A 56521-nucleotide genomic window follows, 5' to 3' on the forward strand; every position below is an offset into this window, starting at 1 on the left:
ATTATCTGTTCCGCGGCACGCCGACCCGGCTGTGGTTCGACCATGTGCTCGCCCATCTGTTCGGCATCGACGAGCCGCTGAATGCCAAGACAGCCGACCGCCACTACGACACCATCGCGACGCTGCTGCAGCGTGAAGACTACCGTCCCCGGGCTCTGTTCGAGCGCTTCAACATCGAGGTCATCGCGACGACGGAGGGCGCGCTCGATGATCTCCAATGGCACCGGACCATCCGCGACAGCGGCTGGCAGGGCCGCGTCGTCACAGCCTACCGGCCGGATGCGGTCGTCGATCCCGATTTCGAAGGCTTTTCGGCCAATCTCGACCGCCTTGGCGATATCACCGGCTGCGACACCGGCAATTGGACCGGCTATCTCGATGCGCATCGCCAACGGCGGGCCCTCTTTAAGAGTTTTGGCGCGACTTCGTCCGATCACGGCCATCCAACGGCCGACACCGCCAATCTCTCGGATGCCGCCGCCGAGGAGCTGTTCAACCACATTCGGCGGGGCTCGGACGACGAGCGCGAGCGAAAGCTGTTTCGCGCCCAGATGCTGACCGAGATGGCCAAGATGAGCCGCGACGACGGGCTGGTCCTGCAGATCCATCCCGGCTCCTGGCGCAATCATTCGCCGGCTATCTTTCAGAAGTTCGGCAGGGACAAAGGCTTCGATATTCCGACCCGAACCGACTATGTGACGGCGCTGAAGCCGCTGCTCGACTGCGTCGGGCTGGAGCGCGACCTCACCATCATCCTCTTCACGCTCGACGAGACCAGCTGTGCGCGCGAGCTGGCGCCGCTCGCCGGCGTCTACCCGGCATTGAAGCTCGGGCCGGCCTGGTGGTTCCACGACAGCCCCGAAGGCATGCGCCGGTTCCGTGAGATGACCACCGAAACGGCCGGTTTCTACAACACCGTCGGTTTCAACGACGACACCCGCGCTTTTCCATCCATACCGGCCCGCCATGATGTGGCGCGCCGGGTCGATTGCGCTTTTCTGGCGCGTCTCGTCGCCGAGCATCGGCTCGGCGAGGACGAGGCGCACGAGCTGGCGCAGGAACTTGCCTATACGCTCGCGAAAAAAGCGTACCGGCTCTAACGGCGCTTGCCGCCATCGTTCAAACGGGAGGAAACCAATGCTGCATTTTTCTAGACTAGCGGGAGCTACGCTACTTGCCGCCGCACTGATGGCCGGATCGGCAAGCGCCCAGACGGTTTTGCGCTCGTCCGACACGCACCCGGACGGCTATCCAACGGTCGAGGCGGTCAAATATTTCGGCGAGCTCGTGAAAGAGCGCACGGCCGGCCGCTATGTGGTCGAGCTCTATCCTTCCGCGCAACTCGGCGAGGAAAAGGACACGATCGAGCAGGTGCGCACCGGCGTGATCGACCTCAACCGCGTCTCGATGGCGCCGTTCAACGGGCTCATCCCCGAAACCACCATACCCTCGCTGCCCTACATCTTCCGTTCGGAAGACCATATGCACAAGGTCATGGACGGAGCGATCGGCGACCAGATCGCCGCGGCGTTCGACCAGGTCGGGCTGGTGTTGCTCGCCTTTTACGACGGCGGCTCGCGCTCCTTCTACAATTCGAAGAAGCCGATCAACTCTGTAGCCGATATGGCCGGCATGAAGTTCCGCGTCATCCAGTCCGACATCTTCGTCGACATGGTGGCGGCACTCGGCGCCAACGCGACACCGATGCCGTATGGCGAAGTGTATTCGGCGATCGAGACCGGGGTCATCGACGGCGCGGAGAACAATTTTCCGAGCTACGACACCGCCAAGCATGCGGAAGTCGCCAAGTACTATTCGCTCGACGAGCACACGATGGTGCCGGAAGCCTTCGTCATGGCGAAGTCGAGCTGGGACAAGCTGACGCCGGAAGACCAGGCGATCTTCAAGGCGGCCGCCAAGGAAAGCGTCGCCAAGCAGCGCGAGCTGTGGACCGCCAAGGTCAAGGAATCGCGTGCCAAGGTCGAGGCGGCCGGGTCGCAGATCACGACGCCGGACAAGCAGCCCTTCATCGACGCGATGGGGCCGGTCTACGAGAAGCACGTCAAGGACGACAAGCTGAAGGCCATGGTCGCAGCCATCAAGGCCGTGCAGTGATCAAGCGGCGGCGCGGGAATTCCGCGCCGCCATCCTCTTCGGGAGAAAACCGGTGACTTCCAGCCCAAAACCAAGACCGCCCCTGTCCGGCGTCGCGCGCGTGATGTCGCGCGTCAGCACGGCGGCGCTGTCGATCGCCGGCATCGGGCTGGTGCTGATGACCGCCTTCGTCGCCTGGCAGGTGTTCGGCCGCTATGTTCTGAACCGCTCGCCGAGCTGGACCGAGCCGGGCTCGGTGATGCTGATGAGCTGGTTCATTTTCCTCGGCGCTGCCGTCGGCGTGCGCGAGAACTATCACCTCGGCTTCGACGTCCTGCTCTACGTGCTGCCGAAAGGCGGCAAGCGCTGGCTGAGGATGATTTCGGACCTCGTCGCGCTCGCCTTCGGCATCGGCATGATCTGGTATGGCAGCCAGCTGGTCGCATTGACCTGGGGCTCTACCTTGCCGTCACTCGGCATATCGGGGGGCTGGGATTACGTCCCGCTTGTCGCGGGAGGCGCGCTCATCGTGCTCTTCACGCTGGAGCGCATCGTGCTTCGCCTCTCCGGTGCGCCGATCGACGATGCCCTCGATGAACTGCCGCCGGCCGAAGTCGCAGCCGAACTCGACACCGCGAACGTGAAGGTCTGACGCCATGGAACTCTGGATTCTCTTCGGCGTCTTCACCCTGCTGATGCTTATCGGCACGCCGATCGCTTTCTGCCTCGGCGTCGCAAGCTTTGCCACCGTCCTCTATATGGGCCTGCCGCCGCTCATCGTATTCCAGCGACTGAATTCCGGCATGAGCGTTTTTTCGCTGCTGGCCATTCCGTTTTTCATCTACGCCGGCGACTTGATGGTGCGCGGCGGCATCGCCAGCAAGATCGTTGCCTTCGCCGGCTCGCTCGTCGGCCATTTGCGCGGCGGCCTCGGGCAGGTCAACATCGCCACCGCTACATTGTTCGGCGGCATTTCGGGCTCCGCGGTGGCGGAGGCAGCGGCGGTAGGCGGCTTAATGATTCCGCAGATGAAGGCGCGTGGATATGGAGCGGACTACGCCGTCAATGTCACGTCGATGGCGGCGCTGATCGCGCTGCTCCTGCCGCCGTCGCACAACATGATAATCTACTCGATCTCGGCAGGCGGAAAGATCTCCATCGCCGATTTGTTCACGGCCGGCATCATTCCGGGCCTGCTACTGGCCCTGTCACTGATGGTCACCGCCTATTTCGTGGCGCGCTCCCGCGGCTATCCGACCGAGCCGTTTCCGGGCTTCACCGCCGTCGCGCATCTCTTTGCTGTCGCGGTGCCCGGCCTGCTGCTGATCGCGATCATCTTCGGCGGCGTACGATCGGGCGTCTTCACGGCCACCGAGAGTTCCTGTATCGCCGTCATCTATGCGTTGCTCGTGACTGTCTTCGTTTACCGGCAGATGACCTGGGAAGGGTTTGTTCATGCCACCCATGGCGCCGTGCGCACCACGGCCATGGTGCTGCTCATCATCGGCATGGCGGCGGCGTTCTCGTGGTTGATGGCCTTCCTGAAAGTGCCGGCAGCGCTCATCGCCTCCATGAACGCGATCTCGGACGATCCGCTGGTCGTGCTTCTCCTGCTCAACCTCTTGATGCTGTTCCTCGGCACCTTCATGGACATGGGGCCGACGATCATCATTTGCACGCCGATCTTCCTGCCCGTGGCGCAGGCCTACGGCGTCGATCCGGTGCATTTCGGCGTCATCATGATCCTCAATTTCGGCATCGGGCTGAACACGCCGCCGGTGGGCGCAGTGCAGTTCGTGGCGTGCGCAGTAGGCAAGATATCCGTCTGGGAATCGATGCGCTCGATCTGGCCGTTCTATGGCGCAGGCCTCGTGGTGCTGGCGCTCGTCACATACATTCCGGCCATTTCGCTATGGCTGCCGAGCGTCTTCAAATAGGGGGTGCGACATGGCCTGGGACACCGCAGTCGGCCTCCGCGTCGAACGAAGACCGAAGCTTTCGGAAACCGTCGTTGCGGCGATCCGCAAGCAGCTGCAGGCGGGCGAGATCCAGCCGGGACAAAAGCTGCCGACCGAGGGTCAGTTGACTGAAACCTTCGGGGTCAGCCGCACCGTGATACGCGAGGCGCTGGCCAAACTTGCCGCAGACGGCCTGGTCGAGCCGCGCCAAGGCGCCGGCGTCTTCGTTACCGAGCATATCTCGACGATGTTCGGTGCTCTGGCAGCGGAGATGGGCAGCAAGGATTCGATCGCCCTCAACGTTCTGGAAGTCAGGTTGGCGATCGAGATCGAATCCGCCGGGCTCGCTGCCATCCGCCGCAACGCTGCACAGGAAGCGGCAATCCAGGAAGCCTTCTTCGAGTTCGAGCGGCTGCTCCTCAACAGCGAGCCGACGGGACCGGCCGACCTTGCCTTCCACCGCGCAATCGCCAGCGCCACAAACAATCCTTTCTATGTCGAGATGCTCGACGTGCTCGGCCGGCGCGCCATTCCTTGCGACGTGACTTCGCCCTGGTCGACCGAGCTCGCCCAGTCCGACGCCTACCAGCGCGGCCTGCAGCGCGAGCACCTGATGATCCTCAATGCCATCTCGGCAGGCGACGCCGAGGCGGCCCGGGAGGCGATGCGCGCGCATCTCGGTGCCAGCCAGCAGCGCTATCGCGAGCGCCTGCACGCGCGCCAGGTTTTTTATGCCGACTCGGTCAAGGCCGCGGCAACCGAATGACCAATGAGGCAGCAATGATTCAAACTGACGATCACACGGATTTCACCTCCCGCTTCGCCATCGACCCTGTTTCTGCCGCGGCGATGGGCACGGACGAGCTCCGTCACAATTTTCTCATCTCGGGCCTGTTCCAGCCCGGCCGCATTAGCCTGACCTACACCCATTACGACCGCATGATCGTCGGCGGCGCCATGCCCGCCGACGCACCGCTTTTGCTGCAGGCGATCAAGCCGACCGGGACGAAGGATTTTCTCGACCGCCGAGAAATGATCATCGTCAATATCGGCGGTGCCGGCATCGTCAAAGCTGGCGGTCAATCCTACGAGCTGCAGCCGCGCGACATGCTCTATCTCGGCATGGGCACCGATGAGGTATCGTTCGCTGCGAGCAATCCGGCTGAGCCGGCTAAGTTCTACCTGCTCAGCGCGCCGGCGCATCAGAGCTACCCCAGTCAGCTGATCCGCATCGGCGATGCCAAGCGACTCGATCTCGGCAGCCAGGCGACCTGCAACGAGCGCTCGATCTTCCAGTTCATCCATGCCGACGGCGTAAAGACCTGCCAATTGGTCGTCGGCATGACCCAGCTTGCCCCCGGTTCCGTCTGGAACACCATGCCTTGCCATGTGCATGACCGGCGCATGGAGGCCTATCTCTACTTCGACCTGCCGGAGACGGCGCGGGTGTTTCATTTCATGGGTGAACCAGACGAAACGCGCCATCTCGTCATGCGCAACGAGGAGGCGGTGCTGTCGCCGGGATGGTCGATTCATTCGGGTGCCGGCACTTCCAACTATGTGTTCATCTGGGCGATGGCCGGCGACAATGTCGACTATACCGATGTCGATCTGGTAACGATGGAAGAGCTCAAGTGAGCGATCTCTCGGCCTTCAGCCTTGCCGGCAAGCGCATCCTCGTCACCGGCGCCAATACCGGAATCGGCCAGGGCATCGCCGTGTCGATCGTGCGCGCCGGCGGCATGGTCGTCGGCGTCGGCCGGTCGGCGATGGACGAGACGGCAGAGAAGATAGCGGCGGCCGGCGGACGCTTCGAAGCGGTCCGCTGCGACCTTGGCGATGATGCAGCTGTCCAGGCGATGCTTGACCGCGTCTGGGACGATACGGGGCCGCTCGACGGCCTGGTCAACAATGCCGGCATCATCCGACGTGCCGATGCGGTCGAACTGACCGAAGCCGACTGGGACGACGTCATGGGCGTCAATCTCAAGACGGTGTTCTTCCTCAGCCAGAGTTTTGCCAGGCGCGTGCTTGCCGCTTCGGGGCGGCGTGGCAAGATCGTCAACATCGCTTCGGTGCTGAGTTTTCAGGGCGGCATCCGCGTCGCCTCCTACACCGCCTCCAAACACGGCGTGCTCGGCATCACCCGGCTGCTCGCCTGCGAATGGGCGGCAAAAGGCATCAACGTCAACGGCATTGCGCCGGGCTATATCGAGACCAACAACACCGAGGCGCTGCGCGCCGATCCCGACCGCAGCGCCTCGATCCTGGCGCGTATCCCGGCCGGGCGCTGGGGCGCGCCGGAAGACATCGGCGACGCAGCCGTGTTCCTGCTGGCGCCGGCGTCGAACTATATGCATGGCGCGGTGATGCCGGTGGACGGCGGCTGGCTGGCGCGATGAGCAACAAAAGATGAGAGTTTGGCGATGACCGGAACCAAAATCTTCTCGCATGCCGGCGAGGGTGCGTGGACGCCGACGCCCGATGGCAATCGCAGGCGCGTGCTCTTGCACACTGATGAACTGATGATGGTCGAGTTTGCCTTCGACAAGGGCGGCGTCGGTGCATTGCACTCGCACCCGCACGTCCAGGCGAGCTACGTCGCCGAAGGTCGCTTCGAGGTCACCATCGACGGGAGGACCGAGATCCTGGAAACCGGAAGCAGCTTCATCGTTCCTTCCAATCTGATCCATGGTGTCAAGGCGCTGGAGGCGGGACGGCTGGTCGACAGCTTCACGCCGCACCGCGCCGATTTCCTCGACTGAGCTGCGGGCCCGAAGATCAGGCTGCCGGTTTGCGCTTCTCTCGGAACGAAAAACCCGCGCCTCCGGAGAGACGCGGGCGTGTTGCCTGGGCGCTTGTGGCGCCGCGGTACTCAAAACATCACCGCAGAACCTGAACCTGCCGAATGATGGTGAAGATAGGATTAACCGCCCCGAGACGGCGCGATATTCACAGCCAAGGCGAATAGGGGCTGGAACGACGGTCTCATATCGGCCAATGAGAGAGAAGTTCTCTTCAGGCGGTGCCGAGGACAGGACTAGAGGGGTCTAGAATGTTCGAATCTGCTGTCCAGGCAATCACCTGGCGATTCGCCGGTGAATTTCGGCAGGTCATGTTCCCGAAAGTGCTGCAGTGCAGATAACAGCGAGCATCCCGGCAGAGGTTCCCAAGCGGCGCGTCCTGAAGGATGTGTTCGGCTTCGATGATTTTCGTCCCGGCCAGGCGGTCGTGATGGAGGCGCTGCTGGCCGGGCGCCATGTGCTGGCCGTCATGCCGACCGGCGCCGGCAAATCGCTCTGCTACCAGGTGCCGGCGCTGGTGCTGGGCGGGCTCACCATTGTCGTTTCGCCCTTGGTGGCGTTGATGCAGGACCAGGTCGCCGCATTGCGCCTTGCCGGCGTGGCGGCCGATACGATCAATTCCTCACTCGACCGCGATGCCAATATCGCTGCATGGCGCCGCGTCGCGGCAGGCCAGACACGCCTGCTCTACCTTGCACCGGAGCGGCTCATGACGGCGCGAATGCTCGACGCGCTCGCCAGGCTCGATATCCGGCTGATCGCCATCGACGAGGCGCATTGCATCTCCCAATGGGGACCGGCGTTTCGGCGCGAATATGAAGAATTGTCGCGGCTGCGCGGCATCTTCCCTGATGTGCCGATCATTGCGCTGACGGCGACGGCGGACGAGACGACGCGCACCGACATTGCCGCGCAACTGTTCGACGGGCGCGTCGACACCGTGGTGCTGGGCTTCGACCGGCCAAACATCAAGCTAGGCATCGAGCCCAAACAGGACAGCAAGCGCCAATTGCTGAGCTTCGTGCAGCGCCATGCCGGCCGCAGCGGGATCGTCTACTGCCTGTCGCGCAAAAAGACCGAAGAGATGGCGGCGTTCCTCGAGCGGAACGGCGTGCGTGCCCTGGCCTATCATGCCGGCATGAGCAAGGACGCGCGTGAAGCGAATCAAAACGCTTTCATGACCTTGTCCGGCGTCGTGATGGTGGCGACCATCGCCTTCGGCATGGGGATCGACAAGCCGGATGTCGCCTATGTCTTCCATACGGATCTGCCGGGCAGCCTCGAAGCCTATTACCAGGAAATCGGGCGAGCGGGCCGCGACGGGCGGGCGGCCGAGGCACATATGCTCTTCGGTCTCGGCGATATCCGCATGCGGCGGCTTTTCATCGAAGACGAGGACGCACCGGCGGAGCACAAAAGGCGCGCGCACGGCCGGCTCGACACGCTGATCGGCTATTGCGAGACGGCGCAGTGTCGCCGCCAGATCCTGCTTGGCTATTTCGGCGAAAGTGCGTCGCCTTGCGGCAATTGCGACAACTGCCTTGACCTGGCGCCGCATGCGGATGGTGAGGCGGAGGCACGGATCATCCTCGCGGCCATCGCACAGACCGGCGAGCGCTTTGGTGCTGCCCATGTCGTCGATGTTTTGCTCGGCCATGAAACCGAGAAGGTCCTGGCCAGGAACCACCACAGGCTTACCAGCTTCGGCACCGGTGTGGCGCACAAGAAGAATCTATTGCTGTCGCTGGTCCGCCAGCTCGTCGCGGGAGGGTTTCTGACATTGGACTCAGGCGGCCATGGCGGCCTCGCCATCGCCGAAAAGGGCCGTGAGCTGGCCCGCGGAGAGGCTTCGTTCCGGTATCGTGTGGACGCGCGCCAGTCATCGCGAGGCAAGATACGTCCCGTACAGGGCGCCGCAGCAGGCACGGAAGCTCTGGATTCGGCGCTGCTGGCCGCACTCAAGGCGGTACGGCTGCGTCTCGCCCGCGAGCGCCAGGTGCCAGCCTTCGTGATCTTCTCCGATCGTACGCTGATCGATATGGCCGAACGCTGCCCGAGTGATCTGGACGCCTTCGCCGAAGTGAATGGTGTCGGCGCCGCGAAGCTCAAAGATTTCGGCGAGATATTTCTCGGCGCGATCGCCGCGCATCAATCCGATGGATCGGCTTGAAAAACCCTCACCAACGTCCTGCGGCAACTGTCAGTTTGCGAGGCAACATTTCTTGAATTTCTTGCCGCTTCCACAGGGGCAGGGATCGTTGCGTCCGACATCGCGCAAGGGGTTTGTGGCCGGCGTCATGTTGGACCAATCTCTGGTTGGCCAAGGCTCCCAATCGTCCTCGTCAAGCCCAATGCCGTGAGTCGTCCAATCCAGCGCCGCGAGCACATCGTCGATATAGCCGAGATTGGCGTGCTTGAACCGATCGATGTCATCAGGGCGTTGCTCGGCGTTCCAGCAGATCCCTTTCGAAATGGCTGCGTTCTAGCACTCCGTACGGCACACGGTCTTCGTCCCAGGCGCTGTAGACGAGCGGGACAAGATCGCGCACCGCGAGCAGGGCGATGGCCTCCAGCCAGCCAATCCAGGCGTGATCGTCGTCGTCAGCCAGCCTCTCCTTGAAGAACCGCTCGAGAAACTGCTGCATCCGATCTCGCTCGATTCGGCCTTCCCAGGTTAGAAAGGTCGCCGCGCCCAGCAGCGCTTCGCGGGTAAATTCGTCGACGGAGCGGTCGGCGATGACGCTGAACAGGGCGTCAACATCGCCGTCGAACACGCCCGCGACGATGCGTGCCATGGTTTCGGTGATGGCGTCGCCGAGCAGGCGGTTGGTTTCCTTCTCCGGGCGGCGCAGCAGGCGCAGCAAGGGTTGACATGCCTGGCTGTCACGGGCGCCGCCCAGAACATACAAGCCTCTGAAGAGCAGCATCTCCTCATCCTCCGACAGAGCCTCTCCATCGGCCGCTCTCGTGAGGATCGCCCGCAACGCGGGAGCGGATTCTTCAATCCTTGCGATGCAGTGAATGATTGCCACATCCGGCAATTGCCGCTTGGTGGCCACGGCATGCAGTTGGTCTTCTATCGGACCCAGATCGAAGCCGGGGTTGCCATGGCCAAGGATAGATTCCAGATCTTCGTTCTTCATGGCATTCTCGATGTCGTTCGCGCTTGCCAAATCTACGCCAGACCGGCTGCCTTTCAACAGTTCATCCGCTGCATGAGTAGCAAATTCCTGTGCAGAAGGTCATCGCCGCCAGTGGAACGGGCAGCGGCGAACCGTCGTCTCAAGCGGCTCTACGACGCCGTTGAGGTGCGTCTTCTCAACCGTCGATTCCAATGCCACATCCTGCGATGTTGATCATCTTTCTGCCTTGCAGGTTCTCACGCCGGCGGCGCGATTAGCACCTGCTTCGTCTCGCCACTGCAATCGCAGCCTCCTGCTGCCGCAAGCGCTCGATCTTCGCACTCTGGCGGGCAGTGACAGCAGAGGCGATACGCCGCCCTCCCCATAGCCAGTCCGGAATATCGGTGTGGACGACTTTGCCGCGAGCGATGGCTGTTGCCGACATTTCGTCGGCGACCGCGCCCATCGCGACGTTGAGTTCGACGCAACTCATCGTCGCGTATTTCGCGGCATCGAAGGATGCAGGCAAAGGCGATGCGCAACTTCCGACAAACATGAGGCTGCATATCAGAGGCGTGGCCGTGGAGATCGCCTTCATTCTCTTATCAAACACGTTGACGCCGGACGGGCGAATTTCGGAGGGTTCTCGATCTCGGGCCGCGAAGCGCTCCCGAAGTTCTGCGTAACTGAAGCATGTGAATCTCTACAATACTCTGTCCGGACCGTCCTATTTGTCTTCGAAGAATTCCGAGAGAAGCGCTGCGGTCTTGCCCGGGTACTCTTCCGGGAAAAAGTGCCCGCCTTGGACAGCGCGTCCTTCAACTCTGTCGGCCCATTTTCTCCAGATAGCCAGCGGCCCGCCTTCTTGCGTATACCAGTTCTCCAGGCCGCCTTCGCCACTCCATAGCGCCAATAGCGGACACTCGATGCGACGACCGTTTGCCTGGTCTAGCGCGTCATGTTCACGATCGATCGTGGCAGCGGCCCGATATTCTTCGCAGATCGCGTGAATATGAGCGGGATCGCGAAGCGCATCAACATAGGCGTCCCTGACCTCTTGGGAGAATATTTTTGCCGACGATCCCCACTGCCCAATCGCATTGTCGACGACGGCATCGGGAGCCGCGCCAATCAGACGCTCCGGCAGGGGCTCCGGCTGGGCAAGAAGGCTCCAGGGCCAGAAGCCGAGCGTCAGTCTGGCATCGGCCCTATCCCATGCGGCGGCGGTTGGGATGACGTCGAGGACGGCGATTCTAGACACCGCATTGGGGTGATCGAGCGCCAGACGATAGGCGACCCGCCCGCCACGATCATGCCCAGCCACCATGAACCGCTCAAACCCTAGTTGCTTCATGGCTTGAACCATGTCGACGGCCATGGCGCGCTTGGCGTATGGGCTGTGGTCGGAGGAGGAAACCGGGCACCCGCTTTGCCCGTAGCCTCGAAGGTCGGCGGCGACCACCGTGAAGCGGGGCGCCAAGGCTACGGCGATATCCCGCCACATCAGATGCGTTTCTGGAAAACCGTGAAGAAACAGCAGCGGCGGACCCGTGCCACCTACCCTTGCGAAAATGGTCGTATCGTCCAGCCGCAAGCTGCTGGCACTGAAACCTGCAAACACCGTCAGCCTCCTCGGCGTCCCTTAGACAAGCTTTAAGGGTACTAACGGTCGCCTGAGGCGAAAACCCCGGCCGCGATGGCCAGGGTTTAAGCCGGCTAATTGCTAGAACCGAAACCAGACCCAAACGCGCCTGCGGAAGCACCGCCTGCGCCGATAGCCATTTCGCCAGTAAACGCGACAGACCCTTCTCCAAGCGCGCCGGCGGCGCCGGCGTGGCCGGTGCCACCGGCGATGATAGACCGGTTGCAACTCTGCTTGAGTATCGTCGTCGTCGAAGGTCTCTATATCCGGCGCCTCGAGTTCATCGAGAATGCCGCTTCTGGCAGCTGGAACGCCGGCCACTGCGTTCATAGGCCGAACTGCGCTCGCAAGGGCGGCGGCCCCGGCAATGCCAAACATTCCTGTCAAAAATAGTCGCCGATCCATGGAAACCTCCCAATCTTCAATCAGCGAGACAACAAGGCTAACGATGGGGAGATAGCGCAGTCGATATAAAAGCCCAGAGCCGCGCGGCGATTGGCGGTGGTCCGATCGGCCGGAGGGCGTCGCCGCCTCCTCGAAATCGATCGACAAACACCCGGAGTTTTTGAATGATGGCGGGCCGTGAACGACGAAGATGGGACCTACGTCTACGCTATGGCTACCTAATTCCACGCTACTGCTCTCTGTTTGTCGCTCGCGTTGCAAGGAGGGCTTGACGGCCATCCTACCAGAAGGTAGGGTAGGGCATGAGCAACTTATCTACCACCTCTGACGACATCCTGGCTTGTGCGCGTTCTCTGATTGTCGCTGGCGGCTACAACGGTTTCAGTTATGCCGACATCTCTGATGTGGTCGGGATTCGTAAGGCGAGCATCCATCACCATTTCCCAAGCAAGGTCGATCTGGTCCGAACGCTGGTTGCGCGGTATCGGGAAGAAGCTGAAGCGGGGATGGCGAATCTCGAACTTCAGGTATCCGATCCGCTCGAACAGCTTCGGTTCTACGCTGGGTATTGGGAAGCCTGCATCGCGGATGCCAGCGCTCCGTTTTGTGTCTGCGCGCTGTTGGCAAGCGAGCTCCCCGTTCTGCCCGAGGAAGTTGGCCTTGAGGTCCGGGCGCATTTCCGCTCCCTGTCAGCGTGGCTGACATCCGTGCTGGAGCGTGGCGCGCGGCACGGCCAACTTCAACTGATGAGTACCCCTCGTGCCGAGGCTGAAGCGTTCATGGCAACGGTTCACGGTGCGATGCTTTCGGCACGGGCCTATGGCGATCCGAAGATATTCGGCGTCGTGACAGGCCCCCTCCTGGAGCGACTCCGCGCTTCTCCCCAGATACGGCCCTAGATCTCAAATAACCATAGCCGTGATCGCTCTGCGACGTTCGTCGAGAGCCTCTACCTACTAGTCGAAAGGACGATCCAATGGCGGTTCACAGTGGCGATCTTTCTCGCGCCAGCCAGGAACAATGGCTCAAGCTCTATTACTTCGCTCGGACAGCGTTCTCGGCTGTCTGGGTGGCGGCTGCCTTTACGGTGGGACAGAATTCCGGAGGGATCGCGGCGGTTTTACTCGTGGCTTATCCTGCATGGGATGCCCTCGCCAATTTTGTCGACGCATCGCGCAGCGGAGGATTGGGACAGAATCGCACGCAGACCATTAACGTCGTGGTCAGTGTGGCGACAACGCTCGCGGTCGTTCTCGCGCTGAAGATGAGCATGAATTGGGTGCTCGGGGTGTTCGGCGTATGGGCGATCCTGTCCGGCCTGCTTCAACTCGGCACCGCAGTCCGCCGTTGGAAGAGCTATGGTGCGCAGTGGACGATGATCCTGAGCGGAGGGCAATCAGCACTGGCAGGTACGTTTTTCATCGTGCAGGCGCGGATGCCGATGCCGCCATCCATCACCAACGTGGCCGGCTATGCCGCAGTAGGCGCCCTCTACTTCCTGGTTTCGGCGGTGTGGCTGAGCGTGAGCCAATTGCGGCGGAAGGCTGTATAGCCCGCCATCTTAAGCCATCACCGACCCGATCAGAGATACTGTCAGCCGCTGGTGTCGGCTCGCCGATCTGTCGACAGAACGGAACGACCCACCCCGTCCTTAGACTGGAAAGGAGACCGATATGTCTGGAATTTCACCACTCGGCTGGGTGGATACACTCGGCAGCCTGCCTGCCTCCGGCTACTCACCCAGCGGGTCGAGGTCGAGGAACAAGGAGGTCCGCATCATGGGGTCCAAGAGCAACGTGCTCCGAACCTTGTGGCGCTCTCTAGCTCCGGCGCAAAATTTGATACCCTGGGCGTGTCCGGAATGGACCCCGTTGAAGTGGCGGAGAGGGAGGGACACTCTCCTCCGGGACTCTGGACCCCTTGCGGCCCTTGACTTCCCGGCCTCCTAGGCCCACCCGTGGGGCACCAATGTGGGGCACCGGGGTTCAAATGGCAGGCCAGCAGCAGCAATACCTTGAATGGCACGGCCAGCAATGGCGTGTCCGCCTGAAGGTCCCTCGCGCCGTCCGCGACCTGATAGGACGTGGCAAGCTCACCCATCCCCTTCACACCTCAGACCTCAAAGATGCCAACGCCCGCAAGTGGCCAATCGTCGCCCGGCTGAAGAGCGTCATCGCGGCAGCCGAGAAGGCGCTGGCCTCGACCGATCCACTTGACGCCGAAGCCCTTCGCAACCGCCTTCACAAGGACGAGCAGGGGACGCAGGACCACATCCTCGACCGCGCCGTCCAGATTGAGGGCACCCATGGGGAGGACCGCGCGAAGGCCTTCTATGATTTGGCGAGTGGCAGGGTGACGCCGCTAGCCGACCAGGCCGCCGCCTTTGCCAAGCACCGGGGCTACCGGATGAAATCAGAAGGGGACTTCATGCGAGCGCTCGGGTGGCTTGGCGATTGGCTTCGGGACAGCAGTCTGCCGGTGGCACTTGAGGCCGTCACTCGCACCCACGCTGGCAAGTTCATCGGGGAAAGCTTGACAGTTGGCAGGAGCGCTCAGAAGGCCACCGCTTACCTAGGCTTCATACGGCAGTACTGGGCGTGGCTCCAGGACAAGGGCCACCTCGCGAACCTGGAGAACCCGTGGGCCGGCCAGACGCTACCAGCCGGCCCCAAGAGGTTGCGCGGAGCGGAGCAGGACACGGGGAAGCGGCCCTTTACGGACGCCGAGGTCAAGACCCTCCTGGCAGGCGACGGCGGCCCGATGCTCAATGACCTTATGCGGGTGGCCGCCCTTAGCGGGATGAGGATCGAGGAGGCTTGCCAGCTTTACGTCTCCGACTGTGCGGGCGACATGTTCAACATCTGGGCGGGGAAGACCGACAACGCCCGCCGCACAGTGCCGATCCACTCCGCCCTTGCCGGTATTGTCCAGCGCCGCACCGAGGGAAAGGCACCTGGAGAATATCTGTTTGACGAGCTTCCACCGCTCCCACCATCCCGCGAGACCCGCTCCGATCCAGCCGCCAAGCGGTTCACACGCTTTCGCCGTGACATGAAGGTGGACGAGCGGCCCAACGAGAAGGCCAAGAGCAACGTGGACTTCCACTCGTTTCGTCGCTGGTTCATCCGGAAGGCGCGGAATGCTCGACTCTCAGGCGACACCGGGTTTGACGAATGGACGCTCACCTGGGTCATCGGCCACACCGACAGCGACCGGGCCAAGAGCCTGGACCTCAGCCAGCACGGCTACGCGGGGCAGGACCCCGAGAAGGCCAAGCGGGCCTTGGTGGAGGCTGTAAAGCTTCCGTCCGGGGCGAGTTGACCCCGCCAAACCGTCCCTCGCCAAAAATCTTCCGTCGCCTAGGGCCACTGTAGTGCGCCACTGGATGCGCTTGGCAATCAGCCAACCCCAGGCCGTGCCTGAAGCGGGCAGTGGCGGAATTGCTCGACGCGCTCGATCCGCAATCTAGTACAGAAAATACCTAGTTTCGGCCACTTGACCGGACATTTCAACCAATCCCATATCACCGCTAGACAGCTCATCTTTCGCCAATGCTCTAGGTTTTACCATGGAATTCCCACGGTATATTTCTGTAGCTTAAGCCATAGGCCATGTCTGTATCGGATACCTTCTATCGCGAGGGTATGTTCTTTGAACAGGTGAATAAGACTACGGTATAGGGCTCAAGGCCCTACTGATGAGCACCAGCTAGTGCGAAACCACATCCACCGCGCCGTCCACCTCCTCGCCCTCCACCAACCGGACGGGACAGCACCCCACCCCCAACTCCCGCAAAGGAACACTGCACATGATGCAGACGAGAAATGCTGCCTTCGAGACCCACCCCTTCATCACGCCCGAGTGGCTCGCCGCTGATCCGGTAGCTGCCCTGGAGACGGCTCCCCCCTGGGTCCGCCTTCACTCCATCACCCGCCCTGAAGAACTGGACGCCGCCCCTGTCGTCAGCATCGCCATGGGTGGGAAGTTCATCATGACCATCGGCCTGACCCTATCGGAGGCCGCCGTCCTCTTTGAAATCAGCCGGTATGGCCACCGAGGCGTCACGAATTCCAACCACACCAAACCCGTCCCGACCATCTATGCCCGCATGAGCTTCCGGGACGCGGCCAGCGACATGATGACTTTCAGCCGCATCCTCTACGGCGCGGAAGAGCATGAGGTCATCAAGCAGGGCCGCATCAAGTCAGACCTGCGCGGAGAGAACCTCCACACGATCCCCGGAGGCAAACCCGATAAAGACGCCCGCAAGACGACCATGCGGCACGTTGAGCGGCTGGCACGGGAGCGGGAAGCCGGAGGCACACTGCCCAAGGGCTTCGACATCCCGGCATACCTTGCCAACATCGAGCGCCTCTTCACCATCGTGGACAGAGAGGCCGGCGGGGATGATCCGATAGCCTTGTTGCCTCTGATATCCCGCGAGACGCCGGCATGGTCGCTTGGCGCGATAACTACGGACGAAACGCTGGAACGCCTCAAGCACGCAGCCTTCACCATCGCCTTCGCCCTCGACATGCTACCGGCTCACGAGGTGCCCAACTTCCTGCGTGACTGGCAAGACCAAAAGCCTTTGAGGCCGTGGCTGGACGGGCTTGAGTACGATCGTCGCATGATGACGGGTGAGCCCCTAGCCACCTTCAACGATCTCGTGGGCGCCTAGCCGCTTCATTGCTGCTGGGGAGGGGGATTAGACCACATCCCTCTCCTCCTCTCATTGGCCACCACGAGGAAGCCTGTCATGACGTACCACGCCACCAAAGACGACATTGAGCGCCGCGCTACAGAACCATCAGGCCGCACTCCACGGCGCTGCATAGTCGTCGATTGCGCACGGCTCACCCAGAGGTCTGCCCGCAACGGCCTTTCGGACCTCCACTGCAAAGCCCATATCGAGCACGCCCGGAGGCATGGGAGCACATGGCGGCGCTCATACCTGATGCGGGAGCTTGAACCTTACCGCCTGGCATCGGCCCGCTGGCTTGCTTCCCGTGGGGCGATGCTCAGGTCATCCGGGTGGTCGCCTCTTTGGACGCGCTGCTCCAAGGCTCAGGCCTGACCGCAACGGCCAAAGCATCCCGATGGAAGGTGCCCGAGGAGAAGGCTCGCATCGTCTTGGCGAGGCTCAGGGAGGCGGGGAAGACCGGCGGGCGGCTCCTTCTCATCACGCTCACCATCAAGGCGACACAGAAGGCGATAGGCCCCAGGGCGAATATGGAGTTTCAACGGGTTCAGATCGCCAAGATGGCGCACCGCCTGGCATCTGGGACCCACATCAGGTCCACGATCTATGGCACCCAGTCCAAGTACCCCCGCGCCGAGGGCAACTTCATGCGCATCCTTGGGAACCTCATTGAGGACATCGCGGGCATCGTGGCGGACAGCGATGCGGTGGATGAGGTCTTGGAACTGGCAGGAACCGGGAGGCGCACATGATGCTATTTGACGACAGGTTGGACAACATGGGGGACGACAGTTCGGTCCCGCAAGGTTCCCGCCCAAGCTGCCGGCCTGCGGACCACAGTGCCGACAGGGACGATGACGATCAGCCAACCAGCCGCGACATCCACCACGACCCGTGGCTGACCCCGGCATGTCCCGCCCTCCAGACCCTCGCCGCCACCGTATTCGAGGACATCGAGCATAACTCCCCCACGCCACCGCGCCAGCGGCGGGACGCAACGGAGCGCCGCAGGGCAATCACCGGGAATCTGATTGCCAGCCTCGCCCTCCTGCTGCTCTATCACCCAGCCGGCACTCGCCTAGCCATCTCCGCGAGGAATGGCCCAACGACTCGCTACGACCGCCCCAGGTTTTCACGCGAGGTGGTCACGAAGCTCATCGGCAGCATGGAGGCATTGGGTCTCATCATTCGGCAGCGCGGGAGGCGTGGCAATCAGCGGTCCACCATCGAGCCGACACCGCGCTTTCGCGACCTGATGGCAGGCCTGAAGCTTGGCACGAGGCCGATTGGGCGGGCGGCGGGAGCCGAGACCATCATCCTCAAGGCTTTCACCGGGAGGGGGCGCAGCAAGCTCCTCCTGGACTACGCCGACACCCCCGAAACAATCGCCATGCGGGCGGACATGACTGCCATTAATGCATTCCTCCGCGAGGCCGACATCAAGCTTGATGGCAGGCCTCCTCCGGTCCCCGTCCTCTTGACCCGCCGCTTCCAGATCGAGCACCCCGATGCGCCCCACACGTTCGACCAACACGGGCGACTCTACGGCGGCTTCTGGATGAATCTTCCGAAAACCCAGCGGCATCTCCTTGCGGTCAATGGCGAAGAGGTGGCGGACCTCGACTTCACCGCCATGTTCCCGCAACTGGCTTACCTTGAGGCTGGCGCAGCACTGTCTCAGGGTGACCCATACAGCGGCATTGAGGGCCTGCCGCGAGCAGCGGCCAAGATGGGTCTCTCCGCGCTGCTGTGTCGCCGTGGGGCCATGCGCCGGCTGCCTAGCGAGGTCCGAGAAGCCGCAGGCAAAGAGTGGAACGCCAAGCGGCTCAGCGGAGCCCTGGCGCAACGTCACCCGGCCATCGCCTCCATGTTCGGCACTGGGCTTGGCCTCAGACTCATGTTCACCGAGAGCCGCATCCTGGTGGAAGCATTGCGCACCCTCATGGAACGGCGCGTGCCGGCGTTGCCGATGCATGACGGAATCATGGTGCCGCGCTCGAAGGCCAATCAGGCGGTGATTGCGATGATCCATGCATCGGAGGAAATTGCTGGCGCTCGGCTGCCTGTCGTTATCAAGGGATGAACTCAACAGTCGGACACACAAACAGCGAAAGGGCAAGAGCTGGACCTAAGCCAGCATGGCTAGGTGGGACCCAGAGAACGCGAAGATGCCCCTTGTAGAAGCCGTGAGTTGCCGTTCTAATAGTTGTCGTCGGTCCCAAATTCGCAGCTTCAGTGAATTGCCGACTCCAAGCAGACGACAACTTGAAAACTCGCTTCGAAATACTGGCGCAGGCTCTTTTGCCCAAGCGACTGGGCTCCACCGTGAGCAACTGAATTCCTCACCGCATAGCACGAGGAAATGCTGGATCGAACGCTTTCGGTCAATAGCCCCTCGAACAGCTTTCCCCACCCAGAATCAAACCGATGCAACAGTTGGGCGATTTGCTCACAGTCGTAGTTCCGGCCGGCTTTGAAATAGTTGCGTAGGAACGCCGAAATCTGAGGGGGTGACCTACGTTCAAGCCGCTCGACAACGGCAATTTCGACGCATCGCTCGAGATTTCCGCAGACAAGCACACTACCCAACTTGCAGAGATATGACGCCTCCTGCTCGTCTAGCTTTTTGTCACAAGCGCGGTTCACAAACTTCTCGAGCGCTGAAAAGCGGGCGTCGATAGGAAGGCCCACTCAGACCCCCGCGAATGCGGCTACCGCCATTGTCCGACGTGTCTTGACCGTCTCATCATCAGCCGTTGCTCTTTCACAAGCTCGCAGGAAAACCGAGTTTGCCAAGAGGCCGTCATAGGCTACTGCTATCGCTTCGTGCTTTGGCGACGCCTTTGCGCCGTCCAGCCTCGCCGCGACGCCCAGCATCACCGCTTCGAAAACGGCCGCATTTAGTACCCGGCTCGGCCGGAAAGCGGAAGTTCCTTTAGCCTGCCAACATAAAGTTATTGAACGTCTGAAGCTGTCCCCAAGGTTAGCTAGTTTGATCGGATCGCAATTGGCGTAATCGGCGGCGAAGGCATTAAGGAAATCGCGCATTGGCCGCTTGTAGTCTGCGCCTCGCTCTCTCATTGCCATAAAGCGCATGATCATCTCTTGGTCCTTCAAGCGATTGTTCATCTTTCCAAACAGTGAGCGCCAGTCCTGATAGGCATTGCATGATCGCACTAGAGACAAAAGCGGGCCGTCGTTGATGCAATTGCGAATCTCTTGCGGTGAAAGCCTAATGCCTCCCGAATTAATCCGCTCAAATACAAAATAGAGACTCCGGTTGGTCTCTTTAGGTTCATCTTGCTGGAAGATTGTGGCGTGAACTACGGCATCGTCTAATTTGAGTTTGTCAGACGTCGCAAGCTCACTGTATGTCTTTCCGCTCCACTCGGGCCGGACACCGACCAATCGGAATTTCTTTTCTCCGAAAAGTTCTGCATAGAAAAATTGAAGTGTTCGGAGCCTCTGTTGTCCATCGACAACTAAATGCCTGTTGGTCTGTGATTCTTTGTAGAGAAATATCCCTGGCACAGGCAGACCCATCAACAATGACTCTATGAAACGGGAGGCGTGTCGCTGGGACCAGACGAATTGACGTTGAAATGTGGGAACGAAGAACGCTTCTGACTTCAGCCGCGAAATAAGCGTATCGACCGGGTAGTCTGCGCCGTAGCTCGTGATTGAGAAAACATCGTTTGACGGCTCCTCCAGTAAACTCTCGTCTTCCACATCCTCAGCTAAGGAAAGCTGATATTCGTCTTCGATTTCGTCGTGTGGCGTGTCGGTCACTGTTGATGCCTCTCAATTCACAAGTGAGTTTCTAGCTGATTGGCGTTACCCATGATAGGAAAACGAAGAGGCATCCCCATTGAATTTTGGGTCACAAATTTGAGACATCCTCTCGTGGGGGGGCGTTGGCGAGCTTCCCCCCGCCCCTCCAGCTGCTGGCCTTGTGCCAGCCCGCCGCTGACCTAGCGCCAACCTGCCCTCCGCAGCACGCGCGTGATCAAGGGTCCGCATCGCAGCGGCACCACATAGACCGCCACGACTGGCCGACGCCTCCGCAGGTGCACTAACTCCCCCCCTATGGGGTAGGGGTGGCCCCTGGTGGCCCTTGGTGCGCTAACAGCGTCGAGGCACGTCCAGGTAAGAGGCCAGCGATCCTCGCGTTCATCGGCCTAGCTGCCAGAGGGGTCTACCTTCAGCCTGACATGATGCCGTGGCATGTGGCCTGCATCGCCAGGCTATAGTGCTGAAAGTGACTGCCTTGAGTACCGGAAAGTCTCAAGGTAGCTCCAGCTGGTAGAGGAGGGAGGGAAGTTACTCCTCGATCAGTCCCTCCACCCAGTTACGATCCAAACGAAGACTCCAGCCGCTCCCTCGCTCCATGCCCGCCGCAGGCCACCGAGGACTTCTTCGCTACTCGAGGTTCCCGTCAGATGGCGCTTCCCAATCTAGCCGCAAGGGTCGATCACGCGAGCGCTCCAATTTACGTGACGGCGGACGGACTTCCCCCCCTGCCACCCAGGCGGATCGAACAGTGCGGCCCTTCGGGGGCGGGGCATCCACCATCTTCGCGTCTTTACAGTCACAACCATCGTTGACATTTGTAATATCCGCCGCTAGAGTCCCCTTGAAGTCGTCGGACGGGGCAACGCAATGAAGCAGTACGTGGTCTATACGCGGGTCAGCACGGAGGAGCAGGGCCGCAGCGGGCTAGGCCTAGAGGCCCAGGAGCGCGACATCGGCATCTACCTGGAGACCTTCTCCGAGGTCCCGTGGGAGGTCATCGGGCGCTTCCAGGACGTGCTCTCAGGCAGCAGTGACGACAGGCCACAGTTGGCGGAGGCCATCAAGCTGGTCCGGGCCACGGGGGCGGAGCTTCTGGTGGCCAAGCTGGACCGCCTAAGCCGGGACGTGGCCTTCATCGCCACCCTCATCAAAGACAAGAAGGTCCGCCTCAGGGTGGCCCAGATGCCGAACGCCGACCCCTTCCAGCTCCACCTCTATGCCGCCTTGGCGGAGCAGGAGCGGAAGTTCATCTCGGAGCGCACTAAGGCGGCCCTCAAGGCGGCCAAGGACCGGGGGGTCAAATTGGGTGGCCTGAGGGACAAGACCATGAAGCGCAACGAGGCGATACAGAGGAAGGCGAAGGCCGAAGCGGAGAAGGCCATGAGGATAATCGGCCCCTTGCGCAGCGCCGGCCAGACCCTGACCGCCATAGCCGACACGATGAATGACATGGGGGCCAAGACCTCACGGGGAGGCAAGTGGTCCGCGACTCAGGTAATGAGGGTCATCGATAGGACCGCGTGACCGGGAGGGGAGCCGGGGCAATGTTCGGCAGCATCAAAAGACTACTAGGCCGTAAGGAGACCGGCGTGGGCTCACTGGCCGAAAGCTTGGTGAGGCCTATGGCCTTGCTCATGGCCTTAAAGCAATCGTCCGATGAGTACGCCGTCAGTGTTCGTAAGGGTCTGTCACAGTTCCCGGCCCACCGTCGCAAGGACTCCAATGTCGAGGCCATCTGGCGGGATGTGGTCTCGGAGGTCTTCGTCCGCATGACGATGTTTGGGGACTCGGACCTTACCATCCTGGCCGACTTCAGGCGGCAACCGGAGGTGCTGGAGCGGTTCCTAACTGACCGGCCCTACCTTTCGATGCCGCAGCCAAACGGCGATCAACTAGACCAGACCATTCAGGCCGTCTGGCAGGGGTACGTCTACTTGGCCAAGATAGGGGAAGAGACACTCGACCGAGAGAGCTCCCAGTTCGATCTGTCGAAGCGGGGAAAGGACATCATTTCCGATCTGGTGAAGCGGGCCGAAGCCCTCAGAGCCACTGCTGTCAATCCAGGTGCAACGGGTCTGCCGATATGTTTCATTGAGGCCGTCTATGAGGATGTGAACCGGAAGGCGAAATCGATCGCCCTTTCTGCAATGTTCGGGCCAGCGTATGAGAGCGGCATCAGCCACATGATCAAGCTTGTCGCCGACAGCGGCTCTAAGGCGGACGTTGGCAAGGTGGAGGACAGCATCCGGCGCATCATGAACGCCACCACCCCAGACGACATTCGAAAGCCGCGCTAGCGCACGATGGCAAATGAACCCTTCTACCTCATCGATGAGGCACCGGTAGTCGCAGCGCACGATCGGATGATTGCCGACAGCACAGACTTGTTGGCGCATCAGAGGATGATCGATGCCGCGCTCGACACTATCGACGAGCTAATCAGAGCCACGCCTTATGACACCCGCGACGATCTGGTTGCCCTTAGGCTGGCCACCAGATGCTTCAACGATGCGGCGGCGGCCCTGCGCCTAGTGCGCTGTGGCTACTTCCAGCCATCCTTGGCGATGATCCGAGACATGATGGAATGCAGGCTTCTGTTGGACCTCTTCAATCGGCAACCTCAGCGCTTGGCGGAATGGCATACGCTCCCTGAGGCCGACCGCAAAGCCAGGTTTTCTCCGCCGAAGGTCCGCATAGCGCTGGAGGCTCTCGACGGGACCAAGGGCAAGAAATACCAGGAGGATTACAGCATGTTCTCCAAGTTCGGTGCCCATCCGACGCCGGAAGGTTTCACCGTCATCTCTCCGAACAACATGACCAACATCGGAGCCTTCCCGGACATGCGGCTCCTAACCGCGATCCTCGAAGAACTGGTACGTGAGTTGATCCAGGCGGTGGAGGTCATAAGTGGCCATGCACCTAACGATGCTCCTCGTGTCGTCGGTGCGAAGATTGACTATTTGCAGCGGTTGAGGCCGTGGCGCAAAGAGTACAACCTCTAGCAGCACCGCGCGTTTGGGGCACCAGCGTGGGGCACCGCAATTCGGAGTGCCTCTAGAAAGTGCTAAGAAATCAGTAGCTTAGAGGGAGGTAAGCATACTGGCGGAGAGGGAGGGATTCGAACCCCCGATGGGCTTGCACCCATGCCGCATTTCGAGTGCGGTGCATTCGACCACTCTGCCACCTCTCCGCGGTCATGGTCCGCCGTTGCCGGCGCGGCGCACTAGATAACGGCTGGACAGGCAGGTTACAAGGGCCAATCTGCCCCGGCGCCGCAGCTTCTGTCCGCGCTTCCTTCGAGGCTCCGGTGGCCCGCTGCTCGATATTTCCCGGACTGGGCTCAACCCATTCGCAGCTTGCCCGCGGCGCTTGCCTTGACTCAAGCCGAACCTTCGGTTAGGGACAGCGCGCAATCGGCGTGGAGGGATCTTCCGCGCCGCTTGTTTTTTGAATCCGCAGACTGACAAAAAGACGGCCGAACCGCCTGAGGCGGTTCATCAAGGCCGACCGAACAGCGAAAGGCAAAAAATGTTCGCAGTCATCAAAACGGGCGGCAAGCAGTATCGCGTTGTCGCCAACGATCTTCTGAAGATCGAAAAACTCGAAGCCAATGTCGGCGACATCGTCGAGATCGGTAGTGTGCTCGCGCATGGCGAGGGCGAGAACGTCACATTCGGTGCGCCGTTCGTCGATGGTGCGACGGTCACCGCCGAAGTCGTCGAGCAGGGCAAGAACCGTACCGTCATCGCCTTCAAGAAGCGCCGCCGGCAGAATTCACGCCGCAAGATCGGCCATCGCCAGCTTTTGACCACCGTCAGGATCGCCGAGATCCTGCTGGGTGGCGCCAAGCCGGCGAAGAAGGCCGCCGCCAAGACCGAAGCGAAGGCCGAGGTTGCAGCCAAGACCGAGGCGAAGGCTGATGCCGCGCCGAAGGCCGAAGCGAAGGCAGAGGCTGCGCCAAAGAAGGAAGCCAAGGCCGAGGCAGGCGCCGCCGCCGCGCCGTTGTTCAAGGCGCCGAAGGGCGAGCCGGACGATCTGACCGTGATCAAGGGCATCGGCCCGGTCGCCGCCGGGCAGCTCAACGAACAGGGCATCGCCACTTTCGCCCAGATCGCCAAGCTGTCCGACAAGGATGTCGCCAAGATCGACGAGCACATGCCGTTCAGCGCCGACCAGATCAAGGACTGGCGCGAGCAGGCCAAGGAATTGGCGAAGAAGTAGAACGAACCGGCGCAATCGTCGCCGGATCGGACTTGAAACGGAACGCGAACGCGTTCATAAGATCGTTTAGGCGCCTCGCGGCGCATCGGAGTAGTTAGATGGCACACAAGAAAGCTGGCGGATCGTCGCGCAATGGTCGCGACTCCCATTCCAAGCGGCTCGGCGTGAAGAAGTTCGGCGGCGAAGCCGTGATTCCGGGCAACATCATCATTCGTCAGCGTGGCACGACGTGGCATCCCGGCACCAATGTCGGCATTGGCACGGACCACACGCTGTTTGCGCTCGAAGCTGGCGCAGTCACCTTCAACAAAAAAGCCAATGGCCGAACCTACGTATCGGTGAACCCGATGACGAAGGCAGCGGAGTAGCCGGTTCCGCACGAGAACACCGGCACCCATCTCGGGAACCGGTGTCTGGCCAAGCCAGGAAATGGATCAGGGGAGATGGGTTTCCATCTCCCCTTTTTCTTGTGCCTGGAGGACTTTGACATGGTTGCCGAAGCGGAAGACTCAGACGACGAAAGTTACGCGATAGATTGCCCCGTCCTGGTCACCGAGCGGCTGGTCATGCGTGCCCCGCGTGAAAGCGACATCGAGCAATTGGTGGCGCTCGCCGACAACCGCCATGTCGCGGAAATGTTGGCCCGCATGCCGCATCCCTATGGCGAGGCCGAGGCACGCGCCTTCCTCGCCATGACAGCATCGCGCCGAGCGGGAATCGCCTATGCGCTGACGCTGGCTGGCACCGAGACCTTCGTCGGCTGCGCCGGGCTCAACACCACGGATCGCGGGCTGGAGCTCGGGTACTGGATCGGCGAGCCGTACTGGAAACGCGGCTATGCGACTGAGGCAGCGCACGCACTGGTCGACCTTGCCTTCCAGAGAACCACGATCCAGGTGCTGCACGCCTCGACGCGGGTCATCAATCCGGCCTCGCGCCGGGTCATCCACAAATGCGGCTTCCAGTATGCCGGCCAGGGCATGCTGAACTCGATCGTTGCCGGCCAGGTGCCGGTCGAGCGCTACCGCCTTGATCGCAAGACCTGGACCAGCCTCAGGAACTGGGTGCACTTTTGATCGGCGCTGCTCACGCCATCTCGACCCAGACCGGCACGTGGTCGGAGCCGACCGCTTGCCGGTCGACCCACAGGCGGTTTAGCGATTTGGCGAGCGAGGCGCTGGCAAAGACATAGTCGATGCGCTTGTGGCGGCTTGCATCATCCGGCCGCTTGGGGTCGACCCAGGTGATGAGATCGGCGCCGGCAGCGCCGAGGCGCGCGGCGGCATCGACGGCGAGGTCGGCGGTCACCGGCATGCCGAATTCATGGTCAGGCTGGCCGGCGAGTTCGACATATTCCGGCGATCCGGCCAGCATGTTGAAGTCGCCCATGACGACGAAGGCTTCGGGATAAGGCAGGTCCGGCAAGCCGATCTCGGCGACGCCGGAGAGCCCACCGCCCTCAAGCGGGTAGTTCAACAGGCGTTGGCGCAGAAAGCGGATCTGGCTCAGCCGTTCAACGGGGCTGCGGTGGTCGAGATGGGTGGAATAGAAGCGGATGAAACCAAGCGGCGTTTCGATCAGCGCCTCCAGTGCGCCGCGCTGGAAGTTCATCGCTTCGAAACTGCGGCTGCGCGGCAAAAGGAGATTGCGCGACAGATGGATCGGCGTTCTCGACAGCACCATGTTGCCGAGCTGGAAGGTGGTCGTGATGGCTCGGCCGTTCTCCAGACGCGAGCCGGCGTCGGCCTCGAAATTGCTGCCGTAGACGGCAAAATAGTCGGGCAGTGCCTCGCCGAGCTCGGCCACCATGTCGCGGCCGCCATTGTTGGGATTGGCGCGGGTGACCTCCTGCAGCGCGATCACGTCGGCGCCGCGCACGGCATCGGCGATGCGGCCGGCATCATAGCGGCCGTCGAGACCGATGCCGTAGTGGATGTTGTAGGTTACCAGCTTCATTGCGACTCCGGCCATGTTCATAAACAGCCCTCGCCCTTCGCCCTGCCTTGGTTTAGAGCAGTGCCGAAGGTTTAGAGCAATGCCGCAAGGCCACTAGCAGAAACTCAGCAATCCGATGAAATTTCTCGATCAAGCCAAAGTCTACATCCGCTCCGGCGACGGCGGCGCCGGTTCGGTGTCGTTCCGGCGCGAAAAGTTCATCGAGTTCGGCGGTCCGGACGGCGGCGACGGCGGCCGCGGCGGTGATGTCTGGGTGGAGGCGGTCAATGGACTGAACACGCTGATCGACTATCGCTATCAACAGCATTTCAAGGCCAAGACCGGGACGCACGGCATGGGCCGCGACATGACCGGCGCCAAGGGTGCCGACGTGACGCTGAAAGTGCCGGCCGGCACGCAGGTCTTTGCCGAGGATAACGAGACGCTGATCTGCGATCTGACCGTCGTTGGCCAGCGCTTCCTTTTGGCCAAGGGCGGCAATGGCGGCTTCGGCAACCAGCATTTCAAGACCTCGACCAACCAGGCCCCGCGCCGCGCCAATCCCGGCCAGCCGGGCGAAGAGCTCAACATCTGGCTCAGGCTCAAGCTGATCGCCGATGCCGGCCTGGTCGGGCTGCCCAATGCCGGCAAGTCGACCTTTCTGGCGGCGGTCACCGCGGCCAAGCCGAAGATCGCCGATTATCCCTTCACCACGCTGCATCCCGGCCTTGGCGTGGCCCGCATTGACGGTCGCGAATTCGTCATTGCCGATATTCCGGGCCTGATCGAAGGCGCGCATGAAGGTGTCGGCATCGGCGACCGCTTCCTTGGCCATGTCGAGCGCACGCGTGTCCTTCTACATCTTGTCTCGGCGCAGGAAGAAAATCCGGCCGATGCCTACAAGACCGTGCGTGCCGAGCTCGAAGCCTACGGCAATGGGCTGACCGACAAGGTCGAAATCGTCGCGCTTTCCCAGGTCGACATACTCGATGCCGACGCACGCAAGAAGAAGGCCGCCTCGCTGAAACGCGCGGCCCGCCGCGCGCCGATGCTGCTTTCGGCAGTCACCGGCGAAGGCGTCGAAGCAGTGTTGCGCGCGCTGATGGCTGTGGTGGCGGAGGCGCGCGAAGCTGTCGCTGCGCCGGTCGAGACGCGCTGGAACACATAGCCATGGCCGCGCAATCGCTGAAAAATTATCGGCGCATTGCCGTCAAGATCGGCTCGGCGCTGCTTGTCGACCGCACGACGGGCCTGAAGCGCGACTGGCTGGCCTCGCTTGCCGGCGACATCGCCGTGCTGGCCAATAGCGGCGCCGAAATTCTCGTCGTGTCTTCCGGGGCGATTGCACTCGGCCGCACCATCCTCGGCCTCGGCAAGCGGGCGCTGAAGCTCGAGGAGAGCCAGGCTGCTGCTGCCGTCGGGCAGATCGCCTTGGCCGGCGCCTGGTCGGATGCGCTCGGCAAGAATGGCTTGAAATCGGGCCAGATCCTGCTGACGCTCGGCGACACCGAAGAGCGCCGCCGCTATCTCAACGCGCGGGCGACGATCTCGACACTGCTCAAGATGAAGGCGCTACCGGTCATCAACGAGAACGATACGGTGGCCACCTCCGAAATCCGCTATGGCGACAACGACCGGCTGGCGGCGCGTGTCGCCACCATGATGGGCGCCGATCTTTTGGTGCTGCTTTCCGACATTGACGGGCTCTACACGGCGCCGCCGGCGCGCGACCCGCAAGCCCGGTTCATTCCGGTCGTCGACCGCATCACCCCCGACATCGAAGCGATGGCGGGTGCCGCCGCTTCGGAATTGTCGCGCGGCGGCATGCGCACCAAGCTCGACGCCGGCAAGATCGCGACCGCCGCCGGCACCGCCATGATCATCACATCAGGCACGCGGCTGTCGCCGTTGCTGGCAATCGAGCGCGGCGAGCGCGCCACCTTCTTCCGGCCGAGCGCCAATCCGGTCAAGGGCTACAAGACCTGGATCGCCGGGCAGCTCGAACCGGCGGGACGGCTGACCGTCGATGCCGGCGCCATCGGCGCGCTGCTCTCCGGCAAGTCGCTGCTGCCGGCCGGCGTCAAACTGGTCAGCGGCAATTTTGCGCGTGGCGACACGGTGGCGATCTTGTCGCCCGAGGGCCGCGAGATAGCGCGCGGGCTGGTTGCCTATGATGCCGCCGATGCCGTAAGGATCGCTGGCCTGAAGACGACCGAGATCGAAACCGTGCTCGGCTACGAGGCGCGTTCGGCGATGATCCACCGCGATGACCTTGTGGTGAGCGGCGCGACCGACTGAGAAAGGGCTCCATGCACGCTACTTGCGGGGTTCAGGCGGCCATTTAGGCGGGTTGCGGTATCTTTCCTCAACGTCGCGTTTAGTTCTCAGCAACTCGCTGCAGCCTCCCAGTTCTGCTTCGATCCCAGCCTTGGCTCGTCGATCCACCTCGATTTGGGAAATGTCCTTGTCGTCCCCGGCGACGACATCGCGAATAAGCCCGTCGGTCGTTGTTATTTTCGCACTTGTATCCTCCTTCGTCCTTTTTTCTATTTCCGCTTCAAGCCGAGCCCGCGGCCCACATCCATGGAGCTCCTCGACAACGACGGCAATCCGAGAGGGCGGTGTCGCCGGTGCGCCGCAGTAGCGTTCAGCAAAAGCAAGTTGCACCATCAAGCTGTACGCAATCAAAGCCATCCCGTCGGGGCTCTCGCCAGGCTCGAACTTGTCGTCGCAGTAGTCGGCGGCGTGAAGGCCTGTCGGCAGGAGCATCGCGCCGACAGCAACGAGAATTATGAAGCTCTTCATTCTACTCCCCCAGATTTGCGGCCATTGCCGCGAAGGCCGGCCGCGTGTAAATCCACCAAGCTTCACCGGAGCGGTCAGATGCTGAACAAACACAAAGGCGAAGATGTAGCCAGTTTGATGGCACGGACGGGCCGTAAGGCCCGCGCCGCCGCCCGACCGCTGGCCATCGCCACCACCGCCGCCAAGAATGCGGCGCTTCTCGCCATGGCCGACGCGGTCGTTTCCCGTGAGCAGGACATTCTTGACGCCAATGCCATCGATGTCTCGAATGGCCACGAGTCCGGGCTTTCCGGCTCGTCCATGGACCGGCTGAAGCTGGATCCGGCGCGCATCCGCGCAATGGCCGACGGTATTCGCGAAATCGCCGCACTCGGCGATCCGGTTGGGGATGTCATCGCGGCTTGGGACCGGCCGAACGGCCTGCATATCGAACGGGTGCGCACGCCGCTCGGCGTCGTCGGCGTCATTTACGAGAGCCGGCCGAACGTTACCGCGGATGCTGGCGCGCTGTGCCTCAAGGCGGGCAATCCAGTAATCCTGCGCGGCGGCTCGGATTCACTCAATTCTTCCGCCGCGATCCACGCTTGCCTGGTCGAAGGGCTGGAGGCAGCCGGGCTGCCGCAAGATGCCATTCAGCTTGTGCCGACCACCGACCGCGCCGCCGTCGGCGAAATGCTGAAAGGGCTTTCCGGCAATCTCGAGGTCATCATTCCGCGCGGCGGGCGCAGTCTGGTCGAGCGTGTGCAGAACGAGGCGCGGGTGCCGGTCTTCGCGCATCTCGAAGGCATCTGCCATGTCTATGTCGACCGCTCAGCCGATCTCGGCATGGCGGTCAAGATCGCCGTCAACGCCAAGATGCGGCGCACCGGGGTGTGCGGTGCCGCCGAGACGCTGCTGGTCGACCGTGCCGTCGCGTCGACGCATCTGGTGCCGATCCTCGAGGCACTGCGGGCGGCAGGGTGCGAGATCCACGCCGATGCCGAGGTGCTGAAACATTACGCCGATGCCCGGCCCGCGACCGACGCCGACTGGGTGACCGAGTATCTCGACGCGATCATCGCGGTGAAGCTGGTCGACGGGATTGGCGGCGCCATCGAGCATATCGAGAATTTCTCCTCGCATCACACCGAGGCGATCATCGCCGAGGACGCCACAGCGGTCGACCGGTTCTTCAACGAGATCGATTCGGCGATCCTTCTGCACAACGCCTCGACCCAGTTTGCCGATGGCGGCGAGTTCGGCATGGGCGCCGAGATCGGCATCGCCACCGGCAAGATGCATGCACGCGGGCCGGTCGGCGTCGAGCAGCTGACCTCGTTCAAATACCGCGTACGCGGGTCGGGACAGGTGAGGCCTTGAGCGCCGGTCTTACCCTCCCCCTTGTGGGGAGGGTGGCGAGCATCGCGAGCCGGGTGGGGGTGCGACGCTGAACTCTGCAACACCCCCACCCCCCACCGCTTCGCGGCACGCACCCGCCCCGGGCGGGGGGGGGGAGGGGGGCTCGCGGGGGGGGTGGGGTGGGGCCGCGACGCTGAACTCTGCAACACCCCCACCCCGCTCCGCTTCGCGGATCGACCCTCCCCACAAGGGGGAGGGTAAGGAATCCGTATCCTCCCACTATCTGCACATGCCGCATGCCGGGAAAGGCGTGGCGGTCGGGCTGTTCGGTGGTTCATTCAACCCGCCGCATGCCGGCCACGCGCTGGTCGCCGAGATCGCGCTCAGACGCCTTGCGCTCGACCAGTTGTGGTGGATGGTGACGCCCGGCAATCCGCTCAAGAATGCCGGAGACCTGGCGCCGCTGGCCGAGCGGCTGCAGCTATCCGAAAAGATCGCCAAGAACCCGAAGATCAAGGTCACCGCCTTCGAGGCGGCCCACCGCGTCCGCTTCACCGCCGACACGCTGGCGCTGGTCAAGGCGCGTAACCCCGGCGTCGATTTTGTCTGGATCATGGGCGCCGACTCGCTTCGCGACTTCCACCGCTGGCAGCGCTGGCGCCGCATCGTGATGACGTTCCCGATCGCGGTGGTCGACCGGCCAGGCGCGACGCTGTCGTTCCTGTCGTCGGTGGTCGCCAAAACCTTCGACTATGCCCGCGTCGACGAAGGCGACGCACCGCGGCTCGCCCGCATGACGGCGCCGGCCTGGACCTTCATCCACGGCCCGCGTTCGTCGCTGTCGTCGAGCGCGATCCGCAAGGTGGCAAAGGGCTGAACCGGCGCGGAAGGCAAGTCCCGGTGATGTCGCTTTTGCGGCTGCCTTGACCTGCTTGATGGGCGATCCTCGGTCATGACGATTCTCGAGCGCGACCAGGACAAGAACGGTCTAGGGCAGCCGGCGCCGTCGATCGCCATTGCCAGCATCCTTTTGTCGATGGCGCTGATCGCCGTCGGCAATGGGCTGATGTTCGCCTATATCCCAGTCCGGCTCGGCGCCGAGGGCTTCGATCCGACATGGGCGGGGCTGATCGTCACCGGTCTTTCGGCCGGCGGCCTTGCCGGCTGTATCCTGACCGGGCCGCTGGTGCGGCGCGTCGGTCATGCCCGCGCATTCATGGTGCTGTCGGCGCTGATCGTGCTATCCAACGCCGCCGTAGGCGCCGGGCCGCATCCATTGCCGTGGATCGCTGCACGGGCGCTCTACGGCTTTGCCATTTGCGGACTATTCATCGTCGCGCAGAGCTGGCTGAACGATGTCATCGACAACGCCATCCGCGGCCGGGTCATGGCTACCTTCTACGTTGCCTATGTCGCCGGCCTCGGCGTCGGCTATTCGACGCTGGCGTTGGTCGATATCCGCGCGGCCGACGCGCCGCTGATCGGCATCGTCTTCACCGCGCTGTCGATCCTCCCCGTCGGGCTGACGCGGCTTGCGCAGCCACCGTCGCCGCAAGCAGCGTCCGTGGCGCTCGGCCGGGCCTGGCGGATTTCGCCGGTCGGCGTTGCCGGCATGCTTGCCGTCGGCGGCCTGTCGATGACGATTTCGGGTTTTGTGCCAATCCATGCCACGGCCAAGGGCTACAGCCAGGCCGACGTCGCATTGCTGCTTTCGGCGATGCCGGTCGGCACGCTGATCCTGCAGATTCCGCTCGGCTGGATTTCCGACCGCACCGACCGGCGCTTTGTGCTGATCGCAGCGTCGGCACTTGCCGCAGCGGCAGGCCTGTTTGCCTTGGGTTTCGACGGCGGCGCGCTGGCGGCGCTGCTCGTCATCTACGTGGTCTGGGACGGCGCCTCGGAATCGATCTATTCGCTGGCCAGCGCCCATGCCGGCGACCGCGCCGGCAAGGACGATATGGTGGCGCTGTCGAGCTCGCTTTTGTTTGCCTGGTCGTTGTCCGGCTTCGTCGTGCCCGGCATTGTGACCGGGCTTTCCGCCATCTACGGCACGCAGACCTTCATTTATGTGGCGATCGTCATTGCCGCCGCCTATTGCCTGTTCGTTCTCTGGCGCGTCGTCATGGTGCGGCCCGTGCCCGCCACCGAGACCGGCAGTTTCGCGCCGATGACGGCGCAGGCGCCGTTGCCTGTCGATCTCGCCTTCGCGCCCGAAGATCAGCGCGGGCGCGGAGAGCTTTGAGGGGCATCCTGCCAGCTGGCTGCAACGCTCTATTGCTGCGTGGCTGAGGCCTCCGGCTGCGGCGCTTGCGGCGCCGGCGCCGGAATTGAAAGACCTTCGGCATCGAAGGCCTGCTTGACCCCTTTGGTGAGGTCGATCTGGGCGGCGAAGAAATCGGCAGCCGCCGTCCAGTAGCGTAAGGTGATGGCGACGTTGCTGTCGCCGACAGTCGCGACAAAGGCGATCGGCGCCGGCTGCCGCCTGACGCGCCTTTCGGCGGCGGCGACGCCGAGCATGGTCTTTTGCGCGAAATCGATGTCGTTCCACGAGCCGATGCTGAGCGTGATGTCGCCGCGACGCACACCGTTGCGGGTGAAGTTGCGGACCGGCTGGTTCCATAGGGTCGAGTTGGGCGCAAGCACGTAGACGCCTTCGACCGTCCTCAGCGTGGTAGCGAATAGCCCGATCTCCTCGACGGTGCCGGATATGGCGCCGACCTCGACATATTCGCCGATGCGGAACGGCCGCAGCGCCAGGAGCATGATGCCGGCGGCAATGTTCTGCAGCGTGCCTTGCAGCGCCAGGCCGATGGCCAGGCCGGCGGCACCGATGGCGGCAATGATCGAAGCCGTCTGCACGCCGAACTGGCCGAGAACCATGATCACGACAAGCCCCAGAATGGCGTAGCGGACGACCTGCGAGAAGAAATGGCGGAGCGTTTCGTCGAAGCCGCTGATATGGCCGAGGCCGGCATAGATCGAACGCTCGGCGAGGCCGGCGACGATGTAGCCGATGACCAGCAGGATGACGGCGCCGACCGCCGAAAGCGAGTAGGAGACGATCAGCGTACTTAGTTGCGCAAGGCCGGATTGCACGGTGAGGAGGGCGTTCTGGGGATCGATCGGCATGTCGGGGATTCCGGTTCATGGATGAGCCGACAACCGCTGCGGGGCGAGGCGGTTCCGATTTCTCGCCTGGAAAAGCCGCAATGCGGCACGACATTCGGCCGTTACGAGATGTCGGTTTGCGAGCGCCGTCTTGAAACTGCAACGCAACTCTGCCTATCTAAGCAGTGTCACCTGATTTTAGGGGTGATTTGGTTGTTCTTGCTGCGAAAGGAAATACACTGAGAACAGCACTGCGGAAGAAGGCCGACATCGTGCCTTCGCCGGCCGGGATCAGCGTAAACGACGCCGTGTCCCGCGCCATCAAGACAGTCCTTGCCAGTCTGGAAGACTCCAAGGCCGAAAATATCGTCTCAATCGACATTCAGGGAAAATCGAGCCTCGGCGACTACATGGTCGTCGCGTCGGGCCGATCGCACCGTCATGTCTCGGCTGTCGCCGATCATCTCCTCAAGGCGCTGAAGGATGCCGGGCTCGGCACTGCGCGCGTCGAGGGGCTGGCTGGCGCCGACTGGGTCCTGATCGATTCGGGCGACATCATCGTCCATGTCTTCCGTCCCGAGGTCCGCGACTTCTACAATCTCGAAAAGATGTGGCAGGCGCCGGATCTCGAGGAAGACACCCTCCACTGAGCCGTATTTGTCTTGATGCATGTCGTTGTCCGACATGCATCAGCGGCTCTTCGAGACAGGGATGAAGATTACCGTTCATGCCGTGGGCCGAATGAAAGCCGGCCCCGAGAAGCAGTTGGCCGATCGCTATTTCGAGCGCTTCGCCAAAAGCGGCCCTGCTGTAGGCCTCGAATTCGCCGGGATCGCCGAGATTGCCGAAGGCCGGGCGCAGACGGCCAATGAGCGCCGGCGCGAGGAAGGCCAGAAGCTGCAGACGCACTTGCAGCCCGGCACGGCGCTGATGCTGCTGGATGAGCGCGGCAAGAACCTTTCCTCCGAGGATTTCGCCGGCCGCATAAGCTTCCTGCGCGATGGCGGGCGCAAGGCGCTGGTGATTGCCATTGGCGGCGCCGACGGCCATGACCAGTCGCTGCGCGACCTGGCTGATCTGACGGTGTCGCTCGGCGCGCTGACCTGGCCGCATCAGCTGGTCCGCGTGATGCTGGGCGAGCAGCTTTACAGGGCGGCCACAATCCTTTCCGGCCATCCCTACCATCGTTCATGAAGCCGGCTCGATCAGCGAATTGACGCCAGCCGCCCGGATTTTTGCCCCAATGCTCACAGAGGTTTGCGGATGGCGGCCGGGGCTCGAACATGGTTGATGGTTCGTTAACGAAGCCGCGCATAGAGTTGGGCTTCAATGTCTGAAGACTGGAAATCACGAACGGGCTCTTGGCGCGCGCGCTACGGCATCGCCGTCGCGGCGATCGTGCTTTCGCTCGGGGTCGCGCGGGCCGAGAACACGCTCGACCTGGCGCCCGACCCGGACCAGAGCCGCGCCGAATACGAAAAGGTGTCGAAAGAGATCACGCTGTCGTCCGATCGGCTGGCCAAGCTCGCCGCCGACATAGCGGCGGTCAAGAAGGACCACGCCTCGATCACGGCGGCGCTGATCCAGTCGGCGATGACCGAGCAGAAGCTCGGCCAAGACATCGAGGATATCGGCGGCAAGCTGGAAGGGCTGAAGGCCGAGGAGCAGAAGATCCGCGCCTCACTGGCCGCTAGACGCAACGTTCTGGCCGAAGTGCTCGGCGCGCTGCAGCGCATGGGGCTCAATCCGCCGCCTGCGATCCTGGTCAAGCCCGAGGATGCATTGTCGTCGGTGCGCAGCGCCATCCTGCTCGGTGCCGTGGTGCCGGAACTGCGACAGCAGACTGACATATTGCTGGCCGATCTCAAAGAGCAGTCGCGGGTGACGGCCTCGATCGAGGCCGAGCGGGCGCGGCTGACGTCAGCGGTCGGCGAACAGGCGGCGGAAAAAAAGCGGCTCAGCATGCTACTCGAAGCCAAGCAGAAGCTCGCCGCCGATACGGAAACCGCGTTGGCCGCCGAAAAGCAGCGGTCCGCGACGCTGGCGGCCAAGGCCGGCAGCCTGAAAGAGCTGATCGCATCGCTGGAGGCCGACAGGGCCCGCAAGGCGGCGGATGCGGCCAAGGCCGCCGAGCAAAAAACGGCGGACGCCGACAAGGGCCCGGCATCGGCCCCGGCGGCGCCGACGGAATTGGCCTCGCTGCCGGTGCCGGAGAGCAACAGGCTCACCGCTGCCGCACCGTTTTCCGCGCTTCAAGGGCAGATCGCGCTGCCGGTCACCGGCAGGATCAAGCGGCGCTTCGGTGCCGACGACGGTAACGGCGCGGTGATGCTCGGTGACATGGTTGCGACACAATCGGGAGCCATCGTCACAGCGCCGGCGGATGGAAATGTGCTTTATGCGGGGCCTTTCCGCTCTTACGGTCAACTCTTGATCCTGAATGCGGGTGACGGCTATCATGTCGTCCTGGCGGGGATGAGCAGAATCAGCGTCGCGTCTGGCCAGTCGGTGCTCGCAGGAGAACCGGTCGGCGCGATGGGAGAGGCCCGGGTGGCGAGCACCTCGGCATCGAAGAATGGAAATGCCACACCGGAGCTCTATGTCGAGTTCCGCAAGGATGGAAAACCCGTCGATCCGGCCCCATGGTGGGCGGACCGTTTTTCTGGAAGGACGTGAATGATGCGGAAACTGTCGCTTCTGTTTGCCGGTGCGCTGATGGGTGCATCGGCGATGAGCCTGGTCTATGGCGCGCCCGGCTCGACGGCGAAGGCTGCGGGCTCCGAGACCTACAAGCAATTGGCGATCTTCGGCGACATCTTCGAACGGGTGCGGGCGAATTATGTGACGCCGCCCGACGACAAATCGCTGGTCGAAAATGCCATTAACGGCATGCTGTCCTCGCTCGACCCGCACTCCTCCTACATGAATGCCGAAGAAGCGCAGGACATGCGCGTGCAGACCAAGGGCGAATTCGGCGGCCTCGGCATCGAGGTCACCATGGAGAACGACCTGGTCAAGGTGATCACGCCGATCGACGATACGCCTGCCGCCAAGGCTGGTGTGCTCGCCGGCGACTATATCGCCAAGATTGACGGCGAGGAGGTTCGCGGCCTGACCCTCAACGACGCCGTCGAGAAGATGCGCGGGCTGGTCAACACGCCGATCAAGCTCACAATCCTGCGCCAGGGCGCCGACAAGCCGATCGAACTGACGGTCGTGCGCGACATCATCAAGGTGAAGGCGGTCAAGTTCCGGGTCGAGAACGACATCGGCTACATGAAGATCACCTCCTTTACCGAAAAGACCTATGACGACCTCGAGAATGCCATCGACACCATCAAGAAGCAGGTGCCGAACGACAAGCTCAAGGGTTACGTGCTCGATCTGCGTCTCAACCCAGGCGGTTTGCTCGACCAGGCGGTGAGCGTGTCGGATGCCTTCCTCGACCGTGGCGAGATCGTCTCGACGCGCGGCCGCGATCCGAAGGACGTCACCCGCTTCGACGCGCGGTCCGGCGACGACATCGGCGGCAAGCCGCTGATCGTGCTCGTCAATGGCGGCTCGGCCAGTGCATCGGAAATCGTCGCCGGTGCGCTGCAGGATCTGCGCCGCGCCACGGTGGTCGGCACGCAGTCCTTCGGCAAAGGTTCGGTGCAGACCATCATCCCGCTCGGCGAGAACGGGGCGCTGCGGTTGACGACGGCGCTCTATTACACGCCGTCCGGCAAGTCGATCCAGGGCAAGGGCATCACGCCCGACATCAAGGTCGACCAGCCACTGCCGGCGGAACTGCAGGGCAGGGATCTGACGCGCGGCGAATCGGACCTCAAGGGCCATATCAAGGGCGCCGACGAAGGCACGACCGGTTCGGGCTCAGCCGCCTATGTGCCGCCGGAGCCGAAGGACGATTTGCAGCTCATCTATGCCGAGCAGCTGCTGCGCGGCCAGAAGACCGATCCGGCGTTCCCGCCGAATCCGCAAAAGGCCGTGTTGAACCAGTAAGGGCGGGCAAGCCGGGGCCAAACAGGTCTGGCTGCCTGAGCGAAGCGATGCGATGCTGCCGGGGCCGCGAGGCTCCGGCAGTTTGATTCGGGGCCGCGGCCGGGATGCTGCGCACCTCGATGAAATGGGGGCGGGCCGATATTTGGATTTGCGCCTTCGGAAAAGGTTTCTTTCGGAGACGCGCGCCGGGGGTGCGGGGCTTGGCTGATATCGGCAAGGACATAGAACGACCTCTCGGACAGGCGATCCGGCCGCCGCGCGCAGGCAGCGGGATCAGCGCCGGTGCGGTCGTGGCCGCGCTTGTCGTGCTGGCCGTGGTCGGCGTTTCCGGCGCGATCGCCTTGCGCGACAAGCCGTTTCGGAAGCTGCAAGAAGCCGCCGTTTCGACGCCGAAGATGCCGGCAGCGGCGGATACCGCCGCGGCGCCGGCCAACGCGACGCCCGAAATGGAAGCGCCAAGCAACGCAAGCGAACAGAAGACAGGCGGGCAGAAGACAAGCGAACAGAAGACGGGCGAACAGAAGACGGGCGGTCCGCAGATCATCCATGTACAGACCGAGGAGGGTGACGGTCCACCCAAGGCCATCGTCATCAGCGACCCTTCGACAATCGGCCAGAACCTCAGGATCGCGCACATTCCCGACAAGGCGCTGATCGAGGCCAGCGAGACCGGTCCGCTGCCGATCCGCGCCGACGACGGCCGGCGCCCGTTCGACGTCTATGCGCGGCCGTGGTCCGGCGCACGCGGTGCACGCGTGGCGCTCGTTATCGGCGGGCTTGCAGTGTCCCAGACCGGCACGCAGGCAGCCATCTCCAAGCTGCCGGCGGAGGTCACGCTGGCCTTCGCGCCGCATGGCAACAGTATCGGCCGCTGGATGCAGGCGGCGCGGCAGAGCGGCCATGAGATCATCATGCAGGTGCCGCTCGAGCCGTTCGATTATCCGAACGTCAATCCCGGCCGCAACACGCTGACCGTGGCAGCGGCGCCGGACGAGAATTTGAAGAATTTACGCTGGGTGCTGTCGCGAACGACCAACTACACCGGCGTCATGAACTATATGGGCGCCCGCTTTTCGGCCGACGCGACGGCGATGGGGCCGTTGATGGCCGAGCTTGGCAAGCGTGGTCTTGCTTATGTCGACGACGGTTCGTCGGCGCGCAGCCTGGCACCCGAATTGGCGCTGAAGGACGGCGTGCCGTTCGTTGGCGGCGACACGGCGATCGACGCGGTGCAGGACCGCGGCGCCATATTGAAGAAACTGGATGGGCTGGAAGCGACGGCGCGAGCGAAAGGGTTTGCCGTCGGCGTCGGCTCGGCCTTCGACCTGACGGTCGATACCGTGTCGTCCTGGGTGACCGAGGCCAAGAAGCGCGGCATCGAGATCGTGCCGATTTCGGCGGTCGCCATAGACCCGGAAAAAGGCTGACATGGCAAAGAACAAGCTCGTTGACCCGGAAACACTGCCTTACCGGCCCTGTGTAGGAGTGATGGTCCTCAATGGCGCCGGCCTGGTCTGGGTTGGTCATCGCATTGCCGAGCCGGACAGCGAATTCGCTGGAACGACGCAGCTCTGGCAGATGCCACAGGGCGGCATCGACGATGACGAGGAGCCGCTGCCTGCCGCGGAGCGCGAACTCTACGAAGAGACCGGCATGCGCTCGGTGTCGCTGCTGGCCGAGGCGCCGCACTGGATCAAGTACGACCTGCCGGCCCATCTGGTCGGCATCGCCTTCAAGGGACGATATCGCGGCCAGACGCAGAAATGGTTTGCCTTCCGCTTCCACGGTGACGAAAGCGAGATCGAGATCAATCCGCCGCCGGGTGGCCACAAGGCCGAGTTCGACCGGTGGGCGTGGCGGCCGATGCTGGAATTGCCCGGCCTGATCGTGCCGTTCAAGCGCAAGGTCTATGAAGGCGTGGTGGCAGCGTTCCAGCATCTGGTGGCGTAGCCGCCGGCCTTCCGCTAAAACAGGTCGGCATGAACGATATCTCCAGCAAATCTCTTCCGCAGACCGTCTCTCTTCCGCAGACCGGCGCCCCGAGTGAGCTGATCAGCGAAGCGGCGGCGGGGGCGATCCTGACCATCGATCTCGGCGCCGTCCGTGAGAATTACCGGCGGCTGAAGGCGCGGCTGGCCGGCGTCAGCTGTGCAGGAGTGGTCAAGGCCGACGGTTACGGGATTGGCGCGGCGCCGGTGGCCGCGGCACTGATGGCTGAAGGCTGCGCCATGTTCTTTGTCGCGCATTTGACCGGAGGCATCTTGCTGCGCAAGGCGCTCGGCTCAAGCCCGGCCATCTACGTGCTGAACGGCATTCCGCCGGGCGCCGAAAGGGAGGCGGTTGCGGCGGGGCTTTGCACCGTCGTCAACAGCATCAGCCAGGTCGCGGCATGGCGTGAGGCGGCGGCGCGTGTGGGCCGTAAATTGCCGGCCGCCATCCAGGTCGACAGCGGCATGTCGCGGCTCGGCATGACACCGTCCGAGGTGAAAGCTGTCGCGCAGGATCCGCAGGCTTTCGACGGTGTCGAACTGACCTTCGTGATGAGCCATCTCGCCTGCGCCGACGAACCCGAGCAACCGGCCAACGAGCAGCAGCGGCTGGAATTCGAACGGCTGCGCAGGATGCTGCCGGAGGCGCCGGCTTCGCTTGCCAACTCATCAGGCATTTTTCTCGGACAGCGCTATCACTACGATCTCGCTCGTCCCGGTGCCGCTCTCTATGGCATCAATCCGACGCCGGCGAAGGAAAACCCGATGCTGCCGGTGGTGCGATTGCAGGCCAAGGTCATCCAGACGCGGATGCTGGAGGCCGGCGCCGGTGTCGGCTACGGTCACACTTTCCGCGCCAAAACTCCGCTTGTCGCGGCGACGATTTCGCTCGGCTATGGCGATGGCTGGCATCGACGCGCCGCCTCCGCCGCCTGGTTCGAAAATGTGCGGCTGCCCTTCGTCGGCCGGGTTTCGATGGATTCGATCATCCTCGACATTTCCGCACTGCCGCCCGGCAGGCTGGAGGCCGGCGACCTCGTTGAACTGATCGGGCCGTCATCGCAGACGGTGGACCAGGTAGCCGGCCATGCCGGCACCATCGGCTATGAGGTCCTGACCAGCCTCGGCCACCGCTTCCATCGGCGCTATGTGAATGGATAGAGACGCAAGCTGCTTGCTCTTTATGCGTGTCGTTTCCCAACAAGCATCGGGCACTTGGCTGGGGCACTAAAATCCGGCAGACAGAAGGCGGCAATAACCCCGGTCTCGAACCCTGACGAGACGTCTTTGCGGAGAACCAAGCGATGAAGATCTTCGTGCTGGGCGGCGGCGTGATCGGGGTTACCACCGCCTACTTTCTTGCCGAGGCCGGCCATCAGGTGACGGTGATCGATCGCCAGAAAGGCCCGGCGCTGGAAACCAGCTTTGCCAATGCCGGCGAGATCTCGCCCGGCTATGCCTCGCCCTGGGCCGGGCCTGGCGTTCCGCTGAAGGCCATCAAATGGCTTTTGATGAAGCACGGTCCGCTGGTGGTACGGCCGGCGCTCGATCCGCATATGTGGATATGGCTGGTCAAGATGCTGCGCAATTGCACGACGCAGCGCTATGCGCTGAACAAGGCGCGCATGGTGCCGCTGGCCGAGTACAGCCGCGACGCGCTGAAGGCGCTGCGCGAGGCCGCCGGCATCGCCTATGACGAGCGCGCCAAGGGCACGCTGCAGCTTTTCCGAACGCAAAAGCAGCTCGATGGCGTCGGCGGCGATGTCGAGGTGCTGAAGACCTATGGCGTCCCCTACGAGATACTCGACCCCGACGGCTGCATTGCGGCCGAGCCCGCGCTGGCTGGCGTGCGCGAAAAAATCGTCGGTGGCCTGCGGTTGCCCGGCGATGAAACCGGCGACTGCAAGATGTTCACCGACAGGCTTGCCGAGCTTTGCGTGGCACGCGGCGTCACCTTCGAATACGACACAGAGATACGGCGTGTCGTCAAGAAGCGCGATCGCATCACCAACATCAGCACCAGCAAGGGCTGGATGGTCGCGGATGCCTATGTGATGGCGATGGGCAGCTATTCGGCGCGGTTCATGCGCATGCTGAAGCGGCCCATCCCGGTTTACCCGGTCAAGGGCTATTCGATCACCCTGCCGGTCAAGGACGCCACCGCCGCACCTGTATCGACGGTGATGGACGAGAGCTACAAAGTGGCGATCACCCGGCTCGGCGATCGTATCCGGGTCGGCGGTACGGCGGAGATTTCCGGCTTCGACATGCGGCTGCACGAATCGCGGCGCCATACGCTCGAACATTCGGTCGGCGACCTTTTCCCGGGCAGCGGCGACATGCGGTCGGCGACCTTCTGGTGCGGGCTGCGGCCGATGACGCCGGACGGGCCGCCGCTGATCGGCCGCACCGATTTCTCCAACCTCTATCTCAACACCGGCCACGGCACACTCGGCTGGACCATGGCCTGCGGCTCGGCCAAGGTTCTGGCCGACATCATCTCCAGCCGGGTGCCTGACATCAACATCAGCAATCTCGGGCCGGAACGATACGCTAAGTAAGGTCGGCCCAGCAGCCGACACGGCGTCACACGAACAATTCCCGGTCCCGTTCAACGGCCTTGGTGATGAAGCTCGCGACGATCTGGACGCGGCGCAGCGGCCTGACCGATTCATGATAGACCAACCAGTAAGCGCGGCGGATGGGTGCGACGATATCGAGAGGCACCAGCTCCGGCATCGAGCGGGCAACGAAGGTGTGCAGGATGCCGATGCCGGCGCCGGAACGCACCGCTTCGGCCTGACCGAGCGCGGAGGAAATGGCGAAGCTGGTGCGCCAGTCGGCGCTGAATTCGGCCGCGTAGTCAAGCGAGGGACTGACGATCAGATCCGGGACGTAGCCAATCAGCGTGTGCTGGCCTAGCGCGGCGGCGGTTCCGGGCAGCCCATGCGTGTCGGCATAGGCCCGGGACGAGAACAGGCCGAGCGTGTAGTCGACCAGCTTTCCCGCTACCAAGCGGCCTTCCGTCGGCCGCTCGACGGTGATGGCAATGTCGGCCTCACGCCGGGACAAAGAGAAGGAGCGCGGCACCGGCACCAGCTGGATGGTGAGCTCACGGTGCAGAGCGGTCAGCGCGCCGAGGCGCCTGGCCAGGAAGGCCACACCGAAGCCATCCGGCGCACCGATCCGCACGGTGCCCGAGACGTCGTCGCCTTCGCCTGCCACGGTCGAGCGCGCCGCGATCATGTCGCCCTCCATGCGTTCGGCGATTTCGAGGAAACGCTCGCCTGCCGGCGTCAGCTCGCTGCCGGTGGTAAGCCGGCGAAACAGTTTTGTCCTGAGCGCATCTTCGAGGGCGGCGATGCGGCGCGACACGGTCGCGTGGTTGAGCTCCAACCGTCTGGCGGCGCCGAGGATCTGGCCGGCGCGCGCCACGGCAAGGAAGATGCGGGCGTCATCCCAGTTCATGGGAGATGTCCGGCAGGACAGAGGGGGGCGCGAAGGAGCTCAACTTAAACAATCCAAGCTGTACCGGCATATCCCTATCATTTGCGTGATTTAATGCACAGATATAAACCGATGTCTATTTTCCGCACAACGGTTGCGTTTTCGCTCGCGTTGCCATCGCTCACGCAAAGGCGGACAATGCCTCATCACGAACCAGGGAGAGAAATCATGATCGAATACGGTCATTTCATTGGCGGCAAGCGCGTCGCTGGGACCAGCGGCCGCAAGCAAAACATCATGCAGCCGATGGACGGCACAGTGCGTGGCACGGTGGCGTTGGCTTCGCAGGCGGAATTGCGCGCGGCGGTCGAAAACGCCAAGGCGGCACAGCTCGGCTGGGCGGCGACCAACCCGCAGCGGCGCGTGCGCATCTTGATGAGGTTCCTCGAGCTGGTCGCCAAGGAGTATGATGCGCTGGCCGAGATATTGGCGCGCGAACACGGCAAGACCATCGCCGACGCCAAGGGCGACATCCAGCGTGGCCTCGAAGTGGTCGAGGTCTGCATCGGTGCGCCGCATATGATGAAGGGCGAGTTCACCGATGGCGCCGGCCCCGGCATCGACGTCTATTCGATGCGCCAGCCGCTCGGCGTCGTCGCCGGCATCACGCCGTTCAATTTTCCGGCGATGATCCCGCTGTGGAAGATCGCGCCGGCCATCGCCTGCGGCAATGCCTTCATCCTGAAGCCGTCGGAGCGCGATCCGGGCGTGCCGATGCGGATTGCCGAACTGTTCATCGAGGCCGGCCTGCCTGCCGGCATCCTCAATGTCGTCAATGGCGACAAGGATGTGGTCGACGCCATCCTCGACGATCCCGACATCAAGGCGATCGGTTTCGTCGGCTCGACACCGATCGCCCAGTACATCTATTCGCGCGGCTGCGCGGCCGGCAAGCGCGTGCAGTGCTTCGGCGGCGCCAAGAACCACATGATCATCATGCCCGATGCCGACATGGACCAGACCGTCGACGCGCTGATCGGCGCCGGCTACGGCTCGGCCGGCGAGCGCTGCATGGCGATCTCGGTGGCCGTCCCGGTCGGCAACGACACCGCCAACCGACTGATGGAAAAGCTGGTGCCGCGCGTCGAGAGTTTGAAGGTCGGTCCGTCGACCGACTCTTCCGCCGATTTTGGCCCGCTGGTCACGGCACAGGCGCTGGAGCGGGTCAAGGGTTATGTCGATATCGGAGTCAAGGAAGGTGCCAGGCTGGTGGTTGACGGCCGCGGCTTCTCGATGCAGGGCTACGAGAACGGCTACTATATGGGCGGCTGCCTGTTCGACAACGTGACCGCCGACATGCGCATTTACAAGGAAGAGATCTTTGGGCCGGTGCTCTCGGTGGTGCGCGCGCCGACCTACGAGAACGCCATCAAGCTCGCCAACGAGCACGAAATGGGCAATGGCGTCGCCATCTTCACCCGCGACGGCGATGCCGCGCGCGACTTCGCCTCGCGAGTCCAGGTCGGCATGGTCGGTATCAACGTGCCGATCCCGGTGCCGATCGCCTACTATACGTTTGGCGGCTGGAAGGCGTCCTCATTCGGCGACCTCAACCAGCACGGGCCGGACGCGTTCCGCTTCTACACCAAGACCAAGACGGTGACGTCGCGCTGGCCGTCCGGTGTGAAGGACGGTGCCGAGTTCGTCATCCCGACGATGAACTGATCCTGATCGCAAACGCTGAACGAGGCCTGGGCACGGACCCGGGCCTTTTCGTTTGAACGTTAATGTGATGGAACCAAGAAGGCAGCAATTCTCTTAAGTTGTGATCCTGCAGCGAGGAGGCGCTGGCAGACCAAACCAACGGCGCTGGTGACGGCTCCGGGGGATATCGTCAGGCGCAAAGGAGGTGTCAGATGACACGTCGCATGGCGACTATCGCTTGCGCGGCAACGGCGGCGCTTTCCGCCATCCCGGCAATGGCTGCCGAGCAATGCGCGGCACGCGCCGATATGGTCAAGGCGCTCGGCGAGAAGTTTCATGAAAACCCGAGCGCAGTCGGCGTCGTCAATCCGAATGTGGTGCTTGAAGTCTTCGTTTCCGACAATGGCACATGGACCATCCTCGCTAGCGACACAAAGGGTCAAAGCTGCGTGATTTCGGTGGGCGAAGGCTGGGAGAGCGCGATGACCAAAGCGGCGCTGCCAGGCACCTGAACGATTTATCACGGGTCTGCGCGCCTCGGCATGGCCGCGCCGCCTGTGGCCCGTTCTTTCGGCGACAACCGTAAAACGGATCTGCAGGCGCCCGCTCCGGCGCCTGCTTGCGCTTTTCCATTGCCGATACCATATATCGAGAACATAATGGGAACATCTGGAATCGTTCCCACCGATGGCAGACCGGAACACAGAAAGGAACGACGCGATGATGATGACGTCGGAACCGGCCTGGATCGCTCCGGCAAAATGAGGCCGTCAAACCCCTCCTTTGCCGGAACGTGATGGCAAAGGAGGTGCCCTATGGCACGCAAATCGCTGTTGGGATGGGTGAAAACCCTGGTTCTTGCTGGCGCATTGGCGGTGGGTACGAACACCGCAAGCGCACAATATCAATACTGCGTTGAACATGGCGAGCTCGTCGCCCATTTGAGCGAGAAGTTCCAGGAAAGGCAGTTTGCTTTGGGGCTGATCGGTCAGGTGGCGGTGATGGAAGTCTTTGTCGCCGAGACCGGAACCTGGACCATCGTCGTCACCGATATCGCCGGCAGAAGCTGCATCGTCGCGGCCGGCGACAATTGGGAAAACGTGATGGCCCTGCCCGGCCAGGGCGCATGACGAAATGGCAGGCTCAGCGTGTGGCAGCTGCCTCGGCATGGCCGCGCAAAAGCGCCATCAGGCGCTTGGCGTCCTTGGCAGCGGCCTCCTCGTCGCCGGCGAGGATCGAGCGGATCAGCGCGACATGGTGCTCGGCGGATTCGGCCAAGCCGGTATCGGCCTTGTAGCGGAACCAGAAGCGGCGACTGTGGGTTTGCAAGGGCGCCGCCAGGCGCGCGGCGAACGGGTTGTCGGCGGCCAGCGCCAGCGCCTCGTCGAGAGCCTTGTCGGCCTGGATGAAGTAAAGCACATTTTCCGAAATCACCGCTTTCTGCATGGCCAACGCTGCGTCATGAAACAGGTCGGCGGCCTCGCGGGTGACGAAGCGGGCGGCCGAGCGGGCAAGCACCACCTCGACGCCACGGCGGGCGTCGAGGACGCGCAGCCAGTCGCCGGGGTGAAGCGGGGCAATCGCAATGCCGGCGCGCGGTCGGACCTCGAGCAGCCCTTCCCAGGCCAGCCGCTGGATCGCCTCGCGCACCGGGGTGCGGCCGAGCCCGAGCCTGTCGATCAGCGCGCCCTCGGTGATGAAGCTGGCGGGCACCAGCTCGAGCGTCACGATCATATGTTCGAGCATGCGGTAGGCCTTCGCGGTCGCCGGCTCGGAGCCTAGATTTTCATATATCAATGCCGGCCTCCTGATATATTGTTGATATATCATAGCGGATTCAACGTTGACAGCCGGCTTCTTAAGAAATATACGACTGATATATCAGATGGAGCGACCGATATGTGGGCCGGAGTCTTCCCCGCCGTTACGACCAAATTCACCGAGGATGACCGCCTCGACCATGCCGAGATGGAGCGCTGCTTTGCGCTGCAGATGGAGGCCGGCTGTGACGGCATCATCGTCTGTGGCTCGCTTGGCGAAGGGCCGATGCTGTCGCATGACGAGAAGATCGAGGTGCTGAAGACCGCGCAGAAGATCGCAGGCAAGAAACCGGTGCTTTTGACGGTCAACGAGGCCGGCACTCGCGAGGCGGCCGCAATCGCGCGCCGCGCCGCGAAAGAAGGCGCCAACGGTCTGATGGTGGTGCCGAGTCCGATCTACCATACCAACGCCGAAGAGACGGTCGCGGCACTCCGCGCTGTCGCCGCGGCCGGCGACCTGCCGGTGATGATCTATTCCAACCGGCTTGCCTACCGTGTCGACGTCACTGTTGACCAGATGGAGGAGCTGGCGAAGGACAAGCGCTTCGTCGCCATCAAGGAGTCCTCCGACGACATCCGTCGCTCGACCGAGATCATCAACCGCCTCGGCGACCGCTACGACCTGTTCACCGGCGTCGACAATCTCGCCTTCGAAGCGCTGTCGGTCGGTGCCATCGGCTGGGTGGCGGGCCTGGTCACCGCGTTCCCGCGCGAGACGGTCGCCATCTACCAATTGATGAGACAGGGCCGCCGCGAGGAGGCGCTGACGATCTACCGCTGGTTCCGGCCGCTGCTCGACCTCGACGTCTCGACCTATCTGGTGCAGAACATCAAGCTCGCGGAAGTCTTCGCCATCAACACCAACGACCGCGTGCGCATGCCGCGCCAGCCGTTATCGGGCGAGCGCCGCAAGACGGTGGAAAAGATCGTCAGGGATGCGCTGGCGGTGCGGCCAGAGCTGCCGACATTCTGATCCACTCCCTTTGAGGGTATTTGCAGATGTGCAGCGCGGCGCACAGCAAATGAATGATGATGCTACGCTCGACATCGCCATTGTCGGTGGCGGCATCATTGGCATCTGTGCCGCCGCCTTTCTGGCCGAAGCGGGACGAAACGTCACGATCTTCGATCGGACGGGAATCTGCGAGGAGACCAGCTCCGGCAACGCCGCTGCCTTTGCCTTCTCCGACGTGTTGCCGCTCGCCCACAAGGGCATGATCAGGCAGTTGCCGAAATGGCTCGCCGACCCGCTCGGTCCGCTCAGCATTCCGCCCGCCTATTTGCCGAAGCTGCTGCCTTGGCTGGTCCGCTTCTGGCGCGCCGGGCGAAGCGACCGCTATGAAGCCGGCCTTGCGGCGCAGGCCGGGATGATGAAGCTCGCCGAGGCGGAATGGATGGGCTTGCTGGATCGTTCCGGCACACGGCCGCTGCTGCACGAGGACGGCTCGCTCGAACTCTACGAAAGCGAGGCCGAGTTCAAGGCGTCGCTGCCCGGCTGGGCGGCAAGGCAGCGCTTCGGCATCGGCTTCAGCCATGTCGAAGGCAACGCTCTCGCCGCCTTGCAGCCCGGCCTGTCGCCGCGCTTCGTCAAGGGGACGTTCGTGCCGGGGTGGAAGACCGTCGCCGACCCCATGCTGCTCGGCAAGGCGATTTGGGCCTATGCCGAGGGATTGGGCGCGGGGTTCGAAAAAGCCCGGATCGAGCGCGTCGAGGCGGGACAGGACGGCGCGACGCTGACCATGGCCGAGGGCACGACGCGGCGGGCAAATCATGTCGTCATCGCTGCCGGTGCGTGGTCGCATCTGCTGGCAAGAAAACTCGGCGATCGCATCCCGCTGGAGACCGAGCGTGGATACAACACGACGCTGCCGAAGACCGCCTTCGACGTGAAGCGACAGCTCATCTTTTCCGGGCATGGCTTCGTCATCACGCCGCTCGAGACCGGCCTGCGCGTCGGCGGCGCGGTCGAGCTCGGCGGCCTTGAGAGGCCGCCCAATTACGCGCGCTCGAAAGCGCTGCTCGAAAAGGCGCAAAAATTCCTGCCGGGATTGGACCCTGCCAATGGCCGCGAATGGATGGGGTTCCGGCCGTCGCTGCCGGATTCGCTGCCTGTGATCGGGCGGTCGCAACAAACGCCCTCGGTGGTGTATGGCTTCGGCCATGGTCACCTCGGCCTGACCCAGGCTGCGGCGACCGGACGCTTGATCCGCGAGCTCGTTCTCGGGCAAAGTCCATCGCTCGATCTCGGTTCCTTCAGGCCGCAGCGGTTTTGAGTTCCAAGGTCTTAAATCGGGAGCCGTCATGGCCAAGAATTCCTTCTTCTGCATAGACGGCCACACCTGCGGCAATCCGGTGCGGCTGGTTGCCGGCGGTGGGCCGCTGCTCAACGGCGCGACGATGATGGAGCGGCGAGCGCATTTCCTGGCCGAATACGATTGGATCCGCACCGGGCTGATGTTCGAGCCGCGTGGCCATGACGTGATGTCCGGCTCGATCCTCTATCCGCCGACGCGTGAGGATTGCGACATCGCCATCCTGTTCATCGAAACCTCGGGCTGCCTGCCGATGTGCGGCCACGGCACCATCGGCACGGTGACTTTTGCCGTCGAACATGGATTGATCAAGCCGAAGACGCCGGGCGTGCTCAGGCTGGATACGCCGGCGGGCCTGGTCGTCGCCGAGTACAAGCAGGTCGGCGACCATGTCGAGGAGGTGCGCATCACCAATGTGCCGTCGTTCCTCTATGCCGAGGGACTGACGGTCGAATGTCCCGGGCTCGGCGAGATCAGCGTCGATGTCGCCTACGGCGGCAATTTCTATGCCATCGTCGAACCGCAAAAGAATTATCGCGACATGGCCGAGCATTCGGCCGGCGAGCTGATCGCCTGGAGCCCGGTGGTGCGGCAGCGGCTCAACGAGAAATACACCTTCGTCCATCCGGAGAATCCCGGCATCAACCGTCTGTCGCACATATTGTGGACCGGCGCGCCGACCAACCCGCAAGCCGATGCCCGCAACGCCGTCTTCTACGGCGACAAGGCAATCGACCGATCGCCCTGCGGCACCGGCACCTCGGCGCGGATGGCGCAGCTTCACGCCAAGGGCAAGCTTGGGGTTGGCGACGACTTCGTCCATGAATCGATCATCGGTTCGCTGTTCAAGGGCAAGGTGGAGGAAGAGATCACCGTCGCCGGCAAGCCGGCAATCATTCCGTCGATCGGCGGCTGGGCGCGGATGACCGGATTGAACACGATCTTCATCGACGACCGCGACCCGTTCGCGCACGGCTTCGTCGTCAAATAGAGAGAATCCTGACCTTGGGGAAACAACGAGGAGCGGCAAGGGGATTCCCTTCGGTGACGCAACGATCCCGCTCATCAACTTATTTTGACGGTGATTTCTTCGAAACGAAGCGCATGGTGTGGTTGAATCATCAAAGACATTGCGTTAGGCCAATGATAGGGTCCGCTCTGGTCCAGAGGCCGGATAGGAAAAAACGGGCAATCCGATGGCGTGCGACGAAAACACCCATGGCGATTGAAAAATCACGTTGCAATCCGGGCTCGAAACTTTACGACTAGGGGCAATACGAAAAGGAATGCGTCTGCATGGGCGACATTCCAGGGGAGCCACGACAGCATGCAGTATTTTGTCCAGCAGCTTATCAATGGGCTGACGCTGGGATCGATCTATGGGTTGATTGCGATCGGCTACACGATGGTCTACGGCATCATCGGCATGATCAATTTCGCCCATGGCGACATCTTCATGGTCGGCGCTTTCACCGCCCTCATCGTTTTCCTTATCCTCGGTGCGTTGTTCTATTCGGTGCCGATCGTCGTTGCGCTGCTGATCATGATGATCGTGGCGATGCTTTTGACCGGCCTCTACAACTGGACGATCGAGAAAGTGGCTTACCGGCCGCTGCGCGGTTCGTTCCGGCTGGCGCCGCTGATCACCGCCATCGGCATGTCGATCGCCCTGTCCAATTTCGTCCAGGTCACGCAAGGGCCGCGCAACAAGCCCGTCCCGCCGATGGTCTCCAAGGTTTATACGATCGCGGGCATCAGCGTGTCGCTGAAGCAGATCATCATCGTCCTGGTCACCATAGTCCTGCTGGCGCTGTTTTGGTATCTGGTCAACAAGACCTCGCTCGGCCGGGCGCAGCGCGCCTGCGAGCAGGACCGCAAGATGGCGGCACTGCTCGGCGTCGACGTCGACCGCACCATCTCGATCACCTTCATCATGGGCGCCGCGCTTGCCGCCGTCGCCGGCACGCTGTTCCTGATGTATTACGGCGTGGTGGTGTTTTCCGACGGTTTTACGCCCGGTGTGAAGGCGTTCACCGCCGCGGTGCTCGGCGGCATCGGCTCGCTGCCCGGCGCCGTGCTCGGCGGGCTGATGATCGGCTTCATCGAGAGCATGTGGTCGGCCTATTTCTCGATCGACTACAAGGATGTCGCCGCTTTCTCCATCCTGGCGATCGTGCTGATCTTCCTGCCTTCCGGCATTCTGGGCCGGCCAGAAGTCGAAAAGGTCTGAGATCATGGCGGTTACCGTGTCTCCGGAAAGCGCCGTCGTCGCCACCCCAGTCCAGCGCGCTTTTCGCGAAGCGCTCTATGCCGGCGCCATCTCGCTTGGCCTGTTCGTGCTGTTCATCGGCCTGAAGACCGATCAGAACATCTCCAACGAGTTGATCCTGGTGCAGCGCTGGGGCCTGCTCGGCGCCGTGGTGATCGCCACCATGATCGGCCGTTTCCTCTACGTCGCCTATGGCCAGCCTTTCATGGCCAACCAAAAGATCGCCGATGTCGCCACCGGCCTGCTGCCAGACAGTGTGGCGACGCGGTTCTTCCGGTTACAATATTTCTTCGCGGCGATCGGTATTGCGGTCGTTCTGCTTCTTCTGGCCAGCTCCCTTGACGGGCTGGTGGGGCCCGATCTTGCAGGTTATGCGCGTTTCGTGCGAGCGCTGGCGATCATCTATGCGCTGGCTTGGGTGATCTACTATTTCCGTGCCTTCATCCATGCCCATTTTTCGGCGCTCGGCATAACCGCGCTGGCGCTCTATCCGATCATCGTCGTGCTGGTGCTTGCTCTCTATACGGGCTCGATGGTGGGCGGCTTCCAGGGCTCGCTGAAATGGGTCGACAATTTCGGCATCCAGATCCTGATCTACGTGATGCTGGCCTGGGGACTGAACATCGTCATCGGCCTCGCCGGCCTGCTCGATCTCGGCTATGTCGCCTTCTACGCCGTCGGTGCTTACGCCTACGCGTTGCTCGGCACGCATTTCGGCCTGTCGTTCTGGATCCTGCTGCCCGCCGCCGGCCTGATGGCTGCGTTCTGGGGCGTCATGCTCGGCTTCCCGGTGCTGCGCCTGCGCGGCGACTATCTGGCCATCGTGACGCTCGCCTTCGGCGAGATCATCAGGCTGGTGATCATCAACTGGCGCGAAGTGACCAACGGTTCGGCCGGCATTTCCGGCATCCCGAAGGTTTCGTTCTTCGGCCTGATATCGTTCAATGTCTCGGACCCCAACTACATCGCCAAGGTGTTCGGAATTGCCCAATCGGGCGCCTATTACAAGATCTTTCTCTACTACCTGATCCTCGGGCTCTGCCTGCTGACTGCCTTCGTCACAATAAGGCTGAGGCGCATGCCGGTCGGCCGCGCCTGGGAAGCGCTGCGCGAGGACGAGATCGCGTGCCGCTCGCTCGGCATCAACACCACCACCACCAAGCTCACCGCCTTTGCCACCGGCGCGATGTTCGGCGGCTTCGCCGGCTCGTTCTTCGCCGCACGGCAAGGCTTCGTCAGCCCGGAATCCTTCGTCTTCCTGGAATCGGCGATTATCCTCGCCATCGTCGTGCTCGGCGGCATGGGCTCGCTGGTCGGTATCGCCGTCGCCGCGCTGGTGATGATCGGCGGCACCGAAGCGCTGCGTGAACTCGATTTTCTGAAGCGGATATTCGGCCCCGACTTCACCCCGGAACTCTATCGCATGCTGTTGTTCGGCATGGCGATGGTCATCGTCATGCTGTGGAAGCCGCGCGGCTTCGTCGGCAGCCGTGAACCGACAGCCTTCCTCAAGGTTCGCAGGGCCGTGTCGGGATCCTTCACCAAGGAGGGACACGGCTGATGAACGCGAGCCCCTCCGTGACCGACGCCATCCTCCAGGTCGAGCATCTGTCGATGAAGTTCGGCGGTCTCGTCGCCATCGGCGACCTGTCCTTCCAGGCCAAGCGCGGCGAGATCACCGCGCTGATCGGTCCGAACGGCGCCGGCAAGACCACCGTGTTCAATTGCATCACCGGTTTCTACAAACCGTCCGAAGGCATGATCACGCTCAACCGGCGCGACGGCTCGAGCTTCCTGCTCGAACGTCTGCCGAACCATGAGATCCCGGCGCGTGCCAAGGTGGCGCGCACCTTCCAGAACATCCGCCTGTTCTCGGGCATGACGCTGCTGGAGAACCTTCTCGTCGCCCAGCACAACAAGCTGATGAAGGCCTCCGGCTACACCATTCTCGGCCTGTTCGGCTACAGCGGCTACAGACAGGCTTCGGCGGAATCGGTTGAACTGGCCGAGCACTGGCTGGAGAAGGCCGATCTTGTCGGCCGCGCCGACGATCCCGCCGGCGATCTGCCCTATGGCGCGCAGCGGCGGCTCGAAATCGCTCGCGCCATGTGCACCGGGCCTGAGCTTCTGTGCCTCGACGAGCCGGCCGCCGGCCTCAATCCGAAGGAATCGGCTGGGCTCAATGCGCTTCTGATGGACATCAAGGACAACACCGGCACGTCGATCCTTTTGATCGAGCACGACATGGCGGTGGTGATGCAGATTTCCGATCACGTCGTGGTGCTCGAATACGGGCGCAAGATCTCGGACGGCAACCCGCAATCGGTACGGACCGACCCGCGCGTCATCGCTGCCTATCTCGGCGTCGAAGACGAGGAGGTCGAGACTGTGCTCACCGAAGTCGGCGACGAAGACGTCATCGAGCAATTGGATACGGGTCCGGATGCCGCCCACGGCCCAGGCACATCGTCTTCGTATCTCGCCGGACCGGTGGCCGATACGGTCGGCCACAGCGAGGGCGAGCGCGTCACCGTGTCGAAAGGTGCCTCGAAAGCCGGGCAGTTCGACGCGAGGTCGAGTGCCGCAGCAAGCAAGGCGGCAGCGCAGGCCAAAGCCAAACCGACGGCGAAATCTTCTGCCGCGAAATCCTCCGCAGCAAAGCCGGCGACCAAGGCTCCGGTGAAGCCGAAGACACCGCGCGTCTCCAATCGGCGTGGAGGGCGTAAATAATGGCCGGCACAACGCTGCTCGATATCAAGGGCGTCCAGACCTACTACGGCAACATCAGGGCGCTGAACGGCGTCGACGTCACCGTCAACCAAGGCGAGATCGTGGCGCTGATCGGCGCCAACGGCGCCGGCAAGTCGACGCTGATGATGACCATTTTTGGTGCTCCACGGGCGCGGGCGGGCACGATCACCTTCGCCGGCACCGACATCACCCAGATGCCGACGCATGAGATCGCGCGCATGCGCATCGCCCAGTCGCCGGAAGGGCGCCGCATTTTCCCGCGCATGACGGTGATGGAAAACCTGCAAATGGGCGCCAGCCTCGACAACCTCGAGCATTATGACGACGACGTCGAGAAGGTGTTCACGCTGTTTCCACGCCTGAAGGAACGTATTGCCCAGCGTGGCGGCACGCTGTCCGGCGGCGAGCAGCAGATGCTGTCGATCGGGCGCGCGCTGATGGCGCGGCCGAAGCTGCTTTTGCTCGACGAGCCGTCGCTCGGCCTGGCGCCGCTGATCGTCAAGCAGATATTCGACGCCATTCGCGAGCTGAACCGCACGCAGGGGCTGACCGTATTCCTGGTCGAGCAGAATGCCTTTGGCGCGCTGAAGCTCGCCACGCGCGGCTATGTCATGGTCAACGGCAATGTAACGATGAGCGGCACCGGCAAGGAGCTGCTTGCCAATCCGGAAGTGCGCGCCGCCTACCTCGAAGGCGGCCATCACTGAGTCTCGGGAGACATCAATTATGCAGGGCATTCTCTACGAGGAACCCTCGATCTGGCAGTTCTTCTTTGTCACCTGCCTGCTCGGCGGCTGGGCGGCGTGGATGACGGGCAAGGCATGTGCCCAGACGTGGCGCAGCTTCGTCCAGCTGTTCGCCTTCATGCTGGGGCTCGGCATCGGCATAAGGTTCATTCATCACGCGCTGTTCGGCGGAACGATGTTCTCGCTGCATTACTACGTCATCGACACCATCGTGCTGATGATATTGGGTTTCATCGGTTACCAATACACGCGTACCAACCAGATGGTGACGCAGTATAATTGGCTTTACGAAAGAGCCTCTCTTTTGAGCTGGAAACCAAAAGGTTGACGTTTATCATTAACGTCGTTTCGGGGATGAATCGGCGTGACAAGTGCCTGAAAATCGGCAAAGTACTCTTTCTGCGAGCAAGGGTGGGCATCGCATGAAAGCAACATCCACGCCCACTCGGTAAATGGGAGCGTTTCAATGAAAAAGTCACTTTTGTCCGCCGTCGCCCTGACCGCGCTTGTCGCGTTCAGCGGCAATGCGTGGGCTGACATCCTGATCGGCGTTGCCGGTCCGATCACCGGCCCGAACGCAGCTTTCGGCGCCCAGTTGCAAAAGGGCGCCGAGCAGGCCGTCGCCGATATCAATGCCGCCGGCGGTGTCCTTGGTCAGCAGCTCAAGCTTGAAGTCGGCGACGACGTCTCTGATCCCAAGCAAGGCATCTCGGTCGCCAATAAGTTCGTCGCCGACGGCGTCAAGTACGTCGACGGCCACTTCAACTCCGGCGTCTCGATTCCGGCCTCGGAGGTCTATGCCGAGAACGGCATCCTCGAGATCACGCCGGCCGCGACCAATCCGAAGTTCACCGAACGCGGCATGTGGAACACCTTCCGCACCTGCGGACGCGACGATCAGCAGGGCAAGGTTGCCGGCGACTATCTCGCCGCGAACTTCAAGGACGCCAAGATTGCCGTCATCCACGACAAGACGCCTTATGGCCAGGGCCTCGCCGATGAAACCAAGAAGGCGATCAACGCCAATGGCCTGACCGAAGCCATGTATGAGGGCATCAATGTCGGCGACAAGGACTTCTCGGCCCTCATCGCCAAGATGAAGGATGCCGGCGTCACCGTCGTCTACTATGGCGGCCTGCACACCGAGGCCGGCCTGATCATACGCCAGCTCGCCGACCAGGGTCTCAAGGCGACCTTCATGTCCGGCGACGGCATCGTGTCCAACGAACTGGCCTCGATCGCCGGCGATGCAGTCGACGGCACGCTGATGACGTTCGCTCCCGATCCGCGCAAGAATCCCAACGCCAAGGAACTCGTCGAGAAGTTCCGGGCCGCTGGCTTCGAGCCGGAGGCTTACACGCTCTACTCCTACGCGGCGATGGAAATTATCGCGGCCGCCATCACCAAGACCGGGTCAGCCGATGACGCTCAGAAGGTGGCCGAGACCATCAAGTCGGGCAGCCCCTGGAAGACAGCGATCGGTGAGATCGGCTATGACGCGAAGGGCGACATCACCCGTCCTGACTACGTCATGTACACCTGGAAGAAGGGTGACG

55 protein-coding genes, 1 tRNA gene and 3 pseudogenes (2 of these 59 only partly in view) are annotated in these 56521 nt (G+C 62.6%); 47 read left to right on the top strand and 12 right to left on the bottom strand.

Annotation, left to right across the window (positions count from 1 at the left end; genetic code table 11):
- From uxaC to recQ, 9 genes are all read left to right on the top strand, one after another.
- On the top strand, positions 1-1100 hold the 3' portion of the coding sequence (gene uxaC / locus NKJ08_RS06445; protein ID WP_352522944.1) for a glucuronate isomerase. The gene continues 310 nt to the left of window position 1, outside the view; 1100 of the gene's 1410 nt are visible here — the last part of the coding sequence; its start codon lies off the left edge, out of view; its stop codon occupies positions 1098-1100.
- Between the two features lie 37 nt (positions 1101-1137).
- Positions 1138-2115, top strand: coding sequence for a TRAP transporter substrate-binding protein (locus NKJ08_RS06450; protein WP_352522943.1), 978 nt, complete (start codon positions 1138-1140; stop codon positions 2113-2115).
- A gap of 103 nt (positions 2116-2218) precedes the next feature.
- Positions 2219-2746, top strand: coding sequence for a TRAP transporter small permease (locus NKJ08_RS06455; RefSeq protein WP_352479635.1), 528 nt, complete (start codon positions 2219-2221; stop codon positions 2744-2746).
- A 4-nt stretch (positions 2747-2750) separates the two neighbouring features.
- Positions 2751-4031 carry a TRAP transporter large permease gene (locus tag NKJ08_RS06460; protein ID WP_352522942.1) on the top strand — a complete coding sequence of 427 codons (1281 nt, stop codon included), beginning with the start codon at positions 2751-2753 and terminating at the stop codon, positions 4029-4031.
- Between the two features lie 10 nt (positions 4032-4041).
- Positions 4042-4818, top strand: coding sequence for a FadR/GntR family transcriptional regulator (locus NKJ08_RS06465; RefSeq protein WP_352522941.1), 777 nt, complete (start codon positions 4042-4044; stop codon positions 4816-4818).
- Positions 4819-4832: 14 nt separating this feature from the next.
- Positions 4833-5690, top strand: a complete 858-nt coding sequence (gene kduI, locus NKJ08_RS06470) for a 5-dehydro-4-deoxy-D-glucuronate isomerase (protein WP_352522940.1) — start codon at positions 4833-4835, stop codon at positions 5688-5690.
- Positions 5687-6454 carry a 2-dehydro-3-deoxy-D-gluconate 5-dehydrogenase KduD gene (kduD, locus tag NKJ08_RS06475; RefSeq protein WP_352522939.1) on the top strand — a complete coding sequence of 256 codons (768 nt, stop codon included), beginning with the start codon at positions 5687-5689 and terminating at the stop codon, positions 6452-6454. The genes kduI and kduD overlap by 4 nt, the downstream gene beginning before the upstream one ends.
- A 24-nt stretch (positions 6455-6478) precedes the next feature.
- Positions 6479-6817, top strand: coding sequence for a cupin domain-containing protein (locus NKJ08_RS06480; protein WP_352522938.1), 339 nt, complete (start codon positions 6479-6481; stop codon positions 6815-6817).
- A gap of 370 nt (positions 6818-7187) precedes the next feature.
- Positions 7188-9026 (top strand): DNA helicase RecQ, encoded by a 1839-nt coding sequence (gene recQ / locus NKJ08_RS06485; protein ID WP_352522937.1) that lies wholly within the window; start codon positions 7188-7190, stop codon positions 9024-9026.
- A gap of 30 nt (positions 9027-9056) precedes the next feature.
- Here the strand turns inward: recQ and NKJ08_RS06490 are convergent, their stop codons facing one another.
- From NKJ08_RS06490 to NKJ08_RS06505, 4 genes are all read right to left on the bottom strand, one after another.
- Positions 9057-9155, bottom strand: a complete 99-nt coding sequence (locus tag NKJ08_RS06490; protein ID WP_352522936.1) for an SEC-C metal-binding domain-containing protein — start codon at positions 9153-9155, stop codon at positions 9057-9059.
- Positions 9156-9288: 133 nt separating this feature from the next.
- Complete coding sequence (locus tag NKJ08_RS06495) at positions 9289-9999, bottom strand: DUF1186 domain-containing protein (protein ID WP_352522935.1); 711 nt, start codon at positions 9997-9999, stop codon at positions 9289-9291.
- Between the two features lie 253 nt (positions 10000-10252).
- Positions 10253-10576 (bottom strand): hypothetical protein, encoded by a 324-nt coding sequence (locus NKJ08_RS06500; protein ID WP_352522934.1) that lies wholly within the window; start codon positions 10574-10576, stop codon positions 10253-10255.
- Positions 10577-10705: 129 nt separating this feature from the next.
- Positions 10706-11599 (bottom strand): alpha/beta fold hydrolase, encoded by an 894-nt coding sequence (locus tag NKJ08_RS06505; protein ID WP_352781543.1) that lies wholly within the window; start codon positions 11597-11599, stop codon positions 10706-10708.
- A 728-nt stretch (positions 11600-12327) separates the two neighbouring features.
- Here NKJ08_RS06505 and NKJ08_RS06510 point away from each other — a divergent pair.
- The 6 genes from NKJ08_RS06510 (at position 12328) to NKJ08_RS06535 (ending at position 18810) form a co-directional block, all read left to right on the top strand.
- Positions 12328-12924: a TetR/AcrR family transcriptional regulator gene (locus NKJ08_RS06510; protein ID WP_352781544.1), complete on the top strand. Its 597-nt coding sequence runs from the start codon at positions 12328-12330 to the stop codon at positions 12922-12924.
- Between the two features lie 77 nt (positions 12925-13001).
- Positions 13002-13577: a DUF308 domain-containing protein gene (locus tag NKJ08_RS06515; RefSeq protein ID WP_352522931.1), complete on the top strand. Its 576-nt coding sequence runs from the start codon at positions 13002-13004 to the stop codon at positions 13575-13577.
- A 437-nt stretch (positions 13578-14014) separates the two neighbouring features.
- Complete coding sequence (locus NKJ08_RS06520) at positions 14015-15346, top strand: DUF6538 domain-containing protein (RefSeq protein WP_352781545.1); 1332 nt, start codon at positions 14015-14017, stop codon at positions 15344-15346.
- A 487-nt stretch (positions 15347-15833) separates the two neighbouring features.
- Positions 15834-16706 carry a hypothetical protein gene (locus tag NKJ08_RS06525; RefSeq protein WP_352781546.1) on the top strand — a complete coding sequence of 291 codons (873 nt, stop codon included), beginning with the start codon at positions 15834-15836 and terminating at the stop codon, positions 16704-16706.
- Between the two features lie 365 nt (positions 16707-17071).
- Positions 17072-17479 carry a hypothetical protein gene (locus NKJ08_RS06530; RefSeq protein WP_352781547.1) on the top strand — a complete coding sequence of 136 codons (408 nt, stop codon included), beginning with the start codon at positions 17072-17074 and terminating at the stop codon, positions 17477-17479.
- Positions 17476-18810 carry a hypothetical protein gene (locus tag NKJ08_RS06535; protein ID WP_352781548.1) on the top strand — a complete coding sequence of 445 codons (1335 nt, stop codon included), beginning with the start codon at positions 17476-17478 and terminating at the stop codon, positions 18808-18810. The genes NKJ08_RS06530 and NKJ08_RS06535 overlap by 4 nt, the downstream gene beginning before the upstream one ends.
- A gap of 149 nt (positions 18811-18959) precedes the next feature.
- Here NKJ08_RS06535 and NKJ08_RS06540 read toward each other — a convergent pair whose 3' ends face one another.
- Together NKJ08_RS06540 and NKJ08_RS06545 are read right to left on the bottom strand one after the other, a co-directional pair.
- A complete protein-coding gene (locus NKJ08_RS06540; RefSeq protein WP_352781549.1) occupies positions 18960-19418 on the bottom strand; it encodes a HEPN domain-containing protein in 459 nt (152 codons plus the stop codon).
- On the bottom strand, positions 19419-20516 hold the full coding sequence (locus NKJ08_RS06545; RefSeq protein ID WP_352781550.1) for a GmrSD restriction endonuclease domain-containing protein: 1098 nt from the start codon (positions 20514-20516) through the stop codon (positions 19419-19421).
- Between the two features lie 870 nt (positions 20517-21386).
- On the opposite strand from NKJ08_RS06545, the gene NKJ08_RS06550 reads away from it, so the two are divergent.
- The 3 genes from NKJ08_RS06550 to NKJ08_RS06560 are packed head-to-tail and all read left to right on the top strand — an operon-like array spanning position 21387 to position 23521.
- The gene (locus NKJ08_RS06550) at positions 21387-22043 is read left to right on the top strand and encodes a recombinase family protein (protein WP_352781551.1); all 657 of its coding nucleotides are present in this window, start codon (positions 21387-21389) and stop codon (positions 22041-22043) included.
- A gap of 20 nt (positions 22044-22063) precedes the next feature.
- Entirely contained in the window at positions 22064-22816 is a 753-nt protein-coding gene (locus NKJ08_RS06555; protein ID WP_352781552.1) for a hypothetical protein, read from the top strand.
- A 6-nt stretch (positions 22817-22822) separates the two neighbouring features.
- Positions 22823-23521 (top strand): hypothetical protein, encoded by a 699-nt coding sequence (locus tag NKJ08_RS06560; RefSeq protein WP_352781553.1) that lies wholly within the window; start codon positions 22823-22825, stop codon positions 23519-23521.
- 98 nt (positions 23522-23619) lie between these two features.
- On the opposite strand, the gene NKJ08_RS06565 is transcribed toward NKJ08_RS06560, so the two are convergent.
- A tRNA-Ser gene (locus NKJ08_RS06565) sits at positions 23620-23709 on the bottom strand.
- 338 nt (positions 23710-24047) lie between these two features.
- On the opposite strand from NKJ08_RS06565, the gene NKJ08_RS06570 reads away from it, so the two are divergent.
- The 3 genes from NKJ08_RS06570 to NKJ08_RS06580 all read left to right on the top strand — a co-directional run bounded on the left by NKJ08_RS06570 (position 24048) and on the right by NKJ08_RS06580 (position 25816).
- Positions 24048-24740 carry a 50S ribosomal protein L21 gene (locus NKJ08_RS06570; protein ID WP_352522930.1) on the top strand — a complete coding sequence of 231 codons (693 nt, stop codon included), beginning with the start codon at positions 24048-24050 and terminating at the stop codon, positions 24738-24740.
- A 98-nt stretch (positions 24741-24838) separates the two neighbouring features.
- The gene (gene rpmA / locus NKJ08_RS06575; protein WP_023678077.1) at positions 24839-25108 is read left to right on the top strand and encodes a 50S ribosomal protein L27; all 270 of its coding nucleotides are present in this window, start codon (positions 24839-24841) and stop codon (positions 25106-25108) included.
- Between the two features lie 120 nt (positions 25109-25228).
- Positions 25229-25816: a GNAT family N-acetyltransferase gene (locus NKJ08_RS06580; RefSeq protein WP_352522929.1), complete on the top strand. Its 588-nt coding sequence runs from the start codon at positions 25229-25231 to the stop codon at positions 25814-25816.
- A gap of 10 nt (positions 25817-25826) precedes the next feature.
- Here NKJ08_RS06580 and NKJ08_RS06585 read toward each other — a convergent pair whose 3' ends face one another.
- Positions 25827-26696, bottom strand: coding sequence for an endonuclease/exonuclease/phosphatase family protein (locus tag NKJ08_RS06585; RefSeq protein ID WP_352522928.1), 870 nt, complete (start codon positions 26694-26696; stop codon positions 25827-25829).
- 115 nt (positions 26697-26811) lie between these two features.
- Between NKJ08_RS06585 and obgE the strand changes: the two genes are divergently transcribed.
- On the top strand, positions 26812-27843 hold the full coding sequence (gene obgE, locus NKJ08_RS06590; protein WP_352781554.1) for a GTPase ObgE: 1032 nt from the start codon (positions 26812-26814) through the stop codon (positions 27841-27843).
- A gap of 2 nt (positions 27844-27845) precedes the next feature.
- Positions 27846-28973 carry a glutamate 5-kinase gene (gene proB, locus NKJ08_RS06595; protein ID WP_352522926.1) on the top strand — a complete coding sequence of 376 codons (1128 nt, stop codon included), beginning with the start codon at positions 27846-27848 and terminating at the stop codon, positions 28971-28973.
- An 18-nt stretch (positions 28974-28991) separates the two neighbouring features.
- On the opposite strand, the gene NKJ08_RS06600 is transcribed toward proB, so the two are convergent.
- Positions 28992-29480, bottom strand: coding sequence for a hypothetical protein (locus NKJ08_RS06600; protein WP_352522925.1), 489 nt, complete (start codon positions 29478-29480; stop codon positions 28992-28994).
- A 78-nt stretch (positions 29481-29558) separates the two neighbouring features.
- Here NKJ08_RS06600 and NKJ08_RS06605 point away from each other — a divergent pair, with 78 nt between their 5' ends.
- From NKJ08_RS06605 to NKJ08_RS06615, 3 genes are all read left to right on the top strand, one after another.
- Positions 29559-30839, top strand: a complete 1281-nt coding sequence (locus NKJ08_RS06605; RefSeq protein WP_352522924.1) for a glutamate-5-semialdehyde dehydrogenase — start codon at positions 29559-29561, stop codon at positions 30837-30839.
- A gap of 268 nt (positions 30840-31107) precedes the next feature.
- On the top strand, positions 31108-31695 hold the full coding sequence (locus NKJ08_RS06610; RefSeq protein ID WP_031212055.1) for a nicotinate-nucleotide adenylyltransferase: 588 nt from the start codon (positions 31108-31110) through the stop codon (positions 31693-31695).
- Between the two features lie 75 nt (positions 31696-31770).
- Positions 31771-33060, top strand: a complete 1290-nt coding sequence (locus NKJ08_RS06615; RefSeq protein ID WP_352522923.1) for an MFS transporter — start codon at positions 31771-31773, stop codon at positions 33058-33060.
- Between the two features lie 29 nt (positions 33061-33089).
- On the opposite strand, the gene NKJ08_RS06620 is transcribed toward NKJ08_RS06615, so the two are convergent.
- Positions 33090-33947 carry a mechanosensitive ion channel family protein gene (locus tag NKJ08_RS06620; protein WP_352522922.1) on the bottom strand — a complete coding sequence of 286 codons (858 nt, stop codon included), beginning with the start codon at positions 33945-33947 and terminating at the stop codon, positions 33090-33092.
- A gap of 251 nt (positions 33948-34198) precedes the next feature.
- Between NKJ08_RS06620 and rsfS the strand changes: the two genes are divergently transcribed.
- The 8 genes from rsfS to NKJ08_RS06660 all read left to right on the top strand — a co-directional run bounded on the left by rsfS (position 34199) and on the right by NKJ08_RS06660 (position 42477).
- Entirely contained in the window at positions 34199-34576 is a 378-nt protein-coding gene (gene rsfS / locus NKJ08_RS06625) for a ribosome silencing factor (protein WP_352522921.1), read from the top strand.
- Between the two features lie 61 nt (positions 34577-34637).
- Positions 34638-35120, top strand: a complete 483-nt coding sequence (gene rlmH, locus NKJ08_RS06630; RefSeq protein ID WP_352522920.1) for a 23S rRNA (pseudouridine(1915)-N(3))-methyltransferase RlmH — start codon at positions 34638-34640, stop codon at positions 35118-35120.
- A 135-nt stretch (positions 35121-35255) separates the two neighbouring features.
- Positions 35256-36602: a murein hydrolase activator EnvC family protein gene (locus NKJ08_RS06635; protein ID WP_352781555.1), complete on the top strand. Its 1347-nt coding sequence runs from the start codon at positions 35256-35258 to the stop codon at positions 36600-36602.
- Positions 36603-37928, top strand: a complete 1326-nt coding sequence (locus tag NKJ08_RS06640) for a S41 family peptidase (RefSeq protein WP_352522918.1) — start codon at positions 36603-36605, stop codon at positions 37926-37928.
- Positions 37929-38128: 200 nt separating this feature from the next.
- Positions 38129-39355 carry a divergent polysaccharide deacetylase family protein gene (locus NKJ08_RS06645; protein WP_352781556.1) on the top strand — a complete coding sequence of 409 codons (1227 nt, stop codon included), beginning with the start codon at positions 38129-38131 and terminating at the stop codon, positions 39353-39355.
- A 1-nt stretch (position 39356) separates the two neighbouring features.
- Entirely contained in the window at positions 39357-39878 is a 522-nt protein-coding gene (locus NKJ08_RS06650; RefSeq protein ID WP_352522916.1) for an RNA pyrophosphohydrolase, read from the top strand.
- Between the two features lie 29 nt (positions 39879-39907).
- Positions 39908-41077, top strand: coding sequence for an alanine racemase (alr, locus tag NKJ08_RS06655; RefSeq protein ID WP_352522915.1), 1170 nt, complete (start codon positions 39908-39910; stop codon positions 41075-41077).
- Between the two features lie 143 nt (positions 41078-41220).
- Positions 41221-42477 carry a D-amino acid dehydrogenase gene (locus NKJ08_RS06660; RefSeq protein WP_352522914.1) on the top strand — a complete coding sequence of 419 codons (1257 nt, stop codon included), beginning with the start codon at positions 41221-41223 and terminating at the stop codon, positions 42475-42477.
- Positions 42478-42502: 25 nt separating this feature from the next.
- On the opposite strand, the gene NKJ08_RS06665 is transcribed toward NKJ08_RS06660, so the two are convergent.
- A complete protein-coding gene (locus NKJ08_RS06665) occupies positions 42503-43384 on the bottom strand; it encodes a LysR family transcriptional regulator (RefSeq protein WP_352522913.1) in 882 nt (293 codons plus the stop codon).
- 207 nt (positions 43385-43591) lie between these two features.
- Here NKJ08_RS06665 and NKJ08_RS06670 point away from each other — a divergent pair, with 207 nt between their 5' ends.
- The 3 genes from NKJ08_RS06670 (at position 43592) to NKJ08_RS06680 (ending at position 46197) form a co-directional block, all read left to right on the top strand.
- Positions 43592-45088 carry a CoA-acylating methylmalonate-semialdehyde dehydrogenase gene (locus tag NKJ08_RS06670; RefSeq protein WP_352522912.1) on the top strand — a complete coding sequence of 499 codons (1497 nt, stop codon included), beginning with the start codon at positions 43592-43594 and terminating at the stop codon, positions 45086-45088.
- Positions 45089-45279: 191 nt separating this feature from the next.
- Positions 45280-45579 carry a hypothetical protein gene (locus tag NKJ08_RS06675; protein WP_352522911.1) on the top strand — a complete coding sequence of 100 codons (300 nt, stop codon included), beginning with the start codon at positions 45280-45282 and terminating at the stop codon, positions 45577-45579.
- 303 nt (positions 45580-45882) lie between these two features.
- Positions 45883-46197, top strand: a complete 315-nt coding sequence (locus NKJ08_RS06680; protein ID WP_352522910.1) for a hypothetical protein — start codon at positions 45883-45885, stop codon at positions 46195-46197.
- Positions 46198-46210: 13 nt separating this feature from the next.
- Here NKJ08_RS06680 and NKJ08_RS06685 read toward each other — a convergent pair whose 3' ends face one another.
- The gene (locus NKJ08_RS06685) at positions 46211-46897 is read right to left on the bottom strand and encodes a GntR family transcriptional regulator (RefSeq protein WP_352522909.1); all 687 of its coding nucleotides are present in this window, start codon (positions 46895-46897) and stop codon (positions 46211-46213) included.
- 69 nt (positions 46898-46966) lie between these two features.
- Here NKJ08_RS06685 and NKJ08_RS06690 point away from each other — a divergent pair, with 69 nt between their 5' ends.
- The 10 genes and pseudogenes from NKJ08_RS06690 to NKJ08_RS06735 form a co-directional block, all read left to right on the top strand.
- A complete protein-coding gene (locus tag NKJ08_RS06690) occupies positions 46967-47860 on the top strand; it encodes a dihydrodipicolinate synthase family protein (RefSeq protein WP_352781557.1) in 894 nt (297 codons plus the stop codon).
- Positions 47861-47909: 49 nt separating this feature from the next.
- A complete protein-coding gene (locus NKJ08_RS06695; protein ID WP_352781558.1) occupies positions 47910-49160 on the top strand; it encodes an NAD(P)/FAD-dependent oxidoreductase in 1251 nt (416 codons plus the stop codon).
- Positions 49161-49188: 28 nt separating this feature from the next.
- Positions 49189-50190 carry a 4-hydroxyproline epimerase gene (locus NKJ08_RS06700; RefSeq protein WP_352781559.1) on the top strand — a complete coding sequence of 334 codons (1002 nt, stop codon included), beginning with the start codon at positions 49189-49191 and terminating at the stop codon, positions 50188-50190.
- Between the two features lie 336 nt (positions 50191-50526).
- Positions 50527-51429, top strand: a complete 903-nt coding sequence (locus NKJ08_RS06705; RefSeq protein ID WP_352522905.1) for a branched-chain amino acid ABC transporter permease — start codon at positions 50527-50529, stop codon at positions 51427-51429.
- A 4-nt stretch (positions 51430-51433) separates the two neighbouring features.
- Positions 51434-51706, top strand: a pseudogene (locus NKJ08_RS06710) (DUF3382 domain-containing protein); the annotation flags it as partial.
- A 195-nt stretch (positions 51707-51901) separates the two neighbouring features.
- Positions 51902-53029: pseudogene (gene livM / locus NKJ08_RS06715) on the top strand (high-affinity branched-chain amino acid ABC transporter permease LivM); the annotation flags it as partial.
- Positions 53029-54189, top strand: a pseudogene (locus NKJ08_RS06720) (ABC transporter ATP-binding protein); the annotation flags it as partial. The pseudogenes livM and NKJ08_RS06720, both read left to right, overlap by 1 nt.
- 8 nt (positions 54190-54197) lie before the next feature.
- Entirely contained in the window at positions 54198-54926 is a 729-nt protein-coding gene (locus NKJ08_RS06725) for an ABC transporter ATP-binding protein (protein WP_352522904.1), read from the top strand.
- A gap of 19 nt (positions 54927-54945) precedes the next feature.
- Positions 54946-55293, top strand: a complete 348-nt coding sequence (locus NKJ08_RS06730; RefSeq protein WP_352522903.1) for a DUF6867 family protein — start codon at positions 54946-54948, stop codon at positions 55291-55293.
- Between the two features lie 138 nt (positions 55294-55431).
- Positions 55432-56521, top strand: the 5' portion of a protein-coding gene (locus tag NKJ08_RS06735) for a branched-chain amino acid ABC transporter substrate-binding protein (protein ID WP_352522902.1). Its footprint extends 41 nt past the window's final position; 1090 of the gene's 1131 nt are visible here — the first part of the coding sequence; it begins with the start codon at positions 55432-55434; its stop codon lies beyond the right edge, outside the window.

It is taken from the genome of Mesorhizobium sp. M0244, assembly GCF_040321795.1.
In the GTDB taxonomy this organism is placed as follows: domain Bacteria; phylum Pseudomonadota; class Alphaproteobacteria; order Rhizobiales; family Rhizobiaceae; genus Mesorhizobium.

What these genes read in the sequence shown, in the direction of transcription:
- NKJ08_RS06465 (WP_352522941.1), top strand. Translation starts at nt 4,042, where the DNA reads ATGGCCTGGGACACCGCAGTCGGCCTCCGCGTCGAACGAAGACCGAAG.
- NKJ08_RS06675 (WP_352522911.1), top strand. Translation starts at nt 45,280, where the DNA reads ATGACACGTCGCATGGCGACTATCGCTTGCGCGGCAACGGCGGCGCTT.
- NKJ08_RS06680 (WP_352522910.1), top strand. Translation starts at nt 45,883, where the DNA reads ATGGCACGCAAATCGCTGTTGGGATGGGTGAAAACCCTGGTTCTTGCT.
- NKJ08_RS06640 (WP_352522918.1), top strand. Translation starts at nt 36,603, where the DNA reads ATGATGCGGAAACTGTCGCTTCTGTTTGCCGGTGCGCTGATGGGTGCA.
- NKJ08_RS06515 (WP_352522931.1), top strand. Translation starts at nt 13,002, where the DNA reads ATGGCGGTTCACAGTGGCGATCTTTCTCGCGCCAGCCAGGAACAATGG.
- NKJ08_RS06620 (WP_352522922.1), bottom strand. Translation starts at nt 33,947, where the DNA reads ATGCCGATCGATCCCCAGAACGCCCTCCTCACCGTGCAATCCGGCCTT.
- NKJ08_RS06500 (WP_352522934.1), bottom strand. Translation starts at nt 10,576, where the DNA reads ATGAAGGCGATCTCCACGGCCACGCCTCTGATATGCAGCCTCATGTTT.
- NKJ08_RS06450 (WP_352522943.1), top strand. Translation starts at nt 1,138, where the DNA reads ATGCTGCATTTTTCTAGACTAGCGGGAGCTACGCTACTTGCCGCCGCA.
- NKJ08_RS06480 (WP_352522938.1), top strand. Translation starts at nt 6,479, where the DNA reads ATGACCGGAACCAAAATCTTCTCGCATGCCGGCGAGGGTGCGTGGACG.
- NKJ08_RS06555 (WP_352781552.1), top strand. Translation starts at nt 22,064, where the DNA reads ATGTTCGGCAGCATCAAAAGACTACTAGGCCGTAAGGAGACCGGCGTG.
- NKJ08_RS06605 (WP_352522924.1), top strand. Translation starts at nt 29,559, where the DNA reads ATGCTGAACAAACACAAAGGCGAAGATGTAGCCAGTTTGATGGCACGG.
- NKJ08_RS06520 (WP_352781545.1), top strand. Translation starts at nt 14,015, where the DNA reads ATGGCAGGCCAGCAGCAGCAATACCTTGAATGGCACGGCCAGCAATGG.
- NKJ08_RS06570 (WP_352522930.1), top strand. Translation starts at nt 24,048, where the DNA reads ATGTTCGCAGTCATCAAAACGGGCGGCAAGCAGTATCGCGTTGTCGCC.
- NKJ08_RS06730 (WP_352522903.1), top strand. Translation starts at nt 54,946, where the DNA reads ATGCAGGGCATTCTCTACGAGGAACCCTCGATCTGGCAGTTCTTCTTT.
- NKJ08_RS06665 (WP_352522913.1), bottom strand. Translation starts at nt 43,384, where the DNA reads ATGAACTGGGATGACGCCCGCATCTTCCTTGCCGTGGCGCGCGCCGGC.
- NKJ08_RS06610 (WP_031212055.1), top strand. Translation starts at nt 31,108, where the DNA reads ATGCCGCATGCCGGGAAAGGCGTGGCGGTCGGGCTGTTCGGTGGTTCA.
- NKJ08_RS06455 (WP_352479635.1), top strand. Translation starts at nt 2,219, where the DNA reads ATGTCGCGCGTCAGCACGGCGGCGCTGTCGATCGCCGGCATCGGGCTG.
- NKJ08_RS06705 (WP_352522905.1), top strand. Translation starts at nt 50,527, where the DNA reads ATGCAGTATTTTGTCCAGCAGCTTATCAATGGGCTGACGCTGGGATCG.
- NKJ08_RS06700 (WP_352781559.1), top strand. Translation starts at nt 49,189, where the DNA reads ATGGCCAAGAATTCCTTCTTCTGCATAGACGGCCACACCTGCGGCAAT.
- NKJ08_RS06585 (WP_352522928.1), bottom strand. Translation starts at nt 26,696, where the DNA reads ATGAAGCTGGTAACCTACAACATCCACTACGGCATCGGTCTCGACGGC.
- NKJ08_RS06490 (WP_352522936.1), bottom strand. Translation starts at nt 9,155, where the DNA reads ATGACGCCGGCCACAAACCCCTTGCGCGATGTCGGACGCAACGATCCC.
- NKJ08_RS06580 (WP_352522929.1), top strand. Translation starts at nt 25,229, where the DNA reads ATGGTTGCCGAAGCGGAAGACTCAGACGACGAAAGTTACGCGATAGAT.
- NKJ08_RS06660 (WP_352522914.1), top strand. Translation starts at nt 41,221, where the DNA reads ATGAAGATCTTCGTGCTGGGCGGCGGCGTGATCGGGGTTACCACCGCC.
- NKJ08_RS06695 (WP_352781558.1), top strand. Translation starts at nt 47,910, where the DNA reads ATGAATGATGATGCTACGCTCGACATCGCCATTGTCGGTGGCGGCATC.
- NKJ08_RS06460 (WP_352522942.1), top strand. Translation starts at nt 2,751, where the DNA reads ATGGAACTCTGGATTCTCTTCGGCGTCTTCACCCTGCTGATGCTTATC.
- proB (WP_352522926.1), top strand. Translation starts at nt 27,846, where the DNA reads ATGGCCGCGCAATCGCTGAAAAATTATCGGCGCATTGCCGTCAAGATC.
- NKJ08_RS06635 (WP_352781555.1), top strand. Translation starts at nt 35,256, where the DNA reads ATGTCTGAAGACTGGAAATCACGAACGGGCTCTTGGCGCGCGCGCTAC.
- NKJ08_RS06690 (WP_352781557.1), top strand. Translation starts at nt 46,967, where the DNA reads ATGTGGGCCGGAGTCTTCCCCGCCGTTACGACCAAATTCACCGAGGAT.
- NKJ08_RS06650 (WP_352522916.1), top strand. Translation starts at nt 39,357, where the DNA reads ATGGCAAAGAACAAGCTCGTTGACCCGGAAACACTGCCTTACCGGCCC.
- obgE (WP_352781554.1), top strand. Translation starts at nt 26,812, where the DNA reads ATGAAATTTCTCGATCAAGCCAAAGTCTACATCCGCTCCGGCGACGGC.
- NKJ08_RS06510 (WP_352781544.1), top strand. Translation starts at nt 12,328, where the DNA reads ATGAGCAACTTATCTACCACCTCTGACGACATCCTGGCTTGTGCGCGT.
- rlmH (WP_352522920.1), top strand. Translation starts at nt 34,638, where the DNA reads ATGAAGATTACCGTTCATGCCGTGGGCCGAATGAAAGCCGGCCCCGAG.
- NKJ08_RS06615 (WP_352522923.1), top strand. Translation starts at nt 31,771, where the DNA reads ATGACGATTCTCGAGCGCGACCAGGACAAGAACGGTCTAGGGCAGCCG.
- NKJ08_RS06600 (WP_352522925.1), bottom strand. Translation starts at nt 29,480, where the DNA reads ATGAAGAGCTTCATAATTCTCGTTGCTGTCGGCGCGATGCTCCTGCCG.
- NKJ08_RS06495 (WP_352522935.1), bottom strand. Translation starts at nt 9,999, where the DNA reads ATGAAGAACGAAGATCTGGAATCTATCCTTGGCCATGGCAACCCCGGC.
- NKJ08_RS06685 (WP_352522909.1), bottom strand. Translation starts at nt 46,897, where the DNA reads ATGATATATCAACAATATATCAGGAGGCCGGCATTGATATATGAAAAT.
- NKJ08_RS06725 (WP_352522904.1), top strand. Translation starts at nt 54,198, where the DNA reads ATGGCCGGCACAACGCTGCTCGATATCAAGGGCGTCCAGACCTACTAC.
- kduI (WP_352522940.1), top strand. Translation starts at nt 4,833, where the DNA reads ATGATTCAAACTGACGATCACACGGATTTCACCTCCCGCTTCGCCATC.
- NKJ08_RS06550 (WP_352781551.1), top strand. Translation starts at nt 21,387, where the DNA reads ATGAAGCAGTACGTGGTCTATACGCGGGTCAGCACGGAGGAGCAGGGC.
- NKJ08_RS06525 (WP_352781546.1), top strand. Translation starts at nt 15,834, where the DNA reads ATGATGCAGACGAGAAATGCTGCCTTCGAGACCCACCCCTTCATCACG.
- NKJ08_RS06560 (WP_352781553.1), top strand. Translation starts at nt 22,823, where the DNA reads ATGGCAAATGAACCCTTCTACCTCATCGATGAGGCACCGGTAGTCGCA.
- NKJ08_RS06535 (WP_352781548.1), top strand. Translation starts at nt 17,476, where the DNA reads ATGATGCTATTTGACGACAGGTTGGACAACATGGGGGACGACAGTTCG.
- NKJ08_RS06670 (WP_352522912.1), top strand. Translation starts at nt 43,592, where the DNA reads ATGATCGAATACGGTCATTTCATTGGCGGCAAGCGCGTCGCTGGGACC.
- rpmA (WP_023678077.1), top strand. Translation starts at nt 24,839, where the DNA reads ATGGCACACAAGAAAGCTGGCGGATCGTCGCGCAATGGTCGCGACTCC.
- alr (WP_352522915.1), top strand. Translation starts at nt 39,908, where the DNA reads ATGAACGATATCTCCAGCAAATCTCTTCCGCAGACCGTCTCTCTTCCG.